Source organism: Leifsonia sp. NPDC077715, assembly GCF_040686855.1.
Classification (GTDB): domain Bacteria; phylum Actinomycetota; class Actinomycetes; order Actinomycetales; family Microbacteriaceae; genus Leifsonia.
The window spans coordinates 434,932-490,437 of the sequence record NZ_JBFBOG010000002.1; the positions used below are offsets into that span (position 1 = coordinate 434,932).

Annotated in this window: 57 protein-coding genes (2 of these 57 cut by a window edge); 29 read left to right on the plus strand and 28 right to left on the minus strand. The window is 70.5% G+C overall.

Annotation, left to right across the window (positions count from 1 at the left end):
- Window positions 1-170 carry the 3' portion of an aldo/keto reductase gene (locus AB0P25_RS09110; protein WP_363806790.1) on the plus strand. Its footprint begins 655 nt before the window's first position, so only the last 170 of its 825 coding nucleotides appear in the window; its start codon lies beyond the left edge, outside the window; the stop codon is at window positions 168-170.
- A gap of 91 nt (window positions 171-261) precedes the next feature.
- Here AB0P25_RS09110 and AB0P25_RS09115 read toward each other — a convergent pair whose 3' ends face one another.
- From AB0P25_RS09115 to AB0P25_RS09165, 11 genes are all read right to left on the minus strand, one after another.
- Entirely contained in the window at window positions 262-2,394 is a 2,133-nt protein-coding gene (locus AB0P25_RS09115) for a S9 family peptidase (RefSeq protein ID WP_363806791.1), read from the minus strand.
- Between the two features lie 43 nt (window positions 2,395-2,437).
- Complete coding sequence (locus tag AB0P25_RS09120; protein ID WP_363806792.1) at window positions 2,438-3,415, minus strand: zinc-binding dehydrogenase; 978 nt, start codon at window positions 3,413-3,415, stop codon at window positions 2,438-2,440.
- A 1-nt stretch (window position 3,416) separates the two neighbouring features.
- Entirely contained in the window at window positions 3,417-3,839 is a 423-nt protein-coding gene (locus AB0P25_RS09125) for an organic hydroperoxide resistance protein (RefSeq protein ID WP_363806793.1), read from the minus strand.
- Window positions 3,840-3,858: 19 nt separating this feature from the next.
- Window positions 3,859-4,314, minus strand: a complete 456-nt coding sequence (locus AB0P25_RS09130) for a MarR family winged helix-turn-helix transcriptional regulator (RefSeq protein ID WP_363806795.1) — start codon at window positions 4,312-4,314, stop codon at window positions 3,859-3,861.
- A 116-nt stretch (window positions 4,315-4,430) separates the two neighbouring features.
- Window positions 4,431-5,333, minus strand: coding sequence for an ROK family protein (locus AB0P25_RS09135; RefSeq protein WP_363806796.1), 903 nt, complete (start codon window positions 5,331-5,333; stop codon window positions 4,431-4,433).
- Entirely contained in the window at window positions 5,330-6,097 is a 768-nt protein-coding gene (locus tag AB0P25_RS09140; protein ID WP_363806797.1) for a copper homeostasis protein CutC, read from the minus strand. Before AB0P25_RS09140 ends, AB0P25_RS09135 begins: the two co-directional genes overlap by 4 nt.
- A complete protein-coding gene (locus tag AB0P25_RS09145; protein WP_363806798.1) occupies window positions 6,094-7,089 on the minus strand; it encodes an asparaginase in 996 nt (331 codons plus the stop codon). Before AB0P25_RS09145 ends, AB0P25_RS09140 begins: the two co-directional genes overlap by 4 nt.
- Window positions 7,082-8,035, minus strand: a complete 954-nt coding sequence (locus AB0P25_RS09150; protein ID WP_363806800.1) for an amino acid ABC transporter permease — start codon at window positions 8,033-8,035, stop codon at window positions 7,082-7,084. The genes AB0P25_RS09145 and AB0P25_RS09150 overlap by 8 nt, the downstream gene beginning before the upstream one ends.
- Window positions 8,032-8,676 (minus strand): amino acid ABC transporter permease, encoded by a 645-nt coding sequence (locus AB0P25_RS09155; RefSeq protein WP_363806802.1) that lies wholly within the window; start codon window positions 8,674-8,676, stop codon window positions 8,032-8,034. The genes AB0P25_RS09150 and AB0P25_RS09155 overlap by 4 nt, the downstream gene beginning before the upstream one ends.
- 92 nt (window positions 8,677-8,768) lie before the next feature.
- A complete protein-coding gene (locus AB0P25_RS09160; protein ID WP_363806804.1) occupies window positions 8,769-9,707 on the minus strand; it encodes a glutamate ABC transporter substrate-binding protein in 939 nt (312 codons plus the stop codon).
- Between the two features lie 67 nt (window positions 9,708-9,774).
- Window positions 9,775-10,527, minus strand: coding sequence for an amino acid ABC transporter ATP-binding protein (locus tag AB0P25_RS09165; RefSeq protein WP_363806805.1), 753 nt, complete (start codon window positions 10,525-10,527; stop codon window positions 9,775-9,777).
- Between the two features lie 137 nt (window positions 10,528-10,664).
- Between AB0P25_RS09165 and AB0P25_RS09170 the strand changes: the two genes are divergently transcribed.
- The 4 genes from AB0P25_RS09170 to AB0P25_RS09185 all read left to right on the plus strand — a co-directional run bounded on the left by AB0P25_RS09170 (window position 10,665) and on the right by AB0P25_RS09185 (window position 15,008).
- Window positions 10,665-11,876 (plus strand): ROK family transcriptional regulator, encoded by a 1,212-nt coding sequence (locus AB0P25_RS09170; RefSeq protein WP_363806807.1) that lies wholly within the window; start codon window positions 10,665-10,667, stop codon window positions 11,874-11,876.
- Window positions 11,873-12,781 (plus strand): Gfo/Idh/MocA family oxidoreductase, encoded by a 909-nt coding sequence (locus AB0P25_RS09175; RefSeq protein WP_363806809.1) that lies wholly within the window; start codon window positions 11,873-11,875, stop codon window positions 12,779-12,781. Before AB0P25_RS09170 ends, AB0P25_RS09175 begins: the two co-directional genes overlap by 4 nt.
- A gap of 9 nt (window positions 12,782-12,790) precedes the next feature.
- Window positions 12,791-14,491, plus strand: coding sequence for an alpha-glucosidase (locus AB0P25_RS09180; RefSeq protein WP_363806811.1), 1,701 nt, complete (start codon window positions 12,791-12,793; stop codon window positions 14,489-14,491).
- Between the two features lie 73 nt (window positions 14,492-14,564).
- Window positions 14,565-15,008 (plus strand): SRPBCC family protein, encoded by a 444-nt coding sequence (locus tag AB0P25_RS09185; RefSeq protein ID WP_363806813.1) that lies wholly within the window; start codon window positions 14,565-14,567, stop codon window positions 15,006-15,008.
- A gap of 3 nt (window positions 15,009-15,011) precedes the next feature.
- On the opposite strand, the gene AB0P25_RS09190 is transcribed toward AB0P25_RS09185, so the two are convergent.
- The 3 genes from AB0P25_RS09190 to AB0P25_RS09200 all read right to left on the minus strand — a co-directional run bounded on the left by AB0P25_RS09190 (window position 15,012) and on the right by AB0P25_RS09200 (window position 18,549).
- Entirely contained in the window at window positions 15,012-15,596 is a 585-nt protein-coding gene (locus AB0P25_RS09190; RefSeq protein ID WP_363806815.1) for a TetR/AcrR family transcriptional regulator, read from the minus strand.
- A gap of 54 nt (window positions 15,597-15,650) precedes the next feature.
- Window positions 15,651-17,954, minus strand: coding sequence for a transglycosylase domain-containing protein (locus AB0P25_RS09195; protein ID WP_363806817.1), 2,304 nt, complete (start codon window positions 17,952-17,954; stop codon window positions 15,651-15,653).
- Between the two features lie 130 nt (window positions 17,955-18,084).
- Window positions 18,085-18,549: a MarR family transcriptional regulator gene (locus AB0P25_RS09200; RefSeq protein WP_363806819.1), complete on the minus strand. Its 465-nt coding sequence runs from the start codon at window positions 18,547-18,549 to the stop codon at window positions 18,085-18,087.
- A 319-nt stretch (window positions 18,550-18,868) separates the two neighbouring features.
- On the opposite strand from AB0P25_RS09200, the gene AB0P25_RS09205 reads away from it, so the two are divergent.
- The 4 genes from AB0P25_RS09205 to AB0P25_RS09220 all read left to right on the plus strand — a co-directional run bounded on the left by AB0P25_RS09205 (window position 18,869) and on the right by AB0P25_RS09220 (window position 22,391).
- A complete protein-coding gene (locus AB0P25_RS09205) occupies window positions 18,869-19,669 on the plus strand; it encodes a class I SAM-dependent methyltransferase (RefSeq protein WP_363806821.1) in 801 nt (266 codons plus the stop codon).
- A gap of 66 nt (window positions 19,670-19,735) precedes the next feature.
- Window positions 19,736-20,410 (plus strand): PadR family transcriptional regulator, encoded by a 675-nt coding sequence (locus AB0P25_RS09210; protein ID WP_363806823.1) that lies wholly within the window; start codon window positions 19,736-19,738, stop codon window positions 20,408-20,410.
- Between the two features lie 146 nt (window positions 20,411-20,556).
- On the plus strand, window positions 20,557-21,570 hold the full coding sequence (locus AB0P25_RS09215; RefSeq protein ID WP_363806824.1) for an ATP-binding cassette domain-containing protein: 1,014 nt from the start codon (window positions 20,557-20,559) through the stop codon (window positions 21,568-21,570).
- Window positions 21,567-22,391: an ABC transporter permease gene (locus AB0P25_RS09220; protein WP_363806826.1), complete on the plus strand. Its 825-nt coding sequence runs from the start codon at window positions 21,567-21,569 to the stop codon at window positions 22,389-22,391. The genes AB0P25_RS09215 and AB0P25_RS09220 overlap by 4 nt, the downstream gene beginning before the upstream one ends.
- 75 nt (window positions 22,392-22,466) lie before the next feature.
- Here AB0P25_RS09220 and AB0P25_RS09225 read toward each other — a convergent pair whose 3' ends face one another.
- Together AB0P25_RS09225 and upp are read right to left on the minus strand one after the other, a co-directional pair.
- Window positions 22,467-23,210: a winged helix-turn-helix domain-containing protein gene (locus tag AB0P25_RS09225; RefSeq protein WP_363806827.1), complete on the minus strand. Its 744-nt coding sequence runs from the start codon at window positions 23,208-23,210 to the stop codon at window positions 22,467-22,469.
- A 382-nt stretch (window positions 23,211-23,592) separates the two neighbouring features.
- On the minus strand, window positions 23,593-24,225 hold the full coding sequence (gene upp, locus AB0P25_RS09230) for a uracil phosphoribosyltransferase (protein ID WP_064110720.1): 633 nt from the start codon (window positions 24,223-24,225) through the stop codon (window positions 23,593-23,595).
- Between the two features lie 38 nt (window positions 24,226-24,263).
- Between upp and tadA the strand changes: the two genes are divergently transcribed.
- Window positions 24,264-24,731: a tRNA adenosine(34) deaminase TadA gene (tadA, locus tag AB0P25_RS09235; RefSeq protein WP_363806829.1), complete on the plus strand. Its 468-nt coding sequence runs from the start codon at window positions 24,264-24,266 to the stop codon at window positions 24,729-24,731.
- Window positions 24,732-24,742: 11 nt separating this feature from the next.
- Here tadA and AB0P25_RS09240 read toward each other — a convergent pair whose 3' ends face one another.
- Both AB0P25_RS09240 and AB0P25_RS09245 read right to left on the minus strand, forming a co-directional pair.
- Window positions 24,743-25,444, minus strand: coding sequence for a glutamine amidotransferase (locus AB0P25_RS09240; protein WP_363806830.1), 702 nt, complete (start codon window positions 25,442-25,444; stop codon window positions 24,743-24,745).
- Window positions 25,441-26,403, minus strand: coding sequence for a cation diffusion facilitator family transporter (locus AB0P25_RS09245; protein WP_363806832.1), 963 nt, complete (start codon window positions 26,401-26,403; stop codon window positions 25,441-25,443). Before AB0P25_RS09245 ends, AB0P25_RS09240 begins: the two co-directional genes overlap by 4 nt.
- A 23-nt stretch (window positions 26,404-26,426) precedes the next feature.
- On the opposite strand from AB0P25_RS09245, the gene proC reads away from it, so the two are divergent.
- Entirely contained in the window at window positions 26,427-27,272 is an 846-nt protein-coding gene (gene proC, locus AB0P25_RS09250; RefSeq protein WP_363806833.1) for a pyrroline-5-carboxylate reductase, read from the plus strand.
- A gap of 12 nt (window positions 27,273-27,284) precedes the next feature.
- Here the strand turns inward: proC and AB0P25_RS09255 are convergent, their stop codons facing one another.
- Entirely contained in the window at window positions 27,285-27,956 is a 672-nt protein-coding gene (locus tag AB0P25_RS09255; RefSeq protein WP_363806834.1) for a TrkA family potassium uptake protein, read from the minus strand.
- The gene (locus tag AB0P25_RS09260; RefSeq protein ID WP_363806835.1) at window positions 27,949-29,385 is read right to left on the minus strand and encodes a potassium transporter TrkG; all 1,437 of its coding nucleotides are present in this window, start codon (window positions 29,383-29,385) and stop codon (window positions 27,949-27,951) included. The genes AB0P25_RS09255 and AB0P25_RS09260 overlap by 8 nt, the downstream gene beginning before the upstream one ends.
- Before the next feature lie 83 nt (window positions 29,386-29,468).
- Here AB0P25_RS09260 and AB0P25_RS09265 point away from each other — a divergent pair, with 83 nt between their 5' ends.
- The 4 genes from AB0P25_RS09265 to AB0P25_RS09280 all read left to right on the plus strand — a co-directional run bounded on the left by AB0P25_RS09265 (window position 29,469) and on the right by AB0P25_RS09280 (window position 30,672).
- A complete protein-coding gene (locus tag AB0P25_RS09265) occupies window positions 29,469-29,894 on the plus strand; it encodes a metalloregulator ArsR/SmtB family transcription factor (RefSeq protein ID WP_363806837.1) in 426 nt (141 codons plus the stop codon).
- Window positions 29,895-29,931: 37 nt separating this feature from the next.
- Window positions 29,932-30,144, plus strand: coding sequence for a helix-turn-helix domain-containing protein (locus AB0P25_RS09270; protein WP_363806839.1), 213 nt, complete (start codon window positions 29,932-29,934; stop codon window positions 30,142-30,144).
- Between the two features lie 70 nt (window positions 30,145-30,214).
- A complete protein-coding gene (locus AB0P25_RS09275) occupies window positions 30,215-30,313 on the plus strand; it encodes an AURKAIP1/COX24 domain-containing protein (RefSeq protein ID WP_003792170.1) in 99 nt (32 codons plus the stop codon).
- A gap of 92 nt (window positions 30,314-30,405) precedes the next feature.
- Window positions 30,406-30,672, plus strand: coding sequence for a glutaredoxin family protein (locus tag AB0P25_RS09280; RefSeq protein WP_363806840.1), 267 nt, complete (start codon window positions 30,406-30,408; stop codon window positions 30,670-30,672).
- 4 nt (window positions 30,673-30,676) lie between these two features.
- Here the strand turns inward: AB0P25_RS09280 and AB0P25_RS09285 are convergent, their stop codons facing one another.
- Window positions 30,677-31,378 carry a GntR family transcriptional regulator gene (locus tag AB0P25_RS09285; RefSeq protein ID WP_363806841.1) on the minus strand — a complete coding sequence of 234 codons (702 nt, stop codon included), beginning with the start codon at window positions 31,376-31,378 and terminating at the stop codon, window positions 30,677-30,679.
- Window positions 31,378-32,046 (minus strand): GntR family transcriptional regulator, encoded by a 669-nt coding sequence (locus AB0P25_RS09290; RefSeq protein ID WP_363806842.1) that lies wholly within the window; start codon window positions 32,044-32,046, stop codon window positions 31,378-31,380. Before AB0P25_RS09290 ends, AB0P25_RS09285 begins: the two co-directional genes overlap by 1 nt.
- 157 nt (window positions 32,047-32,203) lie before the next feature.
- Between AB0P25_RS09290 and AB0P25_RS09295 the strand changes: the two genes are divergently transcribed.
- On the plus strand, window positions 32,204-33,430 hold the full coding sequence (locus tag AB0P25_RS09295; RefSeq protein ID WP_363806843.1) for an isochorismate synthase: 1,227 nt from the start codon (window positions 32,204-32,206) through the stop codon (window positions 33,428-33,430).
- Here the strand turns inward: AB0P25_RS09295 and AB0P25_RS09300 are convergent, their stop codons facing one another.
- Window positions 33,431-34,285 carry a polyphosphate kinase 2 family protein gene (locus AB0P25_RS09300; protein WP_363806845.1) on the minus strand — a complete coding sequence of 285 codons (855 nt, stop codon included), beginning with the start codon at window positions 34,283-34,285 and terminating at the stop codon, window positions 33,431-33,433.
- A gap of 126 nt (window positions 34,286-34,411) precedes the next feature.
- Between AB0P25_RS09300 and AB0P25_RS09305 the strand changes: the two genes are divergently transcribed.
- From AB0P25_RS09305 to AB0P25_RS09325, 5 genes are all read left to right on the plus strand, one after another.
- On the plus strand, window positions 34,412-34,798 hold the full coding sequence (locus tag AB0P25_RS09305; RefSeq protein WP_363806846.1) for a hypothetical protein: 387 nt from the start codon (window positions 34,412-34,414) through the stop codon (window positions 34,796-34,798).
- A 64-nt stretch (window positions 34,799-34,862) separates the two neighbouring features.
- Complete coding sequence (locus AB0P25_RS09310; protein ID WP_363806847.1) at window positions 34,863-35,867, plus strand: demethylmenaquinone methyltransferase; 1,005 nt, start codon at window positions 34,863-34,865, stop codon at window positions 35,865-35,867.
- A gap of 20 nt (window positions 35,868-35,887) precedes the next feature.
- Window positions 35,888-36,943 (plus strand): polyprenyl synthetase family protein, encoded by a 1,056-nt coding sequence (locus AB0P25_RS09315; RefSeq protein WP_363808047.1) that lies wholly within the window; start codon window positions 35,888-35,890, stop codon window positions 36,941-36,943.
- A gap of 30 nt (window positions 36,944-36,973) precedes the next feature.
- Complete coding sequence (locus tag AB0P25_RS09320) at window positions 36,974-38,356, plus strand: FAD-dependent oxidoreductase (RefSeq protein ID WP_363806848.1); 1,383 nt, start codon at window positions 36,974-36,976, stop codon at window positions 38,354-38,356.
- Window positions 38,357-38,365: 9 nt separating this feature from the next.
- Entirely contained in the window at window positions 38,366-39,358 is a 993-nt protein-coding gene (locus AB0P25_RS09325) for an alpha/beta hydrolase (protein WP_363806850.1), read from the plus strand.
- On the opposite strand, the gene AB0P25_RS09330 is transcribed toward AB0P25_RS09325, so the two are convergent.
- Both AB0P25_RS09330 and AB0P25_RS09335 read right to left on the minus strand, forming a co-directional pair.
- Window positions 39,345-39,833 carry a YajQ family cyclic di-GMP-binding protein gene (locus AB0P25_RS09330; protein ID WP_363806851.1) on the minus strand — a complete coding sequence of 163 codons (489 nt, stop codon included), beginning with the start codon at window positions 39,831-39,833 and terminating at the stop codon, window positions 39,345-39,347. The two genes, AB0P25_RS09325 and AB0P25_RS09330, sit on opposite strands and share 14 nt — an antisense overlap.
- A gap of 56 nt (window positions 39,834-39,889) precedes the next feature.
- Complete coding sequence (locus AB0P25_RS09335) at window positions 39,890-40,846, minus strand: DUF1996 domain-containing protein (protein WP_363806852.1); 957 nt, start codon at window positions 40,844-40,846, stop codon at window positions 39,890-39,892.
- A 110-nt stretch (window positions 40,847-40,956) separates the two neighbouring features.
- Here AB0P25_RS09335 and AB0P25_RS09340 point away from each other — a divergent pair, with 110 nt between their 5' ends.
- Genes AB0P25_RS09340 through AB0P25_RS09350 form a run of 3 tightly spaced genes read left to right on the plus strand, consistent with a single transcriptional unit; the run spans window position 40,957 to window position 43,608 of the window.
- On the plus strand, window positions 40,957-41,646 hold the full coding sequence (locus AB0P25_RS09340; RefSeq protein WP_363806853.1) for a response regulator transcription factor: 690 nt from the start codon (window positions 40,957-40,959) through the stop codon (window positions 41,644-41,646).
- A complete protein-coding gene (locus AB0P25_RS09345; RefSeq protein ID WP_363806855.1) occupies window positions 41,639-43,027 on the plus strand; it encodes a HAMP domain-containing sensor histidine kinase in 1,389 nt (462 codons plus the stop codon). Before AB0P25_RS09340 ends, AB0P25_RS09345 begins: the two co-directional genes overlap by 8 nt.
- Window positions 43,028-43,050: 23 nt before the next feature.
- Complete coding sequence (locus AB0P25_RS09350; protein WP_363806856.1) at window positions 43,051-43,608, plus strand: DUF5666 domain-containing protein; 558 nt, start codon at window positions 43,051-43,053, stop codon at window positions 43,606-43,608.
- 37 nt (window positions 43,609-43,645) lie between these two features.
- Here the strand turns inward: AB0P25_RS09350 and AB0P25_RS09355 are convergent, their stop codons facing one another.
- Window positions 43,646-44,854: an ROK family protein gene (locus AB0P25_RS09355; RefSeq protein ID WP_363806857.1), complete on the minus strand. Its 1,209-nt coding sequence runs from the start codon at window positions 44,852-44,854 to the stop codon at window positions 43,646-43,648.
- A gap of 190 nt (window positions 44,855-45,044) precedes the next feature.
- On the opposite strand from AB0P25_RS09355, the gene AB0P25_RS09360 reads away from it, so the two are divergent.
- The 3 genes from AB0P25_RS09360 (at window position 45,045) to AB0P25_RS09370 (ending at window position 48,800) form a co-directional block, all read left to right on the plus strand.
- Window positions 45,045-46,079 carry an ABC transporter permease subunit gene (locus tag AB0P25_RS09360; protein WP_363806859.1) on the plus strand — a complete coding sequence of 345 codons (1,035 nt, stop codon included), beginning with the start codon at window positions 45,045-45,047 and terminating at the stop codon, window positions 46,077-46,079.
- The gene (locus tag AB0P25_RS09365; protein WP_363806861.1) at window positions 46,076-47,035 is read left to right on the plus strand and encodes a carbohydrate ABC transporter permease; all 960 of its coding nucleotides are present in this window, start codon (window positions 46,076-46,078) and stop codon (window positions 47,033-47,035) included. Before AB0P25_RS09360 ends, AB0P25_RS09365 begins: the two co-directional genes overlap by 4 nt.
- Before the next feature lie 82 nt (window positions 47,036-47,117).
- Window positions 47,118-48,800 carry an ABC transporter substrate-binding protein gene (locus AB0P25_RS09370; RefSeq protein WP_363806862.1) on the plus strand — a complete coding sequence of 561 codons (1,683 nt, stop codon included), beginning with the start codon at window positions 47,118-47,120 and terminating at the stop codon, window positions 48,798-48,800.
- A 77-nt stretch (window positions 48,801-48,877) separates the two neighbouring features.
- On the opposite strand, the gene AB0P25_RS09375 is transcribed toward AB0P25_RS09370, so the two are convergent.
- Window positions 48,878-50,047 carry an ROK family transcriptional regulator gene (locus AB0P25_RS09375; RefSeq protein ID WP_363806864.1) on the minus strand — a complete coding sequence of 390 codons (1,170 nt, stop codon included), beginning with the start codon at window positions 50,045-50,047 and terminating at the stop codon, window positions 48,878-48,880.
- On the minus strand, window positions 50,044-52,449 hold the full coding sequence (locus AB0P25_RS09380) for a glycoside hydrolase N-terminal domain-containing protein (RefSeq protein ID WP_363806865.1): 2,406 nt from the start codon (window positions 52,447-52,449) through the stop codon (window positions 50,044-50,046). Before AB0P25_RS09380 ends, AB0P25_RS09375 begins: the two co-directional genes overlap by 4 nt.
- A gap of 87 nt (window positions 52,450-52,536) precedes the next feature.
- Here AB0P25_RS09380 and AB0P25_RS09385 point away from each other — a divergent pair, with 87 nt between their 5' ends.
- On the plus strand, window positions 52,537-54,735 hold the full coding sequence (locus AB0P25_RS09385; RefSeq protein WP_363806866.1) for an alpha-galactosidase: 2,199 nt from the start codon (window positions 52,537-52,539) through the stop codon (window positions 54,733-54,735).
- A 90-nt stretch (window positions 54,736-54,825) separates the two neighbouring features.
- On the plus strand, window positions 54,826-55,506 hold the beginning of the coding sequence (locus AB0P25_RS09390) for a X2-like carbohydrate binding domain-containing protein (RefSeq protein ID WP_363806868.1). It continues 1,899 nt past the right edge of the window; the window shows 681 of its 2,580 coding nt (coding positions 1-681); the start codon lies at window positions 54,826-54,828; the stop codon falls past the right edge of the window.

Genomic DNA, 55,506 nt, shown 5'->3' on the forward strand with positions numbered 1-55,506 from the left:
GGTGGCAGCTCCAGCTCGGCAACGTCGTCATCCCGAAGTCGACCTCGCCCGAGCGGATCCGGTCGAACCTCGACGTGTTCGGGTTCGAGCTGGATGCGGACGACCTCGCCGCGATCGCCGGGTTGGAGTCGGGCGAGCGGACGGGGAAGGACCCGGACGACCTGGGCTAGCCCGCCCGTTCCACCGGCTGACGCAGCCGCGCGCCGCCGTGTAGGCGCCGAGCTCCTTCTTCAGGTCGGCCTTCACCACCCCTGCACCCGCTCACTCGCCCGAGGGATGCGCCCCGACGACGTCCAGCAGCCAGGCCAGGGCGAACGCCCGCTCGCGCCAGGCAGCGTATCGACCCGAGACGCCGCCGTGGCCGGCGGCCATCTCGATCTTGAGCAGCGGGTCGGCCCCCACCTCGCGCAGCTTCGCGACCCATTTCGCCGGCTCGACGTAGAGCACGCGGGTGTCGTTGAGGCTCGTGATCGCGAGGATGCGCGGGTAGGTCGTGCGATGCACGTTCTCGTAGGGCGAGTACGACTTCATGTAGTCGTAGACCTCGGGGTCGTGCAGCGGGTCTCCCCACTCGTCCCACTCGATCACCGTCAGCGGGAGCGACGGATCCAGGATGCTGGTGAGCGGGTCCACGAACGGCACCTCGGCGAGGATCCCGGCGAAGTCCCGAGGCGCGAGGTTCGCGACGGCGCCCATCAGCAGGCCGCCGGCGCTTCCGCCCTGTGCCGCCATGCGGGACGTCTCGGTCCAGCCGCGATCGACGAGGTGGCGGGCGGCGGCGACGAAGTCGGTGAAGGTGTTCTTCTTGTGCAGCTCCTTTCCGTTCTCGTACCAGAGGCGGCCGAGCTCGCCGCCGCCGCGGACGTGGGCGATGGCGAAGACGACGCCCCGGTCCAGGAGGCTCAGGCGCGGGATGCCGAACGACGGATCCATGCTGGCCTCGTACGAGCCGTAGCCGTAGAGCACCAGCGGCGCCGGCTCGCCGGGCGTCACGAGGTCGCGACGGTAGACGAGCGAGATCGGGACGCGGGCGCCGTCCTCGGCGACGGCCCACTCGCGGCGCTGCTCGAACAGCGACGGGTCGAAGCCGCCCAGCACCGGCTGCTGCTTGCGCAGGGCGAGCTCGCCGGTCGCCACGTCGTAGTCGTAGACGGTCGACGGGGTGACGAAGCTGCCGTAGCCGAGGCGGAGGAACGGCTGCGTCCACTCGGGGTTGCCGCCGACGCCGACGGTGAACAGCTCCTCGTCGAAGTGCAGCTCGTGCGGGGTGTCGTCCTTCGGCTCGCCGTCGTGGGGGAGGCGGGCGACGGCGACGCGGGTCATGCCCTCGCGGCGGTACTCGACGCTGACGAAGTCGCGGAACGCATCCACCCCCTCCAGGCGCACGGCCGGGTCGTGGGGGAGCAGGACGCGCTTGGGGCCCTGCGGGTCGTCCGCGGAGACGCTGACCAGCTCGAAGTTGACGGCGTCGTCGTTGTGCACGATCAGCAGCCGGTCGTGGCCGCCGACCACCGCGTGCTCGACGTCGTACTCGACGCCGTCCTTCCGCGGCCAGACGACGCGGAACTGGCCGGTCGGGTCGTCCGAGCGGAGCAGCGACGCCTCGCTGGTGATGCTGGAGCCGGCCTCGATCACGAGGAACCGGCGGCTGCGGGTGAGGCCCACGCCGATCCAGAAGCGCTCGTCCGGCTCGTGGAAGACCTGGATGTCATCGACACCGGGGCCGTCGCCCACGCGGTGGCGCCATACGGTGTCCGGCCGCCAGGAGTCGTCGACCGTCGTGTAGAAGACGTAGGCGCCGGTCTGATCGAACAGCGCGCCGCCCGCTGTGCCGGCGATCTCGTCGGGGAAGGTCGCACCGTCGCCGGCGAGCGACCGCACGCGGAGCGTGTAGCGCTCGTCGCCCTCGGTGTCGACGGCCCAGAGGAGGCGCGTGCCGTCGGCGCTGACGTCGAAGCTGCCGAGCGCGTAGAAGTCGTGACCCTCGGCCTCCACGTTGTCGTCGAGCAGGATCTGCTCGCCGGGAAGGCCGTTCTGCTGGGCGGCCTCGTCGAGCACCGGCGGCACCCAGTCGTCCGCGGACGCGATGGGGGCGCGGCAGTGGATGCCGTACTGCTTCCCCTCGATGGTGCGGGTGTAGTACCACCAGTCGCCCTCGCGCACCGGGACGCTCATGTCGGTCTCGCGGGTGCGCGTCTTGATCTCGTCGAAGATCTGCTCGCGCAGCACCGCAAGGTGCTCGGTGCGCGCGTTGGTGTACGCGTTCTCCTCGTGGAGATGCGCGATGACCGCCGGGTCCTCCTTCTCGCGCAGCCACTCGTAGTCGTCGACGTAGACGTCGCCGTGGTGGGTGCGTTCGACGGGCTTCTTCGGCGTGACCGGCGGGGTGAGCATGAGCCCAGGCTATCGGGCGCAGCCCTCCCCGGCGGGGTCCCGGTCAGGGACGCAGCAGCACCTTGCCGACGCGGCCCGGCTGGTCGCTCGCGGCTACGGCGGACGCGATCTCATCGAGGGTGTGGATGCTCGCGACCGGAAGGGTCAGCGTCCCGTCGAGGATGCGGGCGAACAGCTCCTGGAACAGGCGGCCGCGGGTGTCGGCGGGCATCTCGCGGCTGACGACGCTGCCCCAGAACCCCTTCACGGTGGCCTGCTTGAAGATGATGTCGCCCGAGGCCAGCTCGAGGGTCGGGGACGCCATGGCCCCGAACACGACGAGCGTGCCGTTCTCGGCGAGCGTCGACAGCACGTCGCCCGCGGAGGTCCCGCCGACGGAGTCGACGCCCACGCGGATCGGGGCCCCGCCGGTGATCTCGGCCAGTCGGTCGCGCCAGCCGTCGTCGTCGGTCGCGATGACGCGCTCGATGCCCTGTGCGCGGAGCTCGTCGACACCGGCGGACCGGCGGACCAGGCCCACGACGTTGAGCCCGCGGGCGGCGCCGAGCTGGGCGACCATCCTGCCGACGGCGCCGTTGGCGGCATTCTGGATGAGCCAGTCGCCTTCGTTCAGGTCGAGCGATTCCAGCAGGCTGATGGCGCTGAACGGCATCGAGACGAGCTGGGCGGCGGACTCGTCGGGGAGGCCGTCCGGGACGGGGATGAGCCCGGCGGCGCAGGTGACGAAGTACTCGCTCCAGACGCCGAACGTTCCGCCCGTGACGACCCGCTGGCCGACCGTGAGGGTGTCGACGCCCTCGCCGAGCGCATCCACGACACCCAGCGCCTCGGTGCCGGCCTGCGCGGGCAGCTCGGGCTTGAAGCCGTAGGTGCCGCGCACGGTCCACAGGTCGTGGTTGTGGATGGGGGAGAGCAGGAGGCGGACGCGGACCTCGCTCGCACCGGGGTCGGGGAGCGGACGCTCCTCGGTGGCCAGAACCTGGGCCGGGTCGCCGAACTCGTGGTGGATGAGCGCCTTCATGTCAGTCCTCCGAGACCAGGATCTGCACGTCGATGTTGCCGCGCGTCGCGTTCGAGTAGGGGCAGACCTGGTGCGCCGCATCCGCGAGCGCCTGAGCCTGCTCGGACTCCAGACCCGGCAGCACGACCTCGAGCAGCACCGCGAGCTGGTAGCCGCCCTGACCGTTCGGGCCGATCTGCACCCGGCCGCCGACCGACGAGTCGTCGATCTTCACCTTCTGGCTGCGGGCGACCGCCTGCAGCGCCGAGTGGAAGCACGCCGCGTACCCGGCGGCGAACAGCTGCTCGGGGTTGGTGCCGGATCCCGAGCCGCCCATCTCCTTCGGGATGGCGAGGTCGAGCGCGAAGGTTCCGTCGCTGGTGGCGACGCGGCCGTCGCGGCCGGCTCCGGTGGAGAGGGCTTCGGCGGTGTAGAGGACGTTCATGAGTTCCTTTCTGAGGGGTTCAGTTCGTCGGGGCGACCGTACGCTCCGCGGTGGCGGCGTGCATGGTCTCGGTGAGACGGTGGAGGGTGTCGATCAGGGCGGTGGCGGCCTCCTGGTCGGGCAGGCCGGTGCCCGCGGCGATCCGGGCCGGGATGTGCGCCAGTTCCGGGCGCAGTGCGCGGCCACGCTCGCCGATGGTGACGGTCACGATGCGCTCGTCGTCGGAGCGGCGCTCGCGCCTCACCAGCCCGGACTGCTCCATGCGGCGCAGGAGCGGGGAGAGCGTCCCCGAGTCGAGCTGCAGGTGGTCGCCGAGCGACGACACGGTCTGGTCGCCCTCCATCCAGAGGGTGACGAGCACGAGGTATTGCGGGTAGGTGAGGCTCCACGGCTCCAGCAGCGTGCGGTACGCCTGGGTCGTGGCGCGGGTCGCTGCGTAGAGCGAGAAGCACACCATCTCGTCGGTCACGGGCATGCTTCCACGATTGCACACAATCCAGTTGTGCACAACTTATCGAATCCACGAGTCGCAACACGCCGCTATCTCGGCGGCATAACGGCGTGTTGCGACCCTTCGTTGAGCGGGCGGGGTCAGCGGGCGGCGGCGAAGGCCAGCAGGGCGGCGCCGGCGCGGCCGGCGTCGCCGCCCAGGGCGGACTGCACGACCGGCGGGCGGTCGCGCCAGGCGAGCCCGGCCGACATCCGCTCGCCGAGCGGAGCGAACAGTGCGTCGCCGGCGTGCGACACCCCGCCGCCGAGCACGATGAGTCCGGGGTCGAGCAGCAGCGTCAGGATGTTGAGGCCCTGGGCGAGGACGTCCAGCGCCTCCGACCATACCCGGTCCGCGATCGGGTCGGTGTCGAGCCGGTCGACGATCCGCCGGGTGCTGAGGTCGCCGCCGCCTGCTGCGCGGTAGCGCCGCGCCACACCCGCGCCGGACATGTACACCTCGAGGCAGCCGCGCTGGCCGCAGGTGCACGGCTCGCCGCCGGGGATCACGGGGATGTGGCCGAACTCGCCGGCGGCGCCGGTCGCGCCGGTCACGGCACCGCCGGACGAGACGAGGGCGGCGGCCACCCCCGTGCCGATCGGCACGAGGGCGAAGTCCCCGAAACCGCGGGCCGCGCCGGTGCTGCGCTCCGCGAGGCCGGCCGCGCGCACGTCGTGACCGACCGCGACCGGGAGGCGGAGTTCGGAGCGGAGGATGTCGAGCAGCGGCACGTCGCGCCAGCCCAGGTTGGACGCGTAGTGCACGAGCCCGCGCTGTTCGTCGAGCATCCCGGGCGTCGCCACACCCGCCCCGACAACGTCGTGACCCTCGTCGCCGGCCGTCCGCCGCAGCCCCTCCAGCATCGCGACGAGCGCCCCGAGGATGCCATCGGCCGGCGTCGGACAGGTCGACTCGGCGACAGCGGTGCCGTCCTCCCCGACGACCGCACCCTTCATCGCCGTCCCACCGAGATCGACGGCGAGGACGACGGGCGACCCGCTCACGCGGCGCCCTCCGTGGAGGCATCGAGCTCGTCGCGACCGACCGCCGCCACCACCGCGCGCACGACCTGCGCCGACGTGACCGCCCGCGTCCCTGCGTCGTACGCCGTCGGCGCCCCCGCCGCGACGGTCGCGACCGATTCCTGCGCCCGCAGGTGCACCTCCCGCACCCCCGTCCGCGACACCAGCTCGGCTACGTTCCCCGGCCGGACCCCGCCTCCGGCGAGCACGGCGATGCGGTCGCCCGCCTGCGCGACGAGCTCGGCGAGCGCGTCCGCGCCTTCCCCCGCCGTCGCCGCGCCACCCGACGTCAGCACCCGCGCGACGCCCAGCGACAGCAGCCGTTCCAGGGCCTCCGCGCGGTCCGGCACCTGGTCGAACGCCTTGTGGAATGTGACGGGCGCCTCACCGCACGCCGCCACGAGCCGGCGCGTCGCGTCCACGTCGATCCGGCCGTCCGGCCGCAGCGCTCCGACCACGAAGCCGAGTGTGACACCCGCCCCGTGGTGCAGCACGCGCAGCGAGTGGATGTCGTCCACCATGGCCTGCACCTCGTCCTCGTCGTAGACGAAGTCGCCGGGCCGCTGCCGGATGAGCACCTGGATGCCGATCCGCGTCGCCCCGCGCAGCGCGCCCACGACCGTCCCGACGGACGGGGTGATGCCGCCCTCCGACAGCGCCGCGCACAGCTCCACCCGGTCCGCGCCCGCCTCCTCGGCGATGCGGACCCCGGCGAGGTCGTCCAGGCAGATCTCGACGACGGTCACGCGACGCGCTCCAGCGCGGCCGTCAGGTCCGCGCCGGGCTCGATCGCGCCGACCGGGACGCCGCCGCCGAGCACCGGCAGGTCGACGAGCGCGCGGGCGTCCGCGATCGGCGTGCCCAGCGCCTCCAGCACGCGCAGTGCGATCAGCGTCGTCGCACGCGGGCTGCCGTCCACGATCTTCATCGCGACCGCGGTGCCGTCGGCCGCCGCGACGCCGATCACGCCCTCGGCGCCGCCCTTCGCGAGCGCGCCGGGGACCGTCTCCATCAGCGTCGTGTTCTGGTGGCCGCTTCCGCCGACGTAGTAGGGGTGCTCGCGCATGGCGTCCGCGACTGCGCGCTCCGGCGTCCCGGGCTCGGCCTGCACCAGGCGGCCGAAGGCGCGGGCGATGCCCCGCACGCTCGTCCCGAACAGCGGCGCGCCGCAGCCGTCGATCGCGTCGTGCCCGACGGGGACGCCCGTCAGCGAAGCCATCGTGGCGCGGACGTGCTGCTGCAGCGGGTGCGACGGCTCGAGGTAGCCGTCGGTGGGCCAGCCGTTGGTCGCGGCCGCGAGCAGCATCGCGGCATGCTTGCCGGAGCAGTTCATGAGCACGCGGGAGCGGCGCTCGCCGTCGCGCAGCATCCGCTCGAACGTGGCCTCGTCCTCGGGACGGTCCACCGGGCAGCCGAGCGCCGCCTCGGCGACCCCTGCGCGCATGAGCAGCGAGCGCACCATGCGCACGTGCTCGTCCTCGCCGGTGTGGCTGCCGGCCGCGATGGCCAGCTCCGGACCGGACAGCGGTGCACCGGCGGTCAGGCACGCGAGCGCCTGCAGCGGCTTCACCGTGCTGCGCGGCAGCACCACCGCGTCCGGGTCGCCCAGCTCGATCAGCGCCCGGCCCGCGGGGTCGAGCGCGACAAGGCTGCCGAAGTGCCGGCTCTCGATCAGGCCCGACCGGCGGACGACCGCGAGCTCGGCGAGGGTGGACACGGTGGGGGCGGTGCTAGGCATGATCGGCTCTCGGGGTGACGGCTGCTGCGTCGTCGTGCTCGACGGCGGCGACGGCGGGAAGGGACGGAAGGGTCGGCGGCGCGGTGGTCCGGCGGCGCGACCCGCGCTGCAGGCGGGACGCGAACGCCGACAGGCTGCCGTTGACGATCAGGTAGATCACGGTCACGGCGACGTAGGTCGGGATGAGGAGGTGCAGGTACGACGCGAGCACCTGGCCGCGGTACAGCAGCTCAGTGAAGGCGACGATGTAGCCGAGCGACGTGTCCTTGAGGAGGCTCACGAACTGGGTGACCAGCGACGGCGTCACGTTCCGGATCGCCTGCGGCAGCACCACGTACGTCATGGCCTGTACGGGCCGCATCCCGAGGCTGAGGGCCGCCTCCCGCTGCCCGCGCGGCAGGCTCAGGATGCCGGCGCGCACGATCTCGGCGAAGACGGCCGCGTTCGCGATGGTCAGCGGCACGACGAGCTTCCACAGCGTCGGCAGGTTGATGCCGATCTGGGGCAGGCCGAACAGCATGAGGTAGATCACGAGAAGCACGGGCACCGTGCGCGCGATCTCGATGTAGAGGCCGCAGACGAACCGCACCCAGCGCACGTGGCTGACCCGGCCGAGCGCGAGCAGCACGCCGAGGAAGGCGCCGAGCACAGCGACGATGGCGGCGGCCTCCAGCGTCCCGAGCAGGCCCACGAGGAGGTACTGCCAGATCGCCCACTCGGTGAACGGCGCCCAGCGCTCGGGCGCGAGCTGGCCGTGCGAGGCGAACTGCCAGAGGCCGAGGCCGACGATGACGGCGAAGATGAGGACGCTGACGATCGACCCGACGAGGATGTTGCGGCGCCCGCGGGGTCCCGGCACGTCGTAGATGAAGGCGGCGTCGTAGCGGCGCTTGGCGCGCTTCGCACGGATCGGCGCCGGACGGTCGGGGATGAGCTGTGCGGTCATCGGGCGATCGCCACCTTCCGCTCCACCCAGCCGGCGGCGAGGCCGATGGCGAGGGCGATGGCCATGTACACGAGTCCGGCGCTCGAGAAGATCAGGATGGGCTGCGCAGCGACGAGGTTCACCTTGTTGACCTCGGCGGTGAGCTCGACGACGCCGACCGCCGCGGCGAGGGCGGTGTTCATGGCGAGCGCGATCATGACGTTGCCGATCGGCTGCACCACCGCCCGGAGCGCCTGCGGCACGACGACGTACCGTAGCGACTGCCAGAGCGTCAGCCCGAGGGCGCGGGACGCCTCCACCTGCCCGACCGGGACGGTGTTGACGCCCGACCGCACGGCCTCCGCCACGTAAGCGGCCTCGTACACGGTGAGCACGATGATCGCGGTCGGCGTCAGTGGAAGCAGGATGCCCGCGTCCGGAAGCGCGAAGACCGCGAGCAGGAGCAGCGCCAGCAGCGGCACGTTGATGAAGAACTGGACGTAGAGGAACGCCGCGGCGCGCAGCACCGGAATGGGGCTGACGCGCGCGATCGTCACCAGCACGCCGAGCACGATGGAGCCGACGCCTGCCACCACGGCCATCAGCAGCGTGGTGCCGAGCGCCTGGACCAGCGGTCCCAGGTTGTCGATCAGGGGGTTCATCGTTCTCTCGTAGGCGCGGTGGAGGAAGAGGGGGTGGGAGGCCGGATGCGCGCGGGCGTGGGGGTCGCCTCCACGCGCATCCGACCGGTCTGTCAGGAGCCGGGGACCGAGCCGATCTCGGGAGCCGTCGGCACGTCGGAGTCGGTCACGGTGCCGAGCGTGGTCTTCCACGCCTTGCCCCACTGGCCGCCCTTCTGGATGGTCTTCAGCCACTCGTTGACGAAGGACTTGAAGTCGTCGTCGCCGTGCTTGAGGCCGATGCCGTAGGGCTCCTTCGTGAAGGGGTTGCCGACGACCTTGATCTGCTTCTCGCTGGCGGCGTCGCTCGCGAGCAGGGTGTAGTCCTGCACGTAGGCGTCGCCGCGGCCCTGGATGAGCGCCTGCACGGCGGCCGGGTCGGTGCCGAACGCGGTGACGGTCGCCTTCGGGGCGATCTTCGGCACCTCGGTCACGGCCGGCGTGTTGGCGCCGACGATGACGTTCTTGCCGTCGAGGTCCTTGTAGCTCTTGATGTCCTTGTTGTCGCTCTTGACGGCGACCGCGAGGCCGGACTCGAAGTACGGACCGGCGAACGCGACCTGCTTGGCGCGCTCCTCGGTGATCGTGTACGTGTTGAACACGACGTCGACGGTGTCGTTCTGGAGCATCGCCTCGCGGGTCTCCGACGCCGGCGGGACGATCTCCACGTTCGGCTTGCCGATGATGTAGGTCGCGAGCAGCTTGGCGAGCTCGGCGTCGAAGCCGTTCACCTTGCTGGGGTCGGTCGGGTCCTGCTGCGAGAGCAGCGGGGCGTCGAGCGCCTCGGCGACGATGAGCTTTCCGCGCTTCTTGATCTTCTCCATGGTGGAGCCGGAGAGGATGAGGTCGGCCTTCGCGACGGGCGCGCCGGCCAGCACCGAGTCACCGGACGCGGTCGAGCTGGCGTCGCTGCCGGGCAGTGCCGTGTTTCCGGAGCACGCGGTGACGGCGAGCGTCACGGCGGCGAGCAGGACGCCGGCGACGGCGCTCTTCCTGCGGATGCTGCGGGTCATGGGATGCATCCCTTTCTGATGTGGGGCGGGGGTGAGATGTGGAGCGGTGGTGCGTGGCCTCGTGCTGTCAGTGCGACAGCACGGAGGCCAGGAACGACTGCGCCCGCGCGGTGGCCGGCGAGTCGAAGAACTGTGCGGGCGGCGCCTGCTCGACGATCTGCCCGCGGTCCATGAAGACCACGCGATCGGCGGCACGGCGGGCGAAGCCCATCTCGTGGGTGACGACGATCATCGTCATGCCCTCCTTGGCGAGCGAGGTCATCACGTCCAGCACCTCGCCGACCATCTCGGGGTCGAGCGCGCTCGTGGGCTCGTCGAAGAGCATGACCTTCGGCTGCATGGCGAGCGCCCGGGCGATGGCGGCGCGCTGCTGCTGGCCGCCGGAGAGCTGGGCGGGGTGGCTGTCCGCCTTGTCGGCGATGCCGACGCGGTCCAGGAGCTCCATCGCCTGGGCGCGCGCCGCGTCCTTGCCGAGCTTGCGGACCTTCAGTGGAGCGAGCGTGACGTTGTCCAGGATCGTGCGGTGCGCGAACAGGTTGAACGACTGGAACACCATGCCGACCTCGGCGCGCAGCTTCGCGAGCGGCGCGCCCTCCTCCGGCAGCAGTTCGCCGTCGACGCGGATCTCGCCGGAGTCGATCGTCTCGAGCCGGTTGATGGAGCGGCACAGGGTCGACTTACCCGATCCGGACGGTCCGACCACGACGACGACCTCGCGCTCGGCGACGTCGAGGTCGATGTTCTGCAGCACGTGGAGGTCGCCGAAGTGCTTGTCGACCGCACGCAGGCTGACCATCGGCCGGGCGTCCGTTGCTGTCATCGGTGGTTCCTCGCATCGTTGTCGGGCAGGTTTCGATGAGCGTACTAAGTAACCGCAGATAACCGCAATATCGAAATTAGTTAATGCGATATCGAACGAAGTCGGTACAGTATTCTCGACGAAACGAGGGGACGCCGATGGTGAGCACGATGGGGCCGAGCACGGTCGAGGGGACGCCGGTCCACGCCGGTCCGGGCACCCCCGGTGGCATCCTCGACCTCGTCCGCTCCGGTCGCTCGCGCTCGCGCGCCGACATCGCCCGCAGCACCGGACTCTCGCCGTCGACCGTCTCGCAGCGGGTGGATGCGCTGATCGCCGCCGGCTACCTGCGCGAGGCCGGCGCCGGCGTCTCCCATGGAGGACGCCGGCCGCGCGCGCTCGAAGTGGATGCGTCCACCGGTGTCGTCTGCGCCGCCGACCTCGGCTCCCACCACGCCACGTTCGGCCTGATCGACCTCGGCGGCCGCCTCCTCGCCTCCCGGAACGAGCCGATGGACATCGGCACCGGGCCCGCGGCCGTCCTCGGCTGGATCGCGGAGGTCGCCGCCGAGCTGACCGCCGAGCACGCGCAACCCGGCCAGACCCTCCGCGGTTTCGGGATCGGCCTGCCCGGCCCGGTCGACTCGACCACCGGCCGCATGGTCTCGCCCTCGCGCATGCCCGGCTGGAACGGCGTGGATGTAGCGGCAGAGCTCACCCGGATCACCGGCCTCCCGGCGGCCGCCGACAACGACGCCAACCTGATGGCGCTCGGGGAGTACGACACCCTCGCGGCCGGGGGCGCGGAGGTCGGCGAGCTCGTCTTCGTCAAGGCGGGGTCGAGCATCGGCTGCGGCATCATCGCCTTCGGCGGCGTCTATCACGGCTTCCACGGCATGGCCGGCGACATCAGCCACGTCACCGTGCCCGGCGCTCCCGCGGTGCTGTGCTCGTGCGGGCGGATCGGGTGCCTGGACGCCGTGGCCGGCGGCGCGGCGATCGTGCAGGCCCTGCGGTCCTCCGGGGTAGAGGTCGCCGACACCCGCGAAGTGCTGGCGCTCGCGCGCGACGCGCATCCCCGCGCCACGCAGGAGCTGCGCGAAGCCGGCCTCCGCACCGGCGGGGTCCTCGCGACGATCATGAACTTCTTCAACCCGCAGCGGCTCGTGCTCGGCGGCATCCTGGGCGAGGCGGAGGCCTTCGTCGCCGGTGTGCGGTCGGCCATCTACTCCGACTGCCTGCCGATGATCACCGACCAGCTCGACATCGCGGTGAGCGCGGCCAAGGAGAACGCCGGGATCCGCGGTGCCGGTCGGCTCATCCTCGACGCGCTGTTCGACCCGTCGCGCGTCGACCTCGTCGTGCGATGACCGGGCACGGCGTCGCCGTCGTCGGCGCTGGACGGATGGGTCAGGCGCACGCGACGGCGTGGGCCCGGGCGGGCGTCCCGGTGCGGTGGGCCGTCTCACCGCGGCGGCGCCCCGAGCTGCGGGATGCGCCGGGCGCGCGCTGGGCCACGTCCCTCGCCGATGCGCTCGCCGATCCCGACGTGACGATCGTGTCCGTGTGCACGCCGACGCCGTCGCACGCGCCGCTGGCGATCGAGGCCCTCGAGGCCGGGCGCCACGTGCTGCTCGAGAAGCCGATCGCGCTGACCGTCGACGACGCGCAGCGGGTGGCGGATGCGGCATCCCGGGCGCCGGGGAGGCTGATGGTCGCGCACGTCGTCCGGTTCTTCCCCGGCTACGCCGCGCTGGCCTCCCGCGTCGCGGGCGGGACGGTCGGTCGCCCGCGGATCGTGCGCGCCTCCCGCATCTCCGACGCTCCCGTCGGCTACCACTGGCTGGAGGACGAGGAGCACTCCGGGGGGATGCTCGTCGACTTCGCCATCCACGACATCGACCAGGCGAACGCCTACCTCGGGCGTGCGGTCGCGGTGGCCAGCGTGCCGCTCGAGGGCGACGGCTTCGGCGCCCCGGTCGCCACGACGATCGAGTACGCGGACGGCGGCGTCGCGCAACTGCTGCATGCCTCCGACCTGCCGCCAGGAGTGCCGTTCCGCTCCACGCTTGAGGTGGTCGGCGATGCCGGGGTGGATGCGGCCGACACGACTGCAGGGGACGCCTTCGCCGAGCAGGCGCAGTACTTCCTGGACTGCATCGAGCGGGGGACGGAGCCGGCGCGTGCCCCCGTGGCAGCCGCCGTGGAGGCGCTGACGGTCGCGCTCGCCGCACGCGAGTCGGCGCGCACCGGACGGCGGGTGTCGCTCGGGTAGGGTGGGCGCGTGAACGACAAGTGGTGGCAGTCGGCGGTCGTCTATCAGGTCTACCCGCGGAGCTTCGCGGACAGCGACGGCGACGGGATCGGCGACCTGCGCGGCGTGATCGAGCACCTGGACTACCTCAAGACGCTCGGCGTCGACGTGGTCTGGCTGTCCCCGATCTACGCCTCGCCGCATGACGACAACGGCTACGACATCAGCGACTACCGCGCGATCGACCCGCTGTTCGGGACCTTCGAGGACTTCGACGAACTGCTCGACGGCCTGCACGCCCGCGGCATGAAGCTCGTCATGGACCTCGTGGTCAACCACACCTCCGACGAGCACCCGTGGTTCATCGAGTCGGCGTCGTCGACCGACAACCCCAAGCGCGACTGGTACTGGTGGCGCCCGGCGCGCGCCGGGCATCAGCCGGGGGAGCACGGCGCCGAGCCGAACAACTGGGGCTCCTTCTTCTCCGGACCCGCCTGGCAGCTCGATCCGCAGACCGGCGAGTACTACCTGCACCTGTTCTCCCGCAAGCAGCCCGACCTCAACTGGGAGAACCCGGAGCTGCGCGAGGCCGTCTACGACATGATGAACTGGTGGCTCGATCGCGGGGTCGACGGCTTCCGGATGGACGTCATCAACTTCATCTCGAAGGTCACCGACCTGCCCGACGGCGAGGTGCCCGAGGGTGCGCTGTACGGGAACGCGTACCCGTACTTCGGGCAGGGGCCGCGCATCCACGAGTTCCTGCACGAGATGCATCAGCGCGTGTTCCTCGGCCGGGGCGACCGCTACCTCACCGTCGGCGAGATGCCCGGCGTCGACGTCGAGCAGGCGCGGCGGTTCACCGACCCGGCCAACGGCGAACTGGACATGGTGTTCCAGTTCGAGCACGTGGACCTCGACCACGGCCCCGGCGGCAAGTGGGACTACCGCCCTGCGTCGGTTCTCGACCTGAAGCGCAACCTGTCGAAGTGGCAGGAAGGGCTCGCGGAGGTCGGGTGGAACAGCCTCTACTGGAACAACCATGACCAGCCGCGCGTCGTCAGCCGGTTCGGCGACGACGGCGAGCACCGCGTCGCCTCGGCCAAGGCCCTGGGCACCGTGCTGCACCTGATGCGCGGCACCCCGTACGTCTACCAGGGTGAAGAGCTCGGGATGACGAACGTGCCGTTCGCCTCCATCGACGACTTCCGCGACATCGAATCGCTCAACCACTACGCCGAGGCGGTCGACATCCTGGGCGCCCCGGCGGAGGTCGTGCTGGCTGCGCTGCGGCGGACCAGCCGCGACAACGCCCGCACGCCGATGCAGTGGACGGCCGGCCCGAATGCGGGATTCACGACCGGGACGCCGTGGATCGCAGCCAACCCGAACGCCGGCGAGATCAACGCAGAGGCCGAGGTCGCCGACCCCGACTCGGTGTTCGCGCACTACCGCGCGCTGATCGACCTCCGGCACCGGTCCGGGGTCGTGGCGCAGGGCGATTACACGCTCGTGCTGGCTGAGCATCCGCAGATCTTCGCGTACACCCGCGCATTGGGCGACGCGTCCCTGCTCGTGCTGGCGAATCTCACCGGCGACGAGGCGACCTTCGACCCGGCGGAGCTGCCGGGATGGTCGGCCGCGCAGCCGGTGCTCTCGAACCTCGAGGGCTCTGCGGCCGCCCGTGGGGTGCTGCGGCCCTGGGAGGCGGTCGTCCTCTCCCGCGGCTGACCCGCTGCGCCGCACCGGTCTTGCGCCACCGCTCCCGCTGGTGTGGGATAGGCGGCACGAACCGGGAGGCGATATGGGCGAGTACGTGGCGCGGGCGGAGATCGACGTGGCGGCCCCGCGCAGTACGGTGTGGAAGCTGTTGACGTCGAACGGCGCGCGGCCGGAGATCATGTTCGGGGCGGAGGTCGTCTCGGACTGGCGGGTCGGTTCGAAGATCGTGTGGCGCGGCGAGTGGCAGGGCACGACGTTCGAGGACCACGGGCGCGTCATCGAGCTCGAGAACCTCGAGGAGCCGTGGCGGATCGTGCTGACGCATTTCAGCCCGCTCAGCGGTCAGCCCGACGAGCCCGAGAACTACCACACGCTCCGGTACGAGCTGGATGCGATCCCCGGAGGGACCCGCATCACCCTCGATCAGGACAACAACCCGACCCGCGAGGCGGCCGAGCACGCACAGGGGAACTGGGCCCAGATGCTCGCCGGGGTGAAGACCGTCGCCGAGCGCGACCAGGACTGACGGTCAGTCGCCGAACGCTTCGCGCAGGAACGCCGTCAGGAAGACGTCGAACGCCTGGACCGTGCCGTTGCGGTCGCCGCTGATCAGGAAGCCGAAGTGCAGGCCGGCGGCGGAGTCGACCAGCCAGTGCGCGAGGACTCCCGCGCGGCGGCTCTCGATGCCCTGCTTCTTGAGCCACGACTTCACGGTGTCGCGCCACTGGGTGAACGCGACGGTGACCCGCTGACCGATGTCGGGGTCGATCGGCTCGAGCGCGCCCGCCTCGAACTGCAGCCGGAGCGCCGTCCGGTTGTTCTCGCGCAGCGAGTGGCGGAAGGCCTCCTTGTACCAGTCGCGGAACTGATCGCGGTCGAAAGCGGTCACATCCACGCCCACCAGCGATTCCGACTGCTGGCGCACGCCCTCCTCGAGGATGGCGTCGATCATCTCCTGCCGCGACCCGAAGTGGTACACGAACGAGTAGGTGCTGACGCCCAGAGCGCTCGCCAGGCTGCGGAACGTCATGCGCGATAGCGGCTCGGTCGCGACATGATCCATGATGCGCGCGAGGAGCTCCGGCTTCCGGTTCGGATCTGGAGTGCGGCCCACGCGATAACACTAGTCCGAATATCGCGCCGGATGGCTAGGCAGCTGTTGCGCTGCTCAGGGCTTCTTCGGAGGGTTGGGACCGCCGCCCTGACCGTTGCCTTGACCGCCGCCCTGGCCGCCGCCTTGACCTCCGCCGCCGGGGGCGGGCGCCGTCGGAGCGCCCGGGGCGGGCGCCGTCGTCGGCGGCTTCGGCGCCGGGGGAGCCGTCGTGTACTTGCCCGCGGGCGACGGGAAGGCCGAGCCGCCGTAGGCGGCGTTCAGCGCGGCCATGACCCGTTTGGCGATCGCGAACTTCACGTTGCCGCCGCCGATGCCCTGGAAGCTGACGCTGCGCAGTGCCACGCCCCCCTGGACGTTGCCGACCCACGTCGCCTGGGCGATCTTCGTCGTGGACGTGACCAGCCAGTTCTCGATCGAGTCGTCGGTCGTGCCCGTCTTGCCGAAGACGGGGATCCCGTCGCCGGGGTTCGCGGAGGCCGCCGTGCCGCCGCCGCGCAGCACGCCCTGGAGGGCGTAGATCGCCGCCGCGGCGACCTGCGGGTCGATGGGGGTGGTCGAGCACTGCGACTTCGGCACCGCGTGGGCGCTGCCGTCGCCGTTGATGATCTTGTCGATCGCGACCGGGCTGCAGGCGACGCCGTTGTTGGCGAGCCCCGCATAGGCGGTCGCCATGGTGAGCGGCGCGATGTAGTTGGTGCCGAGGACCGACGACGGGTTGGCCATGTACGGGTTGGCCGCCTCGTCCGCGCCGTGCACCAGCAGGTCCTGGGCACGCTGCTTGATGCCGCAGAGATCGAGCGACGTCGCCATCTTCGCGAAGATCGTGTTGATCGACTGCGCCGTGGCGTTCATGACGCTCGTCGACGACACCGACTCGCCCTCGTCATTGGAGACGTTCCAGGGAGCGCCGCCGATGTCGTTGCAGGGGTCGCTGGAATGGAACGAGCTCTGCGGGAAGACGTGCTGCGTCCCGCTCACCGACTGGTAGAGCGAATGCCCTTCGTTGAGCCATTCGAGCAGGTCGAAGACCTTGTACGCCGATCCCGTCTGGAAGCCCTCCGAGCCGCCGTACGCGTAGTCGGTGTTGTAGTTGACCGCCGTGGTCGAGGGCGCGGGCTCCGCCGTGTTGTCGTAGGGCCGGTTCTGCACCATCGTGACCACTCGGCCGGTGCCGACCTCGACCGACACGTTCGAGGAGCCGAGGTCGAGCCGCGGGTCGGCCGGCGGGATGTACGAACTCACAGCCGCCTGCGCCTGGTTCTGCAGGTCGAGGTTGAGGGTCGTGTAGATCTTGAGGCCGCCGCGCGTGAGGAAGTTGGAGCGGTCGTCCTCGGTCTTGCCGAAGATCGGATCCTGCTCGATGACGCGCTCGACGTAGTCGCAGAAGAACGCCGCGTTGTACTGCTGGGCCGTCATGCAGCCGTTCTGCGTGGGCGTGATCTTCGGTTCGACCTTCGTGGCGCGGGCCGCGTCGTGCTCCTCCTTGGTGATCTTGCCGTTGGCGAGCATCCGGTCGAGCACGTAGTTGCGGCGGTCCAGGGTCTCCTTGTACCCGTCGGCGGCGCCGTTCTCCTTGTTGTTCGGCTTGTCGATGCGCAGGTTGTCCGGGTTGTTCAGGATGGCGATCAGCGTCGCCGCCTGCTGCAGGTTCACATCCTTCGCGCCGACGCCGAAGTAGTACTCGGCCGCCGACTGCACGCCGTAGACACGGCCGCCGAAGAGCGCGATGTTGAGGTAGCTCTGCAGGATGTCGTTCTTCGAGTACTCCTTCTCGAGCCCGATCGCGTAGCGCATCTCTTTGAGCTTGCGTGAGGGGTCGACCTTCGTGGCGTCGTTGTAGCACGCCTCGTACGCGGTCAGCTGCTTCTTCTGGACCGCGTCGGTCGCCGTCGGGTCGGGCTGCTTGTTCTCACAGCGCTGCACGAGGATGTTCTTGACGTACTGCTGCGTGATGGACGAACCGCCCTGCACCGACTTGTGCAGCGCCGTGAGGACGGCGCCGCGGAGGGTGCCGGTCACGTCGACGCCGCCGTGCTCGTAGAAGCGCGGATCCTCCGTCGCGATCGCCGCGTCCTTCAGGTTCTGGGAGATGCCGTCCCAGCCGACCTCGATCCGGTTCTGCGAGTAGAAGGTCGCGATCGGCACCTGCTGCCCGTTGCTCAGCGCGTACATCGTGGACGCCTGGGCCAGCGGCTCGACCTTGATGTACTCAGGCAGCCCGTCGAAGACGCTGATGGTGGAGTCGGCCGCCGAGCCGGTCAGCGCGACCGCCGGTGTGACCGCCGCGGCTGCGAGCACGCCGGCCAGACCGCTCAGCGCGACGAATCCCGCAAGGGCAGGCGCCCATCCCCATCTCATGCGTCGAATTCTCCCTCGTCGAGACCGTTCTTCCGTGGCGGCAATGATACGCGTCGGTCGTGACCGCCCCGGGAGGTCGACGTTCAGGTTGTGGAGAGAACGAATGTCGCCGGGCCTGTGGACGGTTCCCTCAGGAGGCCTCGCGCAGCTTGTCGCAGAGCTGGGCCAGCGTCTCGAGCTCTTCGGTGGTCAGCTTGCCGCCCACGCGCGCGTTGATCGTCTTCATGTGGTCGACCGCGACGCGGCGGAACATCTCGAACCCCGTGTCGGTCAGGCGGATGACCGTGCCGCGGGCGTCGGACGGCTCCGGCTCCTTCGCCACCAGGCCACGCGCGACGAGCCGGTCGACGAGCCTGCTGACGCTGGGCTGCGTGAGGAGCACGTGCTTGTTGAGGTCGCGCAGCCGCAGTTCGCGGTTCGGCTGGCGCGAGAGGTTGAAGAGCACGTCGTACTCGTTGAACGAGATGTCCCGCGTCGGGAACTCCGCCGCCAGCGTGCGCATGACGGCGACCTGCGCGCGGAACAGCGACTCCCAGGCCGCCACAGCGCTGATGCGCGATCGGCCGGGCGGGCCCTGCGTCGCGGTCTCTGCCATGACTCTCCTCCTCACGCTCGATGCATTCGCATCTTCTCATCATGAGGGTACGTCGACATCCGTGGCACCACGGGCGTGAGGCGGACGGAGAGGTCACCCCGGGCAAAGATCGAGGGCCGGTCGCAGAGGCTAGCGACCGGCCCTCTCCCTTGCACCAAGAGTGTCCTGCAATCACATTCCGCGATGGCTGCCACAGCAAACAACCATTGCTCTTGAACTATATAACGAAGAGGTAACGGCATCTAGTTATCAAGTCGTTATTTTTTCTGCGAATCTTCTCTGTCCTGCCAAGCGGTCCGCTGAGAGGTACCCTCATCGCGTGAGCGAGGACTCCGCGGCCTTCCGGGGCGACATCCCGGCGCACTACGACTCCAACCTCGGGCCGGTGCTGTTCGAGCACTATGCCGACGTGCTCGGGCGCGCTGTGTGCGAGACCGAGCCGGGCCGCATCCTCGAGACCGCCGCGGGCACCGGCATCTCCTCCGCTGCGATCGCGCGCTACAGCCCGCGGGCGGAACTCGTCCTCACCGACCTCAACGAGGCGATGCTCCACCTGGCGCACAAGAAGGTGCCCGCCTCGACCCGCATCGACGTCGCCGATGCCCAGCACCTGCACTTCCACGACGGCAGCTTCGACGTGGTCGCCTGCCAGTTCGGCGTCATGTTCCTGCCGGACCTCGCCGCGGGTCTCCGTGAGGCCCGTCGCGTGCTCGCGCCGGGCGGCGTCTTCCACTTCTCGGTATGGGACAGCCATGCGAAGAACCGGTTCGCCGCCATCACCCACCGGCTCCTCGTCGAGACGTTCCCCGACGATCCGCCGGGGTTCTACCAGGTGCCGTTCGGGCTGAGCGACGTGGGTTACCTGCGCGACGCGGCTCAGGCGGCGGGGTTCGGCCGCATCCGGGTGGATGTGCTCCCGCACCGGTCGAGCGTCGCCTCCTGGTCGGTCTTCGCGGACGGTCTGCTGCTCGGCAACCCGGTGGCGGACCAGCTGCGGCGGCGCGGGGCCGACCTGCCGGCGCTCATCCGTGAGCTCGCGCGCCGCCTCGAAGCGGAGTACGGGCCGGCGCCCGTGGACATCCCGTTGCAGACCCTCTTCTACCGCGCGTATCCCGCGTGACGCTGGACACGACCACTCGGAAACGAATACTCTACTCAGAGTAATCGATCTCGAGTGGAGGTGACCATGCCCAAGCGCGCGATGTCCAATCCGCTGGCCCTGGCCGTGCTCGCCTGCCTCTGGGAGCGCCCGATGTACCCGTACGAGATGACGACGACGATGCGGGAGCGAGGCAAGGAGGACAGCATCCGCCTCAACTTCGGCTCCCTCTACGCGGTCATCAAGTCGCTCGAGAAGCACGGCTTCATCGAGGTCGCGCAGACCGAGCGCGAAGGCAACCGGCCCGAGCGGGTCGTGTACGCGATCACGGACGCCGGCCGCGTCGAGGCGGAGGAGTGGCTGCGCGAGCTCATCGAGGTGCCCGTGAAGGAGTACCCGGCGATCGAGACCGGGCTGTCGCTGCTGCCGATGCTGCCGCCGCAGATCGCCGCCGACCTGCTCGAGAGCCGGCGCGACCGCATCGACGCCGACCTCGTCGCACGGCGGGCGCTGCACGAGCAGGTGCAGGGGCTTCCGGAGCTTTTCATGATCGAGTCCGACTACCGCGTCGCGGTCCTCGAGGCCGAGCGCGCCTTCGTCGCCGATCTCGCCGCGCGCATCCGCGACCGCTCGATCGGCGGCTACGAGGGCTGGGAGCAGCTGCACCGGCTGCTCGCCGAGGGTGTCGGGATGGAGGAGCTGAGCGAGCGCATCGCCGCCGGCTTCTTCGGGGAGGAGGCGGCCGCCCTGTACCGCGCGTAGACCGAACGATGGCCGGAGAGCGGCAACTCTCCGGCCATCCACACCTTCAGTCGTTCCATACGGAACCTGCGTCAACAGTCACCGAGGGCTCCTTCCAGGATATCCCGTTGCGGTGGCTGACCATCAGATCAGAGAGGAAAGCCACCATGGCATCCGCAACCGGGCCCGCGCTCGCCGCCGCCCACCTCGTCAAGACCTACAGCGGCGGGAGGGGCAAGCCCACCGTCCGAGCACTCGACGACCTCGGCTTCGAGGTCGCGACCGGGACCGTGTTCGGCCTGCTCGGCCCGAACGGCGCCGGCAAGTCGACCACCATGAAGATCCTGTCGACGCTCGCCCGTCCCGACTCCGGGTCGGCGATCGTGGCCGGGATCGACGTCATCCGCCATCCCGCGCGCGTGCGCCGCGCCATCGGGTACGTCGCCCAGAAGCCGGTGTCCGACCCGTCCGACACCGGGGTCGACAACCTCGTGCTGGCCGGCCGGCTGCAGGGGATGCCGGGCCGGGATGCCGCAGCTCGCGCTCGCGAACTGCTCGACCGCTTCGGCCTCACCGAGCACGCCCGCCGGCAGGTGAAGACCTACTCCGGCGGCATGGCCCGCAAACTGGATGTCGCGATCGGCCTCATGCACCGGCCACAGGTGCTCTTCCTCGACGAGCCGACCACCGGACTCGACCCGGAGGCGCGCGCGGAGCTCTGGCTGGAGCTCGAACGGATGACGGCGGCCGAGAACCTGACCGTCCTGCTGACGACGCACTACCTGGATGAGGCGGACCGCCTCGCCGACCGGCTCGCGATCGTCGACCACGGCCGGGTCGTGGCCGGCGGTACGCCGGAGGAGCTGAAGAACGGCCTCCGGGGCGACGCGATCGTCGTCGAGCTGGCCGGGGACGCCGATCCCGTCGCCGGGCTCTCCGCCCTCGGGCGGGTGGACGCGCTGCGCGAAGTGGGCGGCGACGGCCGCACCCTGCGCGCCCGCGCCGACGTCGGCGCATCCACCCTTCCGCTCGCCCTCGCGGCGCTGGAGGCTGCAGGCGTCGCCGTCGCCTCCGCCACGGTCGCCCGGCCGAGCCTGGACGACGTCTACCTGCGGCACACCGGCCGCACCTTCACGCGGGCGCAGGAGTCCGCCGAGCTCGTCCTGGAGGACGCATCATGACCGCCGCAACGCTCGCCCCGTCCCGCCCGCTCCGCCGGACCGGGCCCACCTTCGTCACCCACACCCTGCTGCTGACCGGGCGTCAGCTGCGGGCGGCCTGGCGGATGCCGGCGTTCCTCGTCATGAACCTGGTGCAGCCGGTCATCTGGTTGCTGCTGTTCGGGCAGCTGTTCAAGTCCGTCATCGAGATCCCCGGCTTCGGGGTCGGGCAGAGCTACCTCGAGTATCTGACTCCGGGGGTCGTCATGATGCTCGCGCTGTTCGGGAGCGCGTGGTCGGGCACGGTCTACATCCAGGACATGGACCGCGGAGTGATGGATCGGTTCCTCACCTCGCCGACCAATCGCGCGGCGATGATCGTGTCGACGCTGGTGTACCAGTCCATCCTCGCGGTCGCCCAGTCGCTCGTGGTGGTCGGGATCGCGTTCTGGGCGGGCGCCCGCTTCGAGGGCGGGGTGGTCGGCATCCTCCTGCTCCTTCTCGGAGTGGTGCTGCTGACCGCGGTGTTCTGCTCGCTGTCGAACGCGGTGGCGCTGCTGGCCCGCGAGCAGACCGCGCTGATCGGAATCTCGCAGCTGATCACGCTGCCGCTGATGTTCCTGAGCTCGGCGATCATGAACACCAAGCTGTCGCCGGAGTGGGTGCAGAACGTGGCCGCCTACAACCCGTTCGAGTGGGCCGTGATCGTCGGCCGCCAGGCCCTGAGCGCCCAGCCCGACTGGTCCACCCTCTGGTTCCACGCGGCCCTGCTGCTGGCCCTGGCCGTCCTCATGGCCGCCTGGGCCACCTCGGCCTTCCGCACCTACCAGCGCACCACCTAGCCCCCATCGAGTCCGCAGAGAGTGCACGTTTTCGCCACGGATTCGTGCATTCTTTGCGGACTCGATGGCGGGGGGTCAGAAGAGGTCGGGGGAGGGGGCGCTCGCGTAGCGGATGGAGACGTCGGCATGGCGGTCGAAGCGGTAGCCGACGCCGCGGACCGTGCGGACGATGTCCTCGTAGCGGGCCAGCTTGGAGCGGAGGCGGCGCACGTGGACGTCGATGGTGCGCTCGTTCGGCACCTCGTCCTCGTCGGCGTCGCTCCACAGCGAGCTGATCAGCTCGGAGCGCTCGATCGTCCGGCCCTCGCGCAGCACCAGGTACTGCAGGAGCTCGAACTCCTTGTACGTCAGCGCGACGGTCTGATTGTCGAGCACCAGGCGCTTGCGCGAGATGTCGACGACCACGCCGGAGGCGGCGCGGTCCTCGTCCTCGTCGACCGTGACGGCCTGGCGGTGCTTGGCGACCGCCGACGGGTCCTGCAGGGCGAGGCGGACCACATCCACGTCGCGTCCGCCGGCGCCGGCCGGGGCCAGGGCGACCGCGGCGTACGTCTCTGCGGAGGGGGCGATCTCGGCGGTCAGGCGCTTCAGCGCCTCCACGATGTGCCCGAGGTCGGTGCCGTCGGCGAGGGCCTTCGCCTCGTCGATGCCGACGTACAGCACGAAGCCGCGGGCCTCGGTGCCCTCCGGGACGGCGCGGATGCGCGGAGCGGACTCGGTGGCGGCCGGCGCGGTGGCGGCCGGTGCGGGGCGGACCGGGGCGACGGGCGAGACGGTGGCGGTGCGGGCGTAGGTGGTGTCGATGGTGGCCAGAGACATGGGGATCAAGTCCTTCGATGATGATGTTCCGCGTCCCGATGTGCGACGATGCTCCGCCGATGAAGCGGAGGTGCGGGGATTCGCGGGGAGTGTCGTGTTGTGCCCTGTCAGAGAGGGCTGATGCGCGGGAGCCTGGTTGCGGCGATCCCGGGGAGCGTTCGCCAGGTCACGACCGGGTTGGGTCGGAGGGCGGCTGCTCGGCGAATGGTCGTCAGATCAGCGGCACATTCGGCAACACATGACTGCGTCGCGGCCGGCCATCATCATGCCGGCATTCCCAAGGGCCTCGAAGGAGGTCAGGGTACGCGCGTTGTCAGTCATGCAGGACAGTAAAACCGATCATGACTCGACGTGTCAAATGGTTACGTAATGTTGCGGACCGCTACACGGTGCCATAAAGGCGGTCGCCGGCGTCGCCGAGACCCGGCACGATGTAGCCGTTCTCGTTCAGCCGCTCGTCCAGCGAGCCGAGGACGATGGTCACATTGCGGCCCTCGGTCGCCTTCTCCAGCGCCTCCAGACCCTCCGGCGCGGCGAGCAGGCAGATGGCGGTCACATCCACCGCGTTGCGCTGGAACAGGAAGTCGATCGCCGCGCCCAGCGAGCCGCCGGTGGCGAGCATCGGGTCGAGCACGAAGCACTGCCGGTCGGAGAGGTCCATCGGCAGGCGCTCGGCGTAGGTCGTCGGCTCCAGCGTCTCCTCGTTGCGCACCATCCCGAGGAATCCGACCTCGGCGGTCGGCATGAGCCGCACCATCCCCTCGAGCATCCCGAGCCCGGCGCGCAGGATGGGGACGACGAGCGGACGCGGTTCGCTCAAGGCGACGCCGGTCGTCTTGGTGACGGGGGTCTGGATCTCGACCGGCTCGACGCGCACGCCGCGCGTGGCCTCGTAGGCGAGCAGGGTCACGAGCTCTTCCGTGAGCTGGCGGAAGACCGGCGACGGGGTCGACGCGTCGCGGAGCACCGTCAGCTTGTGGGTGATGAGGGGGTGGTCCGCAACGTGCACTCGCATAGGCTCAAGGCTAGCCGAAACATCCCGGAGGAGCCCCCGTGAGCCTGACCGTCCCCAGCTCGTACGAGCAGTGGATGCGCGCCGCGCTCGACGACGCCCGTCTGGCGTTCGACACCGGCGACGTCCCGGTCGCCGCGCTGGTGCTCGACGAGGAGGGCCGCGTCATCGGACGCGGCCGTAACGAGCGCGAGCTGCGGCACGATCCGACCGCGCATGCGGAGGTGCTGGCCCTGCGGGAGGCGGCCGCGACGCGCGACGACTGGCACCTGGAGGGATGCACGCTCGTCGTGACGCTGGAGCCCTGCGTGATGTGCGCGGGCGCGGTGCTCGCGGCGCGCGTCCCGACCGTCGTCTTCGGTGCCTGGGATGAGAAGGCCGGCGCCGGAGGGTCGGTCTACGACGTGCTGCGCGACCGGCGGCTCAACCACCAGGTGCAGGTGTACGCCGGGGTGCTCGCGGAGGAGTGCGGCGAGGTGCTGCTCGACTTCTTCCGCGCGAAGCGCTGAGTCGCTGCCGCCTACTTCTTGAGGCTGCTCAGCCACTCCGAGAAGGCCGCGCGGGACGCCTCCTGCATCCGGGCCGAGTGCAGCTCGCGGTCGCGGCGCAGCGCCTCCGGGTCGATCGCCAGCTCGTCCAGCTCGTTGTACCCGTCGGCGACCCACGCCTCGTGCATCTCGTCGGTGACCTCGGGGTGGAACTGCACCGCGAGCGCGAAGTCGCCGATCGCGAACGCCTCGTTCGAGTAGTCGCTGGACGACGCGAGCAGCGTCGCCTGCTCGGGCAGCTCGAACGTGTCGCCGTGCCACTCCACGACCGGGACGCCGTCGAAGTGGCGGATGGGCGAGCCCACCCCCGCCGCCGTCGGCTCCACGCGACGGTAACCGATCTGGGTGGTGTCACCCCGGTACACGCGCTGCCCGAGCGCCCCGGCCATGAGCTGCGCGCCGAGGCACACGCCGAGTGTCGGCCGCTCGGCCTCGATCCGGGCGCGGAGCAGATCCTTCTCGGCCTCCAGGAACGGGAACTCGTCCGTCTGGTAGGCCCCCATCTCGCCGCCGAGCACGACGATCAGGTCGGCCTCCGCGGGGTCGATCGCCCTCACGTCCTCGGTGCTCGCATCCACGATCCGGAGCTCGTAGCCGTGCTCGACGAGGACCGGGCCGATGTTGCCGAGGTGGATGCTGGGGTCGTGCTGCAGGATGACGGCGGTGCGGGTCACTCGAGTCCTTTGATGACGATGGTGTCGGTGGCGGGCGCCCGATCGTTCGGGTCGACCCACACATCCGGTTCGATGTAGATGACGCGGGCGGCGGGGACGGCCTCGCGGATGCGGCGCTCGACGTCGTCGATCGCGGCGGCGACGTCGGCCAGGCGGTGTTCGCCCGAGAAGGCGAGCTTCGCGGCGACCATGAGCTCGTCCGGCCCGAGGTACAGCGTCTTCATGTGGATGATGCGCTCGACGTCGTCGCCCGACGTCACGGCCTGCTCGATCGCCGCCACATCCTGGTCGCTCGCGCCCTCGCCGACGAGCAGGCTCTTGGTCTCCATGCCCAGGATGATCGCCACCACCACCAGCAGGAGGCCGATCAGCACCGTCCCGATGCCGTCCCAGACGCTGTTGCCCGTGATGATGGTCAGCCCGACACCGAGGAGGGCGAACACCAGACCGGTGAGGGCGGCCACATCCTCCAGCAGCACGACCGGGAGCTCGGGGGCCTTGGCGCGGCGCACGAACTGCGGCCATGTCATCCCCTTCTTGTGCGGGCGCGACTCATGCACGGCGGTGCGCAGCGAGAAGGACTCCAGCGCGATGGCGATGAGGAGCACGAGGATGGGCAGCCACGCGTTCTCGAGCGGGTGCGGGTGGGTCAGCTTCTCGACGCCCTCGTAGATCGAGAACACGCCGCCGACCGAGAACAGGATGATCGACACGACGAACGCGTAGACGTAGCGCTCGCGGCCGTACCCGAACGGGTGCTCGCGGTCGGCCTTGCGACGGGACTGACGGCCGCCGAGCAGCAGGAGGAGCTGGTTGCCGGAGTCGGCGAGCGAGTGGACGCCCTCCGCCAGCATCGACGACGACCCGGAGAAGAACCAGGCGATGAACTTGGTCAGGGCGATTCCGAGGTTGGCCGCGAAGGCGGCGACGATGGCCCTGGTCCCACCTGATGCGCTCATGGCCCCAATCCTAGGATGGAGCCATGGACGACGCGCAGAGGTTGACACTTCCGACGATCGCGATGCTGGGGGCGGGCTCGATGGGCCGCGCCATCCTGAGCGGGCTGCTGGCGCCCGGGGTGCAGGTCGCGGGCATCCGGGTCACCAACCGGTCGGAGGCGAAGGCGGCGGAGCTCGCCGGCACGCCGGGCGTGACGGCGTACGCGACCGAGACGCAGGCGGACGCGAACCGGCTCGCGGTGGACGGCGCGCAGGTGGTGCTCGTCGCGGTGAAGCCGGCCATGGTGCGCGACCTGCTCGCCGAGATCGGTGATTCGCTGGCGCCGGGGACGGTCGTCGTCAGCGTGGCTGCCGGTGTGACGGCGGCGACCATGGAGTCGCTGCTGCCAGACTCTGTGTCGGTCGTCCGCGCGATGCCGAACACGCCCGCCGTGGTCGGCCGGGCTGTGACCGGGGTCTCGGCCGGGTCCCGCACAGATCTGTCCGACCTGGACCTCGTGCGCGCCCTGTTCGAGACCGTTGGCGAGGTCGTCGAGGTGCCCGAGGCGCAGCTGGATGCGCTGAGCACGATCTCCGGCTCGGGCCCCGCCTACGTCTTCCTCCTCATCGAGGCGCTGACCGATGCCGCCGTGAAGAAGGGCTTCACCCCCGAGCAGGCCGCGACGCTCGTCAACGGCACCTTCCTCGGCGCCTCCCAGCTGCTCGTCTCCTCCGGCGAGGACCCGGCCGAGCTGCGCCGCCGCGTCACCAGTCCCAACGGCACCACCGAGCGCGCGATCGCGGTCCTCGCCGATGCCGACCTCCCCACCCTCTTCGCCCGAGCCACCGACGCCGCCCTGGCCCGAGCCAGAGAACTAGCCGCCGGCTAGCCCGGAGCGGGGTCAGGACTCGAGGGAGGCGAAGCGCTCGATGTCGGCGGAGGCGCCGGAGACGATGACGAGGTCGTGGTCGGTGACGACGGTGTCGGCGGTCGCGTAGGTGAAGGGGCGGCCGGGCGGCTTGACGCCGACGACGGTGATGTTGTGCTTCGAGCGCACGCCCGACTGGCCGAGAGGCAGGCCGCGGATCGGCTTCGGCGGGTACATCTTGACCAGCGCGAAGTCGTCGTCGAACTCGATGAAGTCGAGCATCCGGCCCGACACCAGGTGCGCCACCCGCTCGCCGGCCTCCGCCTCCGGGTAGATGACGTGGTTGGCACCGATCCGCTCCAGGATGGTGCCGTGCGACCTGGAGATGGCCTTCGCCCAGATCTGCGGCACCTTCAGGTCGACGAGGTTGGCCGTGATGAGGACGCTGGACTCGATCGACGACCCGACGGCGACGACGGCGATGGAGAAGTCCTCCGCGCCGATCTGCCGGAGGCCCTCGATGGAGCGGGCATCCGCCTGCACGGCGTGGGTTACCCGGTCCGCCCACTTCTGCACGAGCCCGGCGTCCGTGTCGATCGCCAGCACTTCGCGGCCGAGCCGGTCGAGCTCACCGGCGGTCGCCGCGCCGAAGCGGCCGAGGCCGATGATGAGGACGGGCGCGTTGTGCTTGATCCGGTCAACCAACGAGCGGCCTCTCCTCGGGGTTCGTGTACAGCTGCCGACGCTGGGTCTGCGCCAGGGCGGCGGCGAGTGTCACTGTACCAACGCGCCCGCAGAACATCGTGGCGGCCATGATGTAGATGCCGGCGTCGGGGAGCTTCGCGGTCAGGCCGGTCGACAGGCCGCAGGTGGCGAAGCCGGAGATCACGTCGAACAGCACGTGATCGAGCGGCGCCTTCGTGATCTGCAGGATGAGGATGGTCGAGACCGCCACGATGGTCGCACCCCACAGGGCGACGGCGACAGACAGTCGCAGCACGTCGATCGGGATGCGGCGGCGGAACGCATCCATCGAATCCACCCCGCGGGCCTCCGCGAAAGCGGCCAGGAAAAGGACGGCCAGCGTCGTCACCTTGATGCCGCCCGCCGTGGACGCCGACCCGCCGCCGATGAACATCAGCATGTCGGTGACGAGCAGGCTGGACCCGTGCAGGTCGTCGATCGGGATGGTCGAGAAACCGCCCGATCGCGCCATCGTGGAGAGGAAGAAGGACTGGAAGACGGTGTGCCCGGCATCCAGTCGGCCGAACGTCTTCGGGTTGTCGTATTCCAGGATGATGTAGAGCGCCGCCCCCGCCACCAGCAGGATCACCGAGGTGAGCAGCGTCAGCTTGACGTGGATGGACCACTTGCGCCGCTTCTTCCGGAGATTGGATGCGATGGCCAGGATAACCGGGAAGCCGATCGCGCCGAGGAACACGCCGACCATGAGCGCCGAGAGGAACCAGTAGTCGGTCGCGAAGGCGTCGATGCCTTCGGCGTTCGGCGTGAAGCCGGTGTTCGTGAACGCCATCGCCGAGTAGTAGAACGACTCCCACGCGGCAGTGCCGACGTCGATGCCGGCGATCAGCATCCGCGGGAACAGGAGCAGCGCGACGCCCGTCTCGATCACGACCATGCTCAGCGCGACGGTGGTCAGCAGCTTGCCGACCTCGCCGAGCCGGACGGCCTGACCTTCCGCGACCGGCCCGGCGTGGACCCGCAGCGGGTTGCTGTCGCTGGCCGCCATGAGCTTGGCGCGCAGCCCGAGCTTGCGCGACACGATCAGCCCGAGGATGGATGCCATCGTCAGCACGCCGACCGCGCCGATCTGCACGCCGAGGTACACCAGGATGTGCCCGAAGTAGGACCAGTGCGTCGCCATGTCGACCGTCGAGAGGCCGGTCACGCAGATGACCGACATGGCGGTGAACAGCGAGTCCGCGAGCGGCGTCCACGTCCCGTCGGCGGACGAGATCGGCAGCGAGAACAGCAGGGTGAACACCAGGACCAGCGCCGCGAACACGACGATCGCGAACCGCGAGGGGCTGCGGGCCGCGAAGCCGTTGATGAGGGCGCGGATCGGTCCGACGGACGTCAGGGCGCCGCCACGGACCGCCCGAGTGGTGCTCATGTCGCGTCCTTCCCGTCGTCTTCCTCTTCGGGGGCGGGCTTCGGACATGGTACTGCGCCGGGGGAATGACTAGCCTGGGGGACATGGCCGACATCTTCGACGTGATCGCCGACCCGACGCGGCGCGAGATCCTGCGCGTGCTGCTGGACCGCAGCTCGGATGCGACGCATGCCGCGGGCGATATATCCGTGTCGGAGATCGTGGCCACCCTGGAGCTCAGCCAGCCGACCGTGTCGAAGCACCTCAAGGTGCTGCGCGAGGCCGGGCTCGTCGCCGTGCGTGAGGAGGGCCAGCACCGCTACTACCGCCTCGATTCGCGGCCCCTCGAGTCGGTCGAGGACTGGATCATTCCGTTCACGGCATCCGACGACGACCTGGAGCTCAGCGTCCGGCTGGCGCAGGAGACCCGCGACTTCGCGAGCTCGGTCGGCAAGGTGCTCGCCGACACCCGGCACCGCATGTCGTCGGCGACCGAGCGCGTGACGCCGAAGAAGTGGCGCAGGGACTGACCGCTCCGGGTACCATGGCGGTCAGGAAAGGGACACGATGGCACACGATCTGAAGGATGTGCGCTTCTTGACGGTCGCCGAGGTGGCCGACATGATGCGCGTCTCCCGCATGACCGTGTATCGCATGGTCCACGCGGGTGAACTGCCGGCCATCCGCTTCGGTCGATCGTTCCGTGTTCCGGAGTCCGCCGTCGAGCACCTGCTGCAGACGGCCGCCGTCCGCGACGGCGGCGTCGCGGACTCGGCGTGACGTCGGGTAGACTGTCACTTCGTGTCGCCGCGCGCCCCGCGGCATGCCCCTGATTCTTTGTGAGGTCCACGTGGGTTCCGTTATCAAGAAGCGTCGCAAGCGTATGGCGAAGAAGAAGCACCGCAAGCTTCTTCGCAAGACGCGCCACCAGCGTCGCAACAAGAAGTAGGCCTCCGGCCTGCAGCTCAAGCGTCGGTCCGATCGGCCCGGCGCTTTTTGCTGTGTCCTCTTCCTGCTGTCTCCTGTGCTTAGAGTGGAGACGTGTCCAGCGTCTCCCTGACCCTCATCGGCAAACCGGGCTGCCACCTCTGCGACGACGCGAGGGAGGTCATCCGCGGCGTGATCGCCGACCTGCCGTCCGGCGAGCCGGAGGTCGGCGTCGAGGAGCGCGACATCCTCCAGGATGCCGAGCTCTACGAGAAGTACGTAGAGGAGATCCCGGTCGTGCTCATCGACGGCCGCGTCCACACGTACTGGCGGGTGGACCCGTCCCGGTTGCGCACCGCCCTGCTGGACGCCGCGTCCTGACCGATCAGAAGACCGGCGTGCGCTCGATGTCGGCGTCGTTCCGGCGGTAGTCGGCGAGGAACTGCGTGAGCGGCGCCGCGTAGAGCGCCTTCACCAGGTCGCCGGCCTTCGCGCCGTCGCGGTCCTTCGCCGCCGCCGCGATGCCCGCCAGGGCCTCGGGGAGGTCGTCGATGCCGAACGGCGTATGCCACGCGGAGATGTACCGGAGCAGCTGCGGGCTCAGCCCTTCGCTCATGGCGACGAGCACGTCGTTGTCTCCGGCGCGCTCGAGCTCGAGGAAGAAGTCGTTGAAGGCGTGGCCGAGCCCGGGCAGGTCACGTGCCTTGGCGGCCTTGCGCGCCGCCTTCTGCGCCTTGTCGAGCTTCGTCACCGCCGCGTTGTCGAGCGTCGGGACGATCGTGCGCGCCGCGTGCTCGTGCAGCAGACCGGTGGCGTAGATGGCTTCGTCGATCGCCTTGAGGTCGATCGGAGCGACCCGCGTGTAGCGGTTGGGCGCCATCTCGACGAGGCCGATGTCGGCCAGCTTCATCAGGGCCTCGCGGATGGGCGTGCGCGAGACGCCGAGCCACGCGGTCAGCTTCTCGTCGAGCAGGGTCTCGCCCGGCTCCAGGGTGCCGTCGAGGATGCCGTCGTACAGACGCGTGTAGACGACGTCGCGCAGCAGCCGGCGCTCGACGGGGGCGGTGTCGTTCGCGGGAAGCGGCATCAGCGGCTCTCCTTCTGGGATGCGGCGAACTCGTCGGCGAGGGTGACCAGCGCGGTGTCGAACAGCTCGGTGGCGGCGCGGCCGGCCTTGTCGGCCTTGCCCGCCACGGCGGCGTCGGCGAGGGCCGACACGGAGGAACGGGCCTTCTGCAAGGCGGCATCCGAGGGGGCGGCGTTGAGGGCTCGCTGCACCTCGGGCAGGTGCCGCTTGAGCAGGCGTGCGACCGTGCCGTTGTCGAGGCGCCGGACGAAGACGCCGAGGAAGCCGTCGGCCGACAGCCCGGTGCGGACGACGGAGGCGGGGTCGCCGTCGGCGGCCGACCGGAGCTCGTCGCGGTCGGCGTCGGTCAGCAGCGGCGTCGCGTCCCGGACGACACCGGCGACGAGCACGCCGACGGTGGCGATGAGGTCGCGCAGCCGCTCCGGCTCGATCGGGGTGACCCGGGTGCGCCGCTGCGGCAGGATCTCGACCAGGCCCATCGTGGCGAGCTGGTTGAGGGCTTCGCGCACCGGCGTGCGCGAGACGCCGACCCATCGCTCGATCTCGGCGTCGTAGAGCTGTTCGCCGGGGAGGAGGTCGCCGTCGACGATCGCGTCGAGGAGGCGCACGAAGACTTCGTCGCGGATGAGCCGCCGTGGGCTGGCGGCTCCGGTCACGGGCACGGGCATAGATGAATGTTACATCCCGGTCGCTCAGGTCGGGCGCTGATGTACCGGGTGTCGAAGGCGTGCATCCCATGCACATCCTTCCCCCACCGGGCGCTCAGTCCGGCGGGCGTAGGCTGGTCCGGTGAGATCAGCCCCGACCGCTCGGCGGGAGACTGGCGTGACGGTCCTCGAGGCCGAGACCGCACCCCTCGATGACGTCCGCCAGCTCATCCCCTTCCTCGACTCCCGCACGCCCCTCGTGTGGCTGCGCAAGGGAGAGGGAATGGCCGGCATCGGCGAAGTGCTGCGGCTCGAGTTCACCGGGCCGGATCGGATCGAGCAGGCGTCGGCCGCGTGGCGCGAGGTCGCCGCGGCGGCCGCGGTCGACGACGCCGTGCGCACCCCCGGCACCGGGCTCGTCGCCTTCGGCACCTTCGCGTTCGACGACGAGAGCGCGGCGACGAGCACCCTGATCGTCCCCGAGGTGGTCATCGGTCGCCGCGGCAGCCGCAGCTGGGTCACGCGCATCCGCCGCGCCGGCGACCCGGTCGTGCCGGCGCTGCCCCGCCCGACCCCCTTCGGCGACGAGTACCGCCTCAGCCTCCTGCCGGGGCAGCTCGGCGGCGACGGCTACCGGTCCGCGGTGGCGAGCGCGGTCGAGCGCATCCGCGAGGACGACCTCTCGAAGGTGGTGCTGGCCCGCGATCTGCGCGGCCACCTGCCCGTCGAATCCGATCTGCGCCGGGCGCTCGTCGACCTCGCGCTGGGCTATCCGGACTGCTGGACCTTCGCGGTCGACGGGCTCGTCGGCTCGTCGCCCGAGACGCTGGTGCGCGTGCACCACGGGACCGTCACGGCCCGAGTTCTCGCCGGGACCATCTCGCGCGGCGCCGACGCCGCGCAGGACGCGGCGGCGGCGGCCGAGCTGGTCGCCAGCGCCAAAGACCAGGGCGAGCACCGCTACGCGGTCACCAGCGTGATGGATGCCCTGCGCCCGCACAGCGCCGACCTCGCCGCGAGCGATGAGCCGTTCACTCTCAAGCTACCCAACCTCTGGCACCTCGCCACCGACATCGCCGGGATGCTGAGCGACGGGTCGAGCTCCCTCGACCTGGCCGCGGCGCTGCACCCGACCGCAGCGGTCGCCGGCACCCCGCGGACGGAAGCGCTCGCGCTCATCCGCGAGCTGGAGCCCTTCGACCGCGGGCGCTACGCCGGTCCGGTCGGCTGGGTCGGCGGCGACGGGGACGGCGAGTGGGCGATCGCGCTCCGCTGCGCCCAGGTCGACGCGAGCGGCGACCTCACCGCGTACGCGGGGGCCGGCATCGTCGCGGACTCGGACCCCGACCGGGAGCTCGCCGAGACGACGATGAAGTTCCGCCCGATCGTCGAGGCGTTCGGCTAGTCAGGACTCCGCGAGCCGGCGCAGCTGCTCCTGCACGTCGTAGTCGGGCTTCGGCCACTCGAGGTTCAGCTCGGACAGGGCCCGGATGAGCAGTTGCTGCACCGCGGCGCGGGCGTACCACTTGTGGTCGGCGGGGACGACGAACCACGGCGCGTAGGCCGACGCGGTCCGGTCGAGTGCGATCTGGTAGGCCTCCTGATAGTCGTCCCAGAGCAGGCGTTCGTCGACGTCGGCCGGGTTGAACTTCCAGTACTTGTCGGGGCGTTCCAGCCGCGACGTCAGTCGCTTCTTCTGCTCGTCCTTGCCGAGGTGGAGCATGACCTTGATCACCGTGGTGCCGGACTGCGCCAGCTCTTTCTCGAAGGCGTTGATCGCGCCGTAGCGCCGCTCCAGCTCCTCCGGCGGGGCGAGCTGACGGACACGGCCGATGAGGACGTCCTCGTAGTGCGACCGGTCGAACACGCCGACCTGTCCCGCCGCGGGGACCTCCCGCCAGATCCGCCACAGGAAGTCGTGCGCAAGCTCCTCGGGCGTCGGCTTGCCGAATCCCGCGTAGTGCACGCCGCCCGGGTTCATCGACCCGATGACGTGGGACACGATGCCGCCCTTGCCCGCGGTGTCCATGGCCTGCAGGACGAGCAGGACGGAGCGCGGCTCCCCCTCCCTGCCGCAGGCGAACAGCTGCTCCTGGAGGTCGGCCAGCACGCCGGCGTCGTCGGCGAGGACCTTCTCGCCGTCCTTCTTGTCTCCGCGGAACCCCGGGGTGGCATCCGTGGGCTGGTCGGCCAGGCGGAAGCCGGGCTTCACCCGCAGCAGGTCGTAGGGATCGTCTGTCCAGTTCGCGTGGTCGCCCATCGCCGCCTCCTCGTCGCCGGGACGCCCATGGTAGCCCCGCCGCGACCACGGTGGCCCGGCCGAAAATGCCCGCTAGCCGAGCGCAGGTGCGCCGCACTACGGTGTGCGCGATGAGAGGGGCCTCAAATGGACACGTTCTGGAGTGTGTTCCTGTACACCTTCTGGATCTTCGCGTTCGTCGCGTTCCTGATGCTGCTGTTCCTGGTCCTGGTGGACCTGTTCCGCGACCCGACGCTGAACGGCTGGTGGAAGGCGCTGTGGGTGATCTTCCTGGTGTTCTTCCCGGTGTTCGCGGTGCTCGTCTACCTGATCGCGCGGGGGCGCGGGATGGCGGAGCGGAACATGGCGCGCAACGCGACGGTGCCCGAGGACGACAGCTGGGGCCAGAACCCGACGCCGTCCGCGACGCCGGCCTCGGACATCCAGCAGGCGCAGACGTTGCTCGACCAGGGGGTCATCAGCAAGGGCGAGTTCGACGCGTTGCGCGCGAAAGCGCTGGGGCAGCGGTTCTGAGCGTTCGGCGTGCGTTCGGGGCCCCTGACTGCAACGGTCCGACGCCGCAGCCTAAGCTGGTGGAGTGAGTAAGGCCGACCTCAGCAAGCAGCCCGCCCAGGTCGCCGCCATGTTCGACCAGGTGTCGACGCGCTACGACCGGACCAACGCCGTCCTGTCGGTGGGCAATGCGGCGCTGTGGCGCGTGGCGACGACGCGTGCCGTCGACCCGCGCGCCGGCGAGACCATCCTCGACGTGGCGGCCGGGACCGGCACGTCGAGCGCGTCGCTCGCCCGCAACGGCGCCTCGGTCGTCGCCGCCGACTTCTCCGAGGGGATGATCGAGGTCGGCCGGCAGCGCCAGGCCGACAACCCGTTCGTCCGCTTCGTCCAGGCGGACGCCACGGCGCTGCCGTTCGAGGACGACTCGTTCGACGCCGTGACGATCTCCTTCGGCCTCCGCAACATCGTCGACCCGAAGAAGGCGCTCGCCGAGTTCTACCGCGTGGTCAAGCCGGGCGGCCGTGTCGTGGTGTGCGAGTTCTCGCAGCCTCCTCTCTCCCCGGTTCGCGCCGGATACTCGGCGTACCTCAAGTACGGGATGCCGGTGCTCGCCCGCGTGGCCAGCTCGAACCCGGCCGCGTACGAATACCTGATGGAGTCGATCCAGGCGTGGCCGGACCAGCGCGCGCTCGCGGCGTGGCTGCGCGAGGCGGGGTTCGAGCGCGTGGCGTACCGCAACCTGACGGCGGGCATCGTGGCGCTGCACCGCGGCTTCAAGCCGGAGCGTCCGGCCGTGGTGGAGGAGCCGCCGGCGCCGAAGCCTAAGGCGGCGGCCAAGCCGAAGGCGGCCGCGAAGCCCAAGCCGACCGCGTCCACGACGACCAAGCCGACTGCGTCCACGACGACCAAGCCCGCGGCCTCGGCCGCCACGCCGAAGCCGAAGGCCACGCCGAAGCCGAAGGCCGCGCCCAAGCCCGCGACCGCGCCCAAGCCGAAGCCCGCCGCGAAGCCGAAGGCCGACCCGGCATCCGGCGGCTCCGCCGGTTCCGAATCCTCTGCGTCCACCGTCCCGTCCGAGGGGGAGTAGTGCCACGAAGTGTCCCGGCCGTGCGGCGTCCGTCGCTGACCGGCCAACTGGGCTTCACCGAGCGGATCTTCGTCCGCGGTGAGGACCGCGAGCTGGCCAACGCCGTCGACGACGGCCTCGCCCTGGTCGAGGAGGGCCTGCACCGCGAGATGCACTTCGCGGACGGCCTCGCCGACGTCACCGCCCGCTACCTGCTGGAGGCCGGGGGCAAGCGCGTCCGCCCGATGCTCACCCTCCTCGCCGCCCAGCTGGGCGGCGGGACCAACGCGGACGTGATCCAGGCCGCGGAGGCCGTCGAGATCACGCACCTCGCCTCGCTCTACCACGACGACGTCATGGACGACTCGCAGATGCGCCGGGGGGTCCCGAGCGCTCAGTTCGTCTGGGGCAACTCGGTCGCCGTTCTGACCGGCGACCTGCTCTTCGCCCGTGCGAGCAAGCTCGTCTCGGCGTTGGGCGAGCGCGCCATCCAGCTCCAGGCCGACACGTTCGAGCGGCTGTGCCTGGGGCAGCTGCACGAGACCATCGGCCCGCAGGACGGTGAGGACCCCGTCGAGCACTACATCCAGGTGCTCGCCGACAAGACCGGCTCCCTCATCGCGGTCGCCGCCCAGATGGGCGTCGTCTTCTCGAACGCGCCGACCGCCTACGAGCAGCCGGTGGTGATCTTCGGCGAGAAGATCGGCGTCGCCTTCCAGCTCATCGACGACGTGATCGACCTCTCCGGCCAGGGCGTCGCCGAGACCGGCAAGACCCCCGGCAACGACCTCCGCGCCGGCGTCGCCACGCTCCCTGTGCTGCGGCTCCGCGAGCGCGCCGCCTCCGACGCGGACGCCGCCGCTCTGCTCGAACGCCTCGAGCGCGACGTGATCGGCTCGGCCGAGGACGGCGAGGTCACTCCCGCCGCCATGGACGCGATCGCGGCGCTGCGCGAGCACGACGTGACGCGCCAGACGCTGGATGAGGCGCACCGCTGGGCCCGCGAGGCGGTGGAGGCCCTGGCGCCCCTGCCGGACGGCCCGGTGAAGAAGGCCCTCGTCCGCTTCGCGGACACCATCGTCGAGCGCTCCAGCTGAGCCGTACGGAACACCAGAAGGAATCAACGAATGACCAAACTGCGACTGGCCATCGTCGGCGCCGGCCCGGCGGGCATCTACGCCGCCGACATCCTGCTGAAGGCCGAGCGCGGCTTCGACGTCTCGATCGACCTGTTCGAGCAGCTGCCGGCCCCCTACGGCCTGGTCCGCTACGGCGTCGCCCCCGACCACCCGCGCATCAAGGGCATCATCACCGCTCTCCGCGAAGTGCTCGACCGCGGTGACATCCGCATCTTCGGCAACGTGGAGTACGGCAAGGACATCACGCTCGACGACCTCAAGCGCCACTACAACGCCGTCATCTTCGCCACGGGCGCCGTCCGCGACGCCGACCTCGAGATCCCGGGCATCGAGCTCCACGGCTCCTACGGCGCCGCCGACTTCGTCAGCTGGTTCGACGGACACCCGGATGTGCCGCGCACCTGGCCGCTCGAGGCGAAGTCGGTGGCCGTCATCGGCAACGGCAACGTCGCGCTCGACATCTCCCGCATGCTCGCCAAGCACGCCGACGACCTGCTGCCGACGGAGATCCCGAAGAACGTCTACGAGGGGCTGAAGAGCTCGCCCGTGACGGACGTCCACGTGTTCGGCCGCCGCGGCCCCGCACAGGTGAAGTTCACCCCGCTGGAGCTGCGGGAGCTGGGCGAGCTGCGCGACGTCGACATGATCCTGTACGACGAGGACTTCGACTACGACGAGCAGTCCAAGGCCGCGATCGCGAGCAACAAGCAGGTCATGGTCATCGACCGCGTCCTGCAGCAGTGGCGGCAGCGCGAGGTGGGGTCCGCCTCCCGCCGCCTGCACCTGCACTTCTACGCCAAGCCGCTCGAGGTCGTGGGCGACGACCACGGCAACGTCCGTGCGTTCCGGTACGAGCGCACCGAGCCGGACGGCGAGGGCGGCGTGCGCGGGACCGGCGAGATCCGCGAGCTCGAGATCGACGCGATCTACCGGGCCGTCGGCTATTTCGGCTCGCCGCTGCCCGGCATCCCGTTCGACCGCAAGCACGGCGTCATCCCCAACCACGAGGGCCAGGTGCTGCGCAAGGGCGACAACGAGCGCATGTACGGCGTGTACGCGACCGGGTGGATCAAGCGCGGTCCGGTCGGACTCATCGGTCACACGAAGTCGGATGCGATGGAGACGATCAAGCATGTGATCAACGATCAGGGCAACTGGTGGTCTCCCGCCGACCCCTCCGAGGAATCTGTGGAGAACCTGCTGCGCGAGCGAGGTGTGGAATACACGAACCTCGACGGCTGGCACAACCTCGATGCGCACGAGCAGTCGCTCGGCGCCGAGCAGGGCCGGGCACGCATCAAGGTGGTGCCGCGCGACGAGATGGTCCGCGTCTCGAACGGACAGCCGGCCGTGAGCGGACGCGGCGAGTAGCCCAGGGCTATGACGACGCACGAATGGCGCCCGGACATCCTCGGAGCGCCGTTCGAGCAACTCACCCTGCCGCTCGGACAGGACGCCGAGGGGGAGGTCGTCGCCACCCTGGTGCGCTACTCGCCGCCCCCGCGACTCCACCTGCACCGCGGGCCGGCCGCCGACGCCGACGTGCTGTACGTGCACGGGTGGTCGGACTACTTCTTCCAGACCGAGCTGGCGCAGTTCTGGCACGACCAGGGCGCGCGCTTTCACGCGCTCGACCTGCGCAAGTACGGCCGCAGTCTGCGTGAGGGGCAGACGCCGGGCTTCGTCGACGACCTCGCCGTCTACGACGAGGACATCGCGGCGGCCCTCGACGCCATGGGCCACGGGGAGGACGCGCGCAGGCACCGCCGCCTCATCCTCGTCGGCCATTCGACGGGCGGCCTGACGCTGAGCCTGTGGGCCGACCGGCATCCCGGACGGGTCGACGCGCTCATCCTGAACAGCCCGTGGCTGGAGTTCCAGGCGCGCTCGGCCGGCCGGGCGGCGTTGACGCCGCTGGTCGACCTCCGCGCCCGCATCGATCCGAAGGCGGCCATGCCGAACGTCGACCTCGGCTTCTACACCCGCACCGTGTCACGCACCCTGGACGGGGAGTGGGACTACGACCTGGCCTGGCGTCCGGTGCGCGGCTTCCGCGTCCACCCGGCCTGGCTGACCGCCGTGCTCGCCGGGCACGCGCGCGTCGCCGCAGGCCTGCACATCGACGCGCCCGTGCTCACGCTGCTGTCGGCGCGCTCCACCCTGCTGCCGTACTGGACGCCCGACATGCTGAAGTCGGACGTCGTGCTGGTCGTGCGCGACATCGCCGAGCGCGCGCTGGGCCTCGCCCCGACGGTGACCGTGTCGTGGGTCGCGGACGCGCTGCACGACGTGTTCCTGTCCGCTCCGCCCGTCCGCCGTGCGGCGTACGCGGCGGTGGAGCGGTGGATGCGCGGCTACCTCAACGGAAGTTGACGAACTGCACCGCGACGTCGAGGTCGGCGTTCTTGAGCAGCGCCATGGTCGCCTGCAGATCGTCGCGGCTCTTCGAGCTGACGCGGAGCTCGTCGCCCTGGATCTGCGACTTGACGCTCTTGGGCGCCTCGTCGCGGATGATCTTGTTGATCTTCTTGGCCGCGTCCTGCTCGATGCCGTTCTTGAGCCCGACCTCGATGCGGAACTCCTTGCCCGACGGGTAGGGAGCACCGGTGTCGAGCGACTTGAGGGTGATGCCGCGCTTGATGAACTTGGACTCCAGCACCTCGAGCACCGCCTTGACGCGCTCCTCGGTGTTGGCCTTCAGCAGCACCTTCTCGCCGCTCCACTCGACCGACGCCCCGACGTTCTTGAAGTCGTAGCGCTGGTCCACCTCCTTGCGGGCCTGGTTGACGGCGTTGTCCGCCTCCATCTTGTCGACCTTGCTGACGATGTCGAACGAGGAGTCTGCCATGGTTCCGTCCTTCCCGAGTTGCGTGGGTCCAGTCTACGAGTGACGGGTCTGCGCGCTCACGCCCGGGCCTTGCCTCCGAGCGGTACGGCGTCCGCGCCGCGCACCGGCCCGCAGCGGACCTGCGCCGTCACGCATGCCACGGTGTCGGCCGCCATGCGCTGCTGGTCCCAGCCGTCGACGAAGTCGGCGTGCCCCGTCACCGGTGGCCCATGCGTGTTCGGGCCGGTGGAGAGGGTGATGCCGCTGCCGCTGCTGGTGGGATAGCTGACGTGCAGCACGATCTGCGGGATGTGGATGGGATGCGACGACGGGCATCCCGCGTCGGTCTCGTAGACCGCGCCGCCACGCTGACGGCCGTCGAGGGTGTGGCCGTCCCAGCAGTCGGGGAACGTGATGACGAGCCGCAGCTGCGACCCCGCCGGGCAGTCGTGGGGCGCATCCGCGCGCTTCGGGCGGGGATCGTTCCGGTTGATACTGCACGTCCAGTCGACGACCGATGTGCTCTGCGGCGCTGTCGCCGTCTCGTCGCCGGCGATGAGGCTGATCCCGCTCGGCATGGCGGTGGTCGTGGACGCTGTGCTCGCCGGCGACCGCCAGTACAGCAGGGTGCGCGAGGGCGTCAGCGGGGATCCGTTCTGGTAGACGACCGGGGTCCAGTAGGCGGATGCGTCGGCCGTCGTCGTGCAGGTCGTCGTGCCGCCGCGGAGGGAGGCCGCGGTCGAGGACGCCGTGACCGCACGGTTGCCGAAGAAGTCGTGCTGCATCGACATCCCCGTCATGCCCGGCATCATGATCGGGTCGTTCGGCGCGCGGGAGGCTCGGTCGCACGTATCGGTGAAGATGCCGGGGTTCGTGCCGCCGGCCGGGAATCCGGCGGTGGCGATCCGCGGGGCTGTTGCGGCCGTGACGGTGGCCGCGGTAGCTGCGGCGGTGCCCGCGGCGAGGACGAGGAGGGCGACGGCGCCGACGGCGAGGGCGGTGGTCCCGCGGAGACGGATGCGGTGTGCGGTCATGCGGCCAGTGCACCGCATCCCCGTCATGGACGTGAGAGCGGAATGTAAAGAATCGGTAAGGCGTCTGCACGTTGCACTCGCTGTCGGCCGCCGGGCGGCAGGATGGACGAGTGGGCGAGGAGAAGGGCCTGGTGCTGGTCGTCGAGGACGAGCCGACCATCGGCGATCTCGAGCGGATGTACCTCGCGAACGGCGGCTTCGGCGTCCACGTGGAGACCGACGGCGCCCGCGCCCTCGACGCCGTTGCGCGGTTGCGGCCGGCGGCGATCGTGCTCGACATCGGCATTCCGGGCATGGACGGCCTGGAGCTGTGTCGCACGCTCCGTGCTCGCGGCGACTGGACCCCGGTGGTCTTCGTCACGGCTCGGGACGACGAGGTGGACCGCATCCTGGGGCTGGAGCTCGGCGCGGACGACTATCTGACCAAGCCGTTCTCGCCGCGCGAGCTCGTCGCCCGGGTGCGCGCGCTGATTCGCCGAGCGAGCGCTCCCAGCGGGCCCCAGGCCCGGCGCGTCGGCGCCGTGCTGCTCGATCCGGCGCGGCGGCGCGTGGAGGTGGCCGGAGCTCCCGTCGCGCTGACCGCCACCGAGTTCGATCTGCTCGAACACCTGATGTCGCAGCCGGGCCGTGTCTTCACCCGCGAACAGCTGCTCTCCTCCGTCTGGGGGATCGCCGACTACAGCAGCAGCCGGACCGTCGACGTCCATGTGGCACAACTCCGGGTGAAGCTGGGTGCGGCGGCCGACCTGATCCGTACCGTCCGCGGCGTCGGCTACAGCGTGGCGGACCAGGATGGCTGAGGGCGGAGCGGCGCTCCGGCGACCGTGGAGGTCATCCCTCGGGTTCCGGATCATGCTCGGCACCTTCGCGGTGAGCCTGATCGCCGTCCTCGTGACCGGGATCGTCGCCCTGCAGGTGGTGCAGGGCGTGGCGGAGAACCAGGCGCGGCAGCAGCTGAAGGCGCAGGCGACAGCGCTCGTGGGTGCTCGCGAGACGGGGTCGCACGTGGCTGCGGCGAGGCTGGCCGCCCTGGGGGACCGGTTCGCCGTCGTCGATCCCGACGGCACGGTCACCGGGGCAGCACGGGCGTCGGTCAGCGGGGACGTCGTCCGCCGGCTGCAGTCCGGGAGGACCGTGTCCGGCACGACGACCCTCGGCGGCAAGGATGCGGTGCTCGTCGGGATCCCGACAGTCGACGGCGGAGGTGTGGTCGGCGTGCGGAAGGTCGCGGACATCGCCGCGGCGAATGCGGAGCTGATCCGCTGGCTGGCGGTCGCGCTGCTGATCGGGCTGGCGGTCGCATCCGTCGCAGGGGTGCTTCTCGCCACGCGGCTGGGCCGTCCGCTCACCCGGCTCGCGGGGAGTGCGCGGGAGTTGGCGGCCGGGCGTCGCGGCGTCGCCATCCGGATCGAGCCCGTGGCGGAGATCGAGGACATCGCGCATGCACTACGCGGGCTGGATGCGGCGCTGACAGTCAGCGAGGACCGGCAGCGCGAGTTCCTGCTCTCCGTGTCGCATGACATCCGCACGCCGCTCACCGCCATCCGCGGGTACGCCGAAGCGCTTGCCGACGGCGTGGTCCCGGCCGAGGAGGTCGCGCGCGTCGGCGGCACCCTGACCGCCGAGGCCGAGCGGTTGCGCCGCTTCCTCGACGACCTGCTCGAGTTGGCCAGGCTGGAGGCGGAGGACTTCCGCCTCGACCCGCAGCGGTTCGATCCGCGCGAGACCGTCGAGCGCGCTGTCGAAGCGTGGCGCGGTGCTGCGGTGCGCGCGGGCGTCGGCCTGCGGGCGGAGATCCCGGACGCGCCGCTGTCCGTGTCGACCGACGAGGCGCGGCTGCGCCAGGTCGTGGACGGCCTCATCGAGAACGCGCTCCGCGCGACTCCCGAGGGCGCTCCGTTGGTGGTGGGGGTGCGCGGACAGCGAGCGGGCATCCTCATCGAGGTGCGGGACGGCGGACCCGGGCTCACCGCGGAGGACGCCGAGGTCGCCTTCGACCGCGGAGCGCTCCACGAGCGCTATCGCGACGTGCGACCGGTCGGGACCGGCCTCGGCCTCTCGATCGCGCGACGGCTGGTCGCCCGGCTCGGCGGCTCCCTCCGAGTCGAGGCCGCTCCCGAGGGCGGGGCGGCCTTCTCGGTCTCCTTACCGTCCTCTTACATTCCCCCCGCGGAGCGCTGACATCGGGCTGCGAGGCTCGCGCTATGGACAACAACGACACCGAACCTCTCACCGCAGCTGACTCGCACGGCGCTCCGGCATCCAGCGCCGAGCGGCAGCCCGTCGTCGAGAGCGCGCCCTCCTTCCTTCGCCGTCACGCCGTCGGCGTGGGTGTGGCCGCCGCCGCGCTGGCCGTGATCGTCGTGGCGGGAGGAACCGCCTGGGGTGTGTCGGCGGCGGTCGCGAGCACGCAGACCGCGGCCGTCGCCCCGGCGGCGCAGTCGGCGATGCACAAGACCGGCCCCCACACCGGTGCCTCGGGCAAGCGGAAGGCGGAACATGGCGCGCGGGGAACGCTCACGGCCGTGAACGGCGACACCTGGACGTTGAAGACGGCGTCGGGCACGACCGTCAGTGTGAAGATCACCTCGTCGACCGCGTTCGGGACGAAGAAGTCGCCGGCTGCACGGGACTCGTTCGCGAGCGGCGACCGGATCGGCGTGCTCGGCACCCGGTCCGGCGACTCTGTGACGGCGACGCGGATCGTGCACATTCCGCTGCACGCGCACACGGCGCCACCGACTCCGGCACCGAGCGTCTGACGAGGGCTGACGGCCTCGCGTCGAGGACGTCAGGCCGTCACTCGACGTGTGAGCCGGCCGACACCGCGATCGCCTCGCGCAGGGAGGCCACCGCGGCCCCGCGCGCCCAGTCCGTGAACGTGTGGCGGCGGACGACCAGGCGGCAGTTGGCCGCGGCGCCGAACGCGTGCGCCAGGAACTCCTCGCGGAAGCGGCGCTCGTAGAGGTCGTAGTCCATCACGCCCTCGCCGGCGATCACCACGACCTCCGGGCCGAACAGGTTCACGGTGGCGGCGAGTGCGGCGCCGATCGCGGTGCCCGCGCGCTCGAAGGCGTCGACGGCGGCCGGGTCGCCTTCGTGCGCCAGGCGGATCGCGTCCGCCAGGGTGAGGTCGGGCTCCGAGCGGCCTCTGCGGACGGCCTCGAGGATGGCGTGCGAGGACGCCACCGCCTCGACGCAGCCCCGGCGCCCGCACACGCAGATCGCGTCCGACGACGCGAGCGGGAGGTGGCCGATCTCCCCGGCGACGCCGTGGGATCCGACCACCACGTCGCCGTTCACGTAGATGCCGCAGCCGATGCCTGCGCCGATCGTGACGATGGCGAACGAGTTCGCGTCCTTGCCGACGCCGAACCAGTGCTCGGACTTCGCGAGCGCGCGCACGTCGTTCTCGACCGTCACCGGGAGCCCGAGCCGCGCCTCCAGCTCGCTGCCGAGCGCGACCTGGGTCCAGTCGAGCAGGGGGGAGTGGCGGACGGTGCCCGTGCTGGTGTCGATGTCGCCCGACACCGAGACGCCGACGCCGGTGAGGTGCGCGGCGTCCTCGCCGAGCTGGTCGATCAGGGAGTCGACGGAGGCGACGATCGCGGCGATCGTGGTCTCGGGGTCGTGGCTGCGGAGCCGGCGGCGGGTGGAGCCGAGCACTTCGTTGCCCAGGTTGACGGTCACGGCGAAGATCTCGCCTTCGTTGACCTTCACGCCGACCGCGATCATGGAGCGGGGGACGACGCTCAACGGGCGGACGGGACGCCCGGGGAAGGAGTGCTCGGCGTGCTCGCCGACCGCGACGTAGCCGCTCTCGATGAGCGGGCTGACCGTCTTGGTCACCTTGGCCTGGGACAGTCCGGTCAGGCGCCCGATGTCCAGCCTGCTGACCGGGCCGTGGGTGATGATGCGGGTGAAGATCTCCGCCGACTTCGCCGTGCCCAGCGCCGGCCGGCGCGCGGCGACGGCGCGCGGCTCTGCTCTGACGGTGTTGTCTCCCACATCTCGAGGTTAGTGCACGCCGTGTCCTAAATGCGACGGGGCGTTCTGTGGACGCGAATCGGGCAGCCGAAGCAAATTATTGACAACGGCAAAAAAATAGGTTTTGCTGTAACTCGATTCGGACAAGCCGGATGGATCTACAGGAGTCTTCGATGACGAAGGTGAGCAGTACCCACGAGAGGCGGCTCGCGTGACGAGCGCCCCGACCGCGACCAGCGTATCCCCAGCGCCGACGGCGACGGCGAGCGGACGACGACAGCCGGCCCGACCGGCGGACACGCGGGCCACCCGCACCCCGGTCCGGCGCAAGAGGAGCCTCGGCCAGCGCTGGAGGATCGCCTGGAAGCGGCACTGGCAGCTCTATCTGCTCACGATCCTGCCGCTCGCGTACTTCGTGATCTTCAAGTACATCCCCATCTCCAACGCGATCATCGCGTTCAAGGACTACAGCCCCGTCCTCGGGGTGTGGGGGAGCCCGTGGACCGGCTGGACCAACTTCCAGCTCTTCCTCCAGAACCCGCAGTTCCCCACGCTGCTGTCCAACACGCTCATCCTCTCCGGCTACGCGGTGCTGGCGAGCTTCCCGATCCCGATCATCCTGGCGCTCGCGCTCAACGAGGTGCGCCACCGCTGGTTCCAGAAGACGGTGCAGCTGGTCACCTACGCCCCCTACTTCATCTCCACGGTCGTCGTGGTCTCGATGCTGATCCTGATCATGGCGCCGCGGCTCGGGATCCTCAGCGAGGTGTTCGGCTTCTTCGGCGTCCCGTCGCCCGACTTCCTCGGCGACCCCGACTACTTCCGGCACGTGTACGTGTGGTCGGACGTCTGGCAGACCGCCGGCTACTCGGCCGTCATCTACATGGCGGCGCTGTCCGGGATCGATCCGTCGCTCTACGAGGCGGCGAAGGTGGACGGTGCCTCCCGGCTCCGCAAGATCTGGCACGTCGACATCCCGGGCATCATGCCGACGGCGATGATCGTCCTCATCCTGAGCGTCGGCAACATCATGGCGATCGGATTCGAGAAGGCCTTCCTGCTCCAGAACCCGCTGAACCTCGGCCAGTCGGAGATCATCGCGACCTACGTCTACAAGCTGGGCATCCTCAACGCCGACTTCGGAACGGCGACCGCCGTCGGCCTCTTCAACTCCGTGATCAACCTCGTGCTGCTCCTCGTCGTCAACTGGGTCGCACGCCGCGTGAGTGGGAGTGGACTGTGGTGACCATCGATCGTCTGGCGGACCGCCCGAAGGTGCGCGGGGTGGCGAAGCAGAAGCCGCGCTCGTTCAAGCCGCGCCGCATCCGGGAGTCGCCCACCGACCGCGCCCTGCTGGTCGTCATCTACCTCGGCCTCATCCTGGCGGTGCTGGTCGTCGTCCTGCCGCTGCTCTACATCCTGGCCAGCTCGTTCTCGTCGCCGCACGCGGTCACCGCCGGCGAGGTGTTCCTCTGGCCGGTCGACTTCACGCTCAAGGGCTACCAGACGGTGCTCTCCGACCCGCAGGTGCTCCTCGGCTACGCGAACTCCCTCTTCTACATGGTCGCCGGCACGCTGATCAGCACGACCCTCACGGTCTGCATCGCCTGGCCGCTGTCGCGTCGCACCTTCATGGGCCGCAACGTGATCATGTCGCTGCTGCTGTTCACCATGCTGTTCAGCGGCGGCCTGATCCCGACCTACATGGTCGTGCAGAACCTCGGGATGCTCGACACCCGCTGGGCGCTGCTCCTGCCGCAGGCGGTCGCGGTGTGGCAGGTCATCATCGCGCGGACGTTCTTCCGATCCGCCATCCCCGACGAGCTGGTCGAGGCGGCGGAGCTCGACGGCGCCAGCGACTGGCGCTTCCTGTGGACGATGGTGCTCCCGCTCTCCAAGCCGCTGATCGCGGTGATCGCGCTGATGTACGCGATCGGCCAGTGGAACGGCTACTTCGACGCACTCCTCTACCTGAAGAGCTCGGACCTGTTCCCGCTCCAGCTCGTGCTCCGCAACATCCTGGTGCTCAACGCCACGAACGGCGGAACGAACGACCTGGCCGCCCAGGCGTCGAACCAGGAGCTGGTGAACCTGCTCAAGTACTCGCTGATCGTCATCACGAGCGTCCCGGTGCTCATCATCTACCCGTTCGTCGCGCGCTACTTCAACAAAGGGGTGCTCATCGGGTCGGTCAAGGGCTGAGCCCGGCCGACCGCACGCCCTTTCCCGGAACCCACCACTGCACACCCGTCACGCAATCCAAGTTCCAAAGGAGGAACGAACCATGTTTTCCAACACGGACAGCCGCGCCGGCCGGCGTCGGCGCAAAGCAGCCCTCGCCGTCGCGGTGGGCGGCGCGGCGGTGCTCGCCCTCTCGGCGTGCACGCCATCGCAGGCCAACGGCGCCGACGACAAGATCGGCGGCACCGCGAACCTGAGCGTCTTTGCTCAGCAGGGCACCGGCCAGGACCTCGCCACCAACGCCTTCACCAAGGAGGTCGCCAAGAAGTTCAACATCAAGTTCAGCTGGCAGACCACCACGCAGGACTCGTCGGTCGCGCCGGAGAAGCGGCAGATCCTGATGGCGAGCGGCGACTACCCGGACGCGTTCCTGCTCATCCCGTGGGTGGACCAGTTCAACCAGGTGGATGTCGAGAAGCTGGCCCAGCAGGGCGTGGCCGTCCCGCTGAACGACCTCATCAAGCAGTACGCGCCCGACATCCAGAAGGCGCTCGACAGCAACCCGGACTACAAGGCGATGGCGACCTCGCCCGACGGCAAGATCTACGGACTCCCGCAGCTGGCTGAGACGCTGCACATCCAGTACCCGTCGAAGCTCTGGATCAACACCGACTGGCTGAAGAGGCTCAACCTGCAGATGCCGAAGACCACGGACGACATGACGAAGGTCCTCGAGGCGTTCAAGAACGGCGACCCCAACGGCAACGGCAAGAAGGACGAGATCCCGCTGAGCGGCGACTCGCACGACACCCTCATCCCGTTCTTCATGAACGCCTTCATCTACGACCCGCAGAACCCCGACAAGGGCATCCAGTCGACCACGGTGCTGAACAAGGGCAAGGTCGACATCCAGGCGAACAAGGACGGATGGCGCGAGGGCCTGAAGTACATCAAGTCGCTGTGGGACGCCGGCCTGATCGACAAGGGCGCGTTCACCCAGAACCCGACCGCGCTCGCTCAGGAGGGCAACAACGAGGGGACGGTCCTGCTCGGCAGCGCGAGCGCCCTGCACCCGTACATCTTCGTGAGCCCCGGTGCGAAGGACGGCCGTGACAAGCAGTACGACGCCGTGCCGCCGCTGACCGGCCCGGACGGAGCCGACTACGCCACCTACGCCTTCGGCAGCACGCCGGGCGCGACCTTCCTGCTGACCAACAAGGCGTCGAAGAACGACCAGGTCGCCGCCATCAAGCTGGTGAACTACCTCTTCACCGAGAAGGGCCAGCTCGACGGCAACTTCGGCCCGGAGGGCAAGGGCTGGGCGAAGGCCGGCGCCGACGACAAGGCGCTCGACCCGAGCGAGAAGGCGGCGTTCGTCAACCTGCAGCTGGATCAGGATGCGGCCAACGCGGTCCAGTGGGGCGCGCTGTCGACCTACAACCAGAACGCGGCGTTCCGCGGCTCGCAGGCCGTGCCGACGGACATCTACGACACGTCCGGCTACGAGCGCCGGCTGTTCGACGCGACCCAGCTCTACAAGGGACACGAGAACAAGAGCCAGGTCTACCCGACGTGGCGTGTGTGGCCGGACCCCTCCAAGGCGACCCAGGTGGCCACGGAGCAGACCAACATCGACAACTACGTCACCCAGAACGCCCTGGCGTTCATCACGGGGTCGAAGAACATCGACACAGACTGGGACGCCTACGTGAAGGGCTTCGACGGCCTCGGGCTCAAGGACTACCTGAGCACGCTGCAGACGGCGTACGACAAGTCCAAGAAGTAAGGCGCCGCTCGGCGACGTGACGAACCCCGGTTGGGGCATCCACCAGATGTCCGGCCGGGGTTTCTCCGTGGAACGGGTCAGACGACGAGGGAGCGGATGGCGCCGGCCGCCGCCCCGCGCGCCCAGTCCTCGAAGGTGTGCGGGCGCACGACGATGCGGCAGCGGTCGGCCGACGCGAACACGTGCTCGGCGTAGGAGCGGCGCAGGGGCTCCTCGAACAGGTCGAAGTTGGCCACCCCCTCCCCGCCGAGGATGACGAGCTCGGGGCCGACCATGTTGACCAGGCTGGCGATCGCGGCGCCGATGACGGCTCCCGCCTCGCCGAACGCCTGCACGGCGGCGGGGTCTCCGGAGCGGGCGAGGTCGACGGCCTCCCCGATGGCGACCGCGCGGCCGCGGGCGGCCGAGACGGCCGCGACGATCGCGTGCGTGGCGGCGACCGCCTCCACGCAGCCCCGGCGGCCGCAGGCGCAGACGTGCTCGGGAGACGTCAGCGGCAGGTGCCCGATCTCGCCGGCGACGCCGTAGGCGCCCTCGACGACCTCGCCGTTCAGATGCAGGCCGCTGCCGATGCCGCGGCCGATCGTCACGATCGCGAACGAGCCCGTGCCGAGTCCGACTCCGAACCAGTGCTCGCCGATGGTCAGGGCACGCACGTCGTTCTCCACGACGGCCACCACCCCGGGCAGGCGCTCCCGCAGCAGCGCGCCGAGGTTCACGGCGCGCCAGCCCATCAGGGCTGAGTCGCGGACGACCCCGGTGTCGCTGTCGACGTCGCCGGACACCGAGACGCCCACGCACGCCAGCCGGGTCCCGAGGCCGCCGAGACCTTCCTGGAGCCGCGCGCACAGTGCGACGACGGCGTCGACCACGGCGTCGGGGTCGTGCGAGGAGAGGGGCAGCCGGTGGGAGGTGATGATCCGCGTGGTGAGGTCGGTGGCGACGCCGATCAGCTCGTCCACGTTCACCTTCACGCCCAGCGCGACCACCGCGTCCGGAACCACGGCGACCGGGCTCACCGGCCGGCCGGGCAGGCCGGTCAGGGTGGGATCGAGCGTGTCGTCGACCAGGCCCGCGGCGACGAGCGGCGTCACGGCCTTCGTCACGGCGGCCTGCGACAGGCCGGTCAGCCGGGACACGTCGGTCCGGCTGATCGGGCTGCGGGTGAGGATGGTGGTGAAGACCCGGGTGGCCGCATCCGACGACGAACCGAGCAGGGCGGTCCGGGTCAGGATCTCGTCGTTCACGGGGTGTTCTCGAGCGCGGCCTCCGGCGGGACGACGTGCTCGCCGCCGGCGGGGATGCTCACGCGGGCCTCGGCGCCTTCGTAGCGCACGCGCACCTCGCGCTCCTCGCTGCCCGGGTTCCGCAGCACGGCCGTCGTCAGGCGCCCGTCCGACCACTCGAGGTCGACCGCGAGACCGCCGCGGGCGCCGAGACCGGTGACCCGGCCCTCGGGCCACGCGGAGGGGAGCGCCGGGAGCAGGTGCACGACTCCCGCATGGCTCTGCAGCAGCAGCTCGGCGATCGCCGCGGGGAACCCGAGGTTTCCGTCGATCTGGAACGGCGGGTGCGTGCTGAACAGGTTCGGCAGCAGGCCGCCCCACTCGGAGCCGTCGACGGGGCCGTGGCGGCGGGCGTCGCCGTCGTAGGGGGCGAGCGCCTGCGTCAGCAGGTCGTGGGCGGCCTCGCCGTCGCCGAGGCGCGCGCGGAGGGCGATCTTCCACGCCCACGACCATCCCATCGCGCCGGGCCCGCGCGCGTCGAGGAAGCGCGCCGCCGCGTCGGCGAGCGCCGGAGTCTCGTCCGGTGTGATGAGATCGAGTGGATACAGCCCCACCAGCGGGGACAGGTGCCGGTGAGCGGGTTCGTGCTCGGGAACCTCCTCCGACCATTCGAGCAGCCGTCCGTCGCGGCCGATGCCGGGCTCGGGGATGCTGGAGAGCGCCGCTTCGAGCTCGTCCCGCAGCGGACCGGTCTCGCCGAGGATGTCGGACGCGCGCAGCGTGCGCTGGAAGAGGGAGCGGATCAGCTCGCGATCCATGGTGGCGGTGAGCCCTAGGGCGCGCGGGACATCGTCGCCGTCGCGGTAGGCGTTCTCGGGGGAGGTGGAGGGAGCCAGGAACGCGACCCCGTCGTCGTCCACCTGCAGCCAGTCGAGGCAAAATTCGCTCGCTCCGAACAGAAGCGGCCAGAGGCGGTCCCGCAGCAGGTCCTCGTCGTCGGTGAACTCGTAGTGGTCCCAAAGCGAGTGGGTGAGCCAGACACCGCCCATCATCCAGATGGCCCAGCTGGGGGCGCCGTGCCCCATGCCGACGGGCAGGCTCCATCCCCAGAGGTCGGTGTTGTGGTGGGCGACCCACCCCCGGCAGCCGTACAGCTCACGGGCGACGTCGCCGCCCGTGGCGGCCAGGCGCTCCACGAGCGAGATCAGGGGTTCGGCGTGGGCGGCGACGCCGAGCGGGCCGGCCGCCCAGTAGTTCATCTGGGTGTTGATGTTGATCGTGTAGTTCGACGACCACGCCGGACGCAGCTCGCCGTTCCAGATGCCCTGCAGGTTCGCGGCGGGGCCGCCGGCGCGTGACGAGGAGGTCAGGAGGTAGCGGCCGTACTCGGCGGCGACGGTGGCCGTGAGGGCGTCGTCGGTCCCGCGCAGGATGTCGGACTCGACGTCCCAGCGACCCTCGCGACGGCCGCCGATCGCGAACCGCGCCGCTCCCGGATGACGTGGCTCGTCATCCCGGAGCGGACCGGTGCCCACGGCGCACGCGCCGAGTGCCCGGTCCCGGGCGCGGTCCCGGATCGTCTCATGCGAGACGGTCCGCCACTCGTCGTCCGCGCCGGCCCACCACGACTCAGCGCGGGTCGACGACGAGAGGGCGATCAGCAGCCGACGGGCGTGACGGACCGTGAGGCCGGAGCCCGTGGCCTCCGTCGTCCCGTCGCTCCGCACCGCGAGGACCGCGGACGCGAAGCCGTCGTAGGGCGCGTCGTCCGTCTCCGCGTAGCGCAGCGGCGGGACGACGGACTGCTCGTGCAGGGGAGCGCCGTCGATCGGGACGGCGATGTCGAGCGACAGCAGTTCCCCGGACGCGCTGCGGGCGAGCTCCCGGAGCGGGGTCGTCAGCGCGATCCGGACCTCCGGCAGAGGCGCGTCCGCGGTCAGCTCGACGAGGAGGACACCGTCCCGGACCCGCGCGACACGGCTGACGGCGATGCCGCCCGCACGCAGTGACTCCTCGACGACGGCGCGGTCGAGGTCGAGCACGCGCGCGGGCGAATTAGTTTCCGACGTGGCGTCCGGCACCTCGACCGTGAGGTCGACGAAGGGCAGGAACTCCTGGCTGTATCGGCCCTCGAAGGTCATCAGCAGATCCTCTGCGCGGGACAGCTCGCCGGCCGCGAGCGTCGACCGGATCTCCCTCAGCCGGTCCGGCCCGGCGCCCTGGGCGGTGACGCGGCGAAGCTCCTCCGCGGGGATGAGAGGAGTGCCGGACCAGACGGTCGCGTCGTTCACCTGGTAGCGGCCGTTCGCTCCACCGAACACCATCGCCCCGAGGCGGCCGTCGCCGATCGGGATGGCTTCTTCCCAGTGGGCCGCCGGCTCGCGCCACGCGAGCTGCAGCGTCCGTGCGCCGGAGATCGTCATCGGTCTTCCCCTTCGAGGTTGCAGTTGACAGATTAGGCATGGTTAATTGACACTGTCAAATAACCGACATCCGCTAGGAGCCCCTCCATGCACGACGGCTACGGCGCCGTTCTTGCCCTGCGCGCAGCAGGCACCTCCCTCGTCCTCGACACCGGGGGACGCGTGCCGCGCGTCCTGCACTGGGGGGCCGACCTCGGTCCCCTCGACGACGCGGAGGCGGCCGCCCTGCGGGAGACCGGGGGACCGGCGGTGCTCAACAATTCGCCCGACATCCCGCGCACCTTCAGCCTGTGGCCGACCGAGTTCGAGGGATGGGCCGGCACTCCGGCCCAGGAGGGTCACGCCGCAGGAACGGCCACCACGCCGCGACCGCGGACCGAGGCGGTGCGCTACCGCGACGACGGCGACGCGGGCGGGGCGATCGAGATCGACCTGGCCGACGAGATCACCGGCCTGCGGTCCACCATGACCCTGGAGCTCGACCGGTTCGGCGTGCTCTCCGTCGACATCGCGATGGTCCGGGATGCGACCCTCGCCCGCGACGGCGCCGCGCTCCCGTACACGCTCGACGCCCTCCGGGTGCTGTTGCCCGTTCCGGAGCGCGCGGTCGACGTGCTCGACTTCACCGGGAAGTGGTGCCGCGAGCGGGCTCCGCAGCGCGGCCCGCTGTTCTTCGGCAGCCATGTGCGCCGCGCGCACCGCGGGAAGCCGGGGCACGACGCGCCCTTCCTGGTGGTCGCAGGCACGGAAGACCTCAGCTTCGGGCGCGGCGAGGCGTGGGCCACCCACCTGGCCTGGAGCGGCGACGCCGAGTACGTGGTCGAGCGCCTGACCGAGGGCGCGGGTGCGTTCTCGGCGACGCTGGGCGCCGGCGAAGGTCTGCGCCCGGGGGAGATCGCGCTGGAAGCGGGGGACCGCTACGTTGCGCCCACCGCGCTGTTCGTCTGGTCCGGGGCGGGTCTCGACGGCATCGCCGACCGGCTGCACCGGCGCCTGCGGGCGCGTCCGTCGCATCCGCGCAGCCCGCGTCCGCTCACCCTCAACTCGTGGGAGGCGGTCTACTTCGACCACGACCTGGAGCGCCTGACGTCGCTGGTCGAGCGGGCGGCGCGCGTCGGCGTCGAGCGGTTCGTGCTCGACGACGGCTGGTTCCACGACCGCCGCGACGCGAACGCGGGACTGGGCGACTGGGTCGTCGACCGCACGGTGTGGCCGGACGGCCTCGGGCCGCTGGTCGACCGGGTGCGCGCGGCGGGGATGCAGTTCGGCATCTGGTTCGAACCCGAGATGGTGAACCTCGACTCCGACCTCGCGCGTGCGCATCCCGAGTGGGTGCTCGGCCCGCGCGAGCTGGGTGCCGCCGCACGCGACCAGTACGTGCTCGACCTCACTCGGCCCGAGGCCTACGAGCACGTGCTCGGGCAGATCAGCGCCATCGTCGACGAGTACGCGGTCGACTACATCAAGTGGGACCACAACCGCGACCTGTCGGAGGCGGTGAGCGGCTACGCAGGTCTCGACCGCCCGGCGGTGCACGAGCAGACGCTTGCGCTCTACCGGATGCTGGACACGCTCCGCGTGCGTCACCCGCACCTCGAGATCGAGACGTGCTCGGGCGGGGGCGGACGGGTGGACCTCGGGATCCTGCAGCGGACCGACCGCGTCTGGGCCTCCGACTGCAATGACCCCGTCGAGCGCCTGCAGATCGAGCGCTGGACCCGGATGCTCCTGCCGCCGGAGCTCATCGGCTCGCACCTCGGCGCCGAACGCTCGCACACCACCTCCCGGCGGACCGACCTCTCCTTCCGGCTCATCGTGGCGCTCACCGCGCACGCCGGCATCGAGTGGGACCTCCAGGAGGCGGACGAGGACGAACTCGAGGCGATCGCCCGCTGGTCCGCGGTCTACCGCGAACTGCGCGACCTCATCCACACGGGCCGGGTCGTGAACGCCGACCTGGCGGACGACACCACCGGGCTGACCGGGATCGTGGCGCAGGACGGCGCGCGCGCCCTGTTCAGCTGGGTGCGGCTCGCCACGTCCGCTCCCGGGCAGTCCGGCCGGGTCCGCTTCCCCGGGCTCGACGCCTCGGCCCGCTACACGGTCCGCATCCGCGACGAATTCGGCGATGCCAGCCGGCACCAGAGCGCCGACCCCTCCTGGATCACCGCCGCCCTCACCCCGGAAGGCGTCGCGCTGCCCGGCTCGGTGCTCGCCGTGGCCGGCGTCCCCCTGCCCACCCTCAACCCGCAGCAGGGCATGCTGTTCGACCTGGTCCGCGACTGACCCGGCCGACGCGTCCCCGCCGCCCACAGACGGCCCACCGCATCACCGCCTGACGCTCCGAGCAACGGGCTCTTCAGAGAGGAAGAACGCATGACCCGCTTGACACGCGCGCGCCGCGGCCTGCACGCCGCGGCCGTGACGGTCGCGGCGCTGGGACTGGTGGCGGCCGCCGCGCTGCCCGCCGGCGCATCGCCGGCGCCGACCGACCCGCCGACCGCGACTCCGACCCCGACCGCGACGGCGACCGCGACTGCATCCGCGACCGCCACGCCGACGCCGACGGCTACTCCCACCTCGACCGCGACAGCGTCCTCGAAGGCGACAGCGTCGCCGAAGGCCGACGTCCCCACGCCCATCCCGGCCCCGTCCTCGACCGGCGACGCCTGGGCCCAGAAGCCCTACATGGGCTGGAGCAGCTACAGCATGCAGGTCTACTCCGGCAACGGGAAGTGGATCACCGCCGATCAGCTCATCGCCCAGTCGGACGCCATGCACGCCAAGCTGCAGAAGGCCGGCTACGACCACATCAACGTGGACGCGGGCTGGAGTGACGGCGTCGACGGCAACGGGCGCCCCGTCCCCAGTGCGACCCTCTACCCGCAGGGGCTGCAGAAGGTCATCGACCACGTGCACGCCAACGGCCAGAAGTTCGGCGTCTACCTGATCCCGGGCATCGGACCGGACGTCTACAACAAGGCGTACCCGATCGCGAACGCGCCCGGCTGCACCACGCACGACATCGTGAAGCAGCCGCTCCAGCAGGCCGACTAC

Coding starts and splice junctions, on each gene's coding strand:
- AB0P25_RS09300 (WP_363806845.1), bottom strand. CDS start 34,285: ATGGGCGACCACGCGAACTGGACAGACGATCCCTACGACCTGCTGCGG.
- AB0P25_RS09215 (WP_363806824.1), top strand. CDS start 20,557: ATGGCATCCGCAACCGGGCCCGCGCTCGCCGCCGCCCACCTCGTCAAG.
- AB0P25_RS09120 (WP_363806792.1), bottom strand. CDS start 3,415: ATGAAGGCGCTCATCCACCACGAGTTCGGCGACCCGGCCCAGGTTCTG.
- AB0P25_RS09185 (WP_363806813.1), top strand. CDS start 14,565: ATGGGCGAGTACGTGGCGCGGGCGGAGATCGACGTGGCGGCCCCGCGC.
- AB0P25_RS09265 (WP_363806837.1), top strand. CDS start 29,469: ATGGCCGACATCTTCGACGTGATCGCCGACCCGACGCGGCGCGAGATC.
- AB0P25_RS09290 (WP_363806842.1), bottom strand. CDS start 32,046: ATGCCCGTGCCCGTGACCGGAGCCGCCAGCCCACGGCGGCTCATCCGC.
- AB0P25_RS09200 (WP_363806819.1), bottom strand. CDS start 18,549: ATGGCAGAGACCGCGACGCAGGGCCCGCCCGGCCGATCGCGCATCAGC.
- AB0P25_RS09130 (WP_363806795.1), bottom strand. CDS start 4,314: ATGCCCGTGACCGACGAGATGGTGTGCTTCTCGCTCTACGCAGCGACC.
- AB0P25_RS09285 (WP_363806841.1), bottom strand. CDS start 31,378: ATGCCGCTTCCCGCGAACGACACCGCCCCCGTCGAGCGCCGGCTGCTG.
- AB0P25_RS09150 (WP_363806800.1), bottom strand. CDS start 8,035: ATGACCGCACAGCTCATCCCCGACCGTCCGGCGCCGATCCGTGCGAAG.
- AB0P25_RS09380 (WP_363806865.1), bottom strand. CDS start 52,449: ATGACGATCTCCGGCGCACGGACGCTGCAGCTCGCGTGGCGCGAGCCG.
- AB0P25_RS09345 (WP_363806855.1), top strand. CDS start 41,639: ATGGCTGAGGGCGGAGCGGCGCTCCGGCGACCGTGGAGGTCATCCCTC.
- AB0P25_RS09170 (WP_363806807.1), top strand. CDS start 10,665: ATGGTGAGCACGATGGGGCCGAGCACGGTCGAGGGGACGCCGGTCCAC.
- AB0P25_RS09270 (WP_363806839.1), top strand. CDS start 29,932: ATGGCACACGATCTGAAGGATGTGCGCTTCTTGACGGTCGCCGAGGTG.
- AB0P25_RS09260 (WP_363806835.1), bottom strand. CDS start 29,385: ATGAGCACCACTCGGGCGGTCCGTGGCGGCGCCCTGACGTCCGTCGGA.
- AB0P25_RS09370 (WP_363806862.1), top strand. CDS start 47,118: ATGTTTTCCAACACGGACAGCCGCGCCGGCCGGCGTCGGCGCAAAGCA.
- AB0P25_RS09305 (WP_363806846.1), top strand. CDS start 34,412: ATGGACACGTTCTGGAGTGTGTTCCTGTACACCTTCTGGATCTTCGCG.
- AB0P25_RS09325 (WP_363806850.1), top strand. CDS start 38,366: ATGACGACGCACGAATGGCGCCCGGACATCCTCGGAGCGCCGTTCGAG.
- AB0P25_RS09160 (WP_363806804.1), bottom strand. CDS start 9,707: ATGACCCGCAGCATCCGCAGGAAGAGCGCCGTCGCCGGCGTCCTGCTC.
- AB0P25_RS09225 (WP_363806827.1), bottom strand. CDS start 23,210: ATGTCTCTGGCCACCATCGACACCACCTACGCCCGCACCGCCACCGTC.
- AB0P25_RS09175 (WP_363806809.1), top strand. CDS start 11,873: ATGACCGGGCACGGCGTCGCCGTCGTCGGCGCTGGACGGATGGGTCAG.
- AB0P25_RS09335 (WP_363806852.1), bottom strand. CDS start 40,846: ATGACCGCACACCGCATCCGTCTCCGCGGGACCACCGCCCTCGCCGTC.
- AB0P25_RS09195 (WP_363806817.1), bottom strand. CDS start 17,954: ATGAGATGGGGATGGGCGCCTGCCCTTGCGGGATTCGTCGCGCTGAGC.
- AB0P25_RS09320 (WP_363806848.1), top strand. CDS start 36,974: ATGACCAAACTGCGACTGGCCATCGTCGGCGCCGGCCCGGCGGGCATC.
- AB0P25_RS09165 (WP_363806805.1), bottom strand. CDS start 10,527: ATGACAGCAACGGACGCCCGGCCGATGGTCAGCCTGCGTGCGGTCGAC.
- AB0P25_RS09385 (WP_363806866.1), top strand. CDS start 52,537: ATGCACGACGGCTACGGCGCCGTTCTTGCCCTGCGCGCAGCAGGCACC.
- AB0P25_RS09220 (WP_363806826.1), top strand. CDS start 21,567: ATGACCGCCGCAACGCTCGCCCCGTCCCGCCCGCTCCGCCGGACCGGG.
- AB0P25_RS09350 (WP_363806856.1), top strand. CDS start 43,051: ATGGACAACAACGACACCGAACCTCTCACCGCAGCTGACTCGCACGGC.
- AB0P25_RS09125 (WP_363806793.1), bottom strand. CDS start 3,839: ATGAACGTCCTCTACACCGCCGAAGCCCTCTCCACCGGAGCCGGCCGC.
- upp (WP_064110720.1), bottom strand. CDS start 24,225: ATGCGAGTGCACGTTGCGGACCACCCCCTCATCACCCACAAGCTGACG.
- proC (WP_363806833.1), top strand. CDS start 26,427: ATGGACGACGCGCAGAGGTTGACACTTCCGACGATCGCGATGCTGGGG.
- AB0P25_RS09210 (WP_363806823.1), top strand. CDS start 19,736: ATGCCCAAGCGCGCGATGTCCAATCCGCTGGCCCTGGCCGTGCTCGCC.
- AB0P25_RS09145 (WP_363806798.1), bottom strand. CDS start 7,089: ATGCCTAGCACCGCCCCCACCGTGTCCACCCTCGCCGAGCTCGCGGTC.
- AB0P25_RS09330 (WP_363806851.1), bottom strand. CDS start 39,833: ATGGCAGACTCCTCGTTCGACATCGTCAGCAAGGTCGACAAGATGGAG.
- AB0P25_RS09155 (WP_363806802.1), bottom strand. CDS start 8,676: ATGAACCCCCTGATCGACAACCTGGGACCGCTGGTCCAGGCGCTCGGC.
- AB0P25_RS09115 (WP_363806791.1), bottom strand. CDS start 2,394: ATGCTCACCCCGCCGGTCACGCCGAAGAAGCCCGTCGAACGCACCCAC.
- AB0P25_RS09245 (WP_363806832.1), bottom strand. CDS start 26,403: ATGAGCGCATCAGGTGGGACCAGGGCCATCGTCGCCGCCTTCGCGGCC.